The organism is Bacillus sp. LNXM12-1, assembly GCF_003004375.1.
Lineage (GTDB): Bacteria > Bacillota > Bacilli > Bacillales > Bacillaceae > Bacillus.
Genome location: NZ_PVWX01000001.1, coordinates 346,028 through 403,316 on the forward strand (window position 1 = coordinate 346,028; position 57,289 = coordinate 403,316).

The 57,289-nt window shown below is 40.4% G+C and carries 64 protein-coding genes (2 of these 64 cut by a window edge); 47 read left to right on the forward strand and 17 right to left on the reverse strand.

Annotated elements, in window-relative coordinates; translation table 11 throughout:
• On the forward strand, positions 1–396 hold the 3' portion of the coding sequence (gene mutL, locus C6Y07_RS01705; RefSeq protein ID WP_106156165.1) for a DNA mismatch repair endonuclease MutL. The gene continues 1,506 nt to the left of window position 1, outside the view; 396 of the gene's 1,902 nt are visible here — the last part of the coding sequence; its start codon lies beyond the left edge, outside the window; the stop codon is at positions 394–396.
• Between the two features lie 208 nt (positions 397–604).
• On the opposite strand, the gene bslA is transcribed toward mutL, so the two are convergent.
• On the reverse strand, positions 605–1,141 hold the full coding sequence (gene bslA, locus C6Y07_RS01715) for a biofilm surface layer hydrophobin BslA (RefSeq protein WP_060596340.1): 537 nt from the start codon (positions 1,139–1,141) through the stop codon (positions 605–607).
• 125 nt (positions 1,142–1,266) lie between these two features.
• Positions 1,267–1,665, reverse strand: coding sequence for a hypothetical protein (locus C6Y07_RS01720; protein WP_060596342.1), 399 nt, complete (start codon positions 1,663–1,665; stop codon positions 1,267–1,269).
• Positions 1,666–2,233: 568 nt separating this feature from the next.
• Here C6Y07_RS01720 and C6Y07_RS01730 point away from each other — a divergent pair.
• From C6Y07_RS01730 to C6Y07_RS01740, 3 genes are all read left to right on the forward strand, one after another.
• Positions 2,234–2,707, forward strand: a complete 474-nt coding sequence (locus C6Y07_RS01730; RefSeq protein WP_034662177.1) for a CarD family transcriptional regulator — start codon at positions 2,234–2,236, stop codon at positions 2,705–2,707.
• Positions 2,708–3,019: 312 nt separating this feature from the next.
• Positions 3,020–3,769, forward strand: a complete 750-nt coding sequence (locus C6Y07_RS01735) for a poly-gamma-glutamate hydrolase family protein (protein ID WP_034662173.1) — start codon at positions 3,020–3,022, stop codon at positions 3,767–3,769.
• 165 nt (positions 3,770–3,934) lie between these two features.
• Positions 3,935–5,083, forward strand: coding sequence for a Rap family tetratricopeptide repeat protein (locus C6Y07_RS01740; protein WP_106156167.1), 1,149 nt, complete (start codon positions 3,935–3,937; stop codon positions 5,081–5,083).
• A gap of 90 nt (positions 5,084–5,173) precedes the next feature.
• Here C6Y07_RS01740 and aprX read toward each other — a convergent pair whose 3' ends face one another.
• The gene (gene aprX, locus C6Y07_RS01745) at positions 5,174–6,499 is read right to left on the reverse strand and encodes a serine protease AprX (RefSeq protein WP_060596349.1); all 1,326 of its coding nucleotides are present in this window, start codon (positions 6,497–6,499) and stop codon (positions 5,174–5,176) included.
• 584 nt (positions 6,500–7,083) lie between these two features.
• Between aprX and C6Y07_RS01750 the strand changes: the two genes are divergently transcribed.
• Positions 7,084–7,818 carry a poly-gamma-glutamate hydrolase family protein gene (locus C6Y07_RS01750; protein ID WP_034662166.1) on the forward strand — a complete coding sequence of 245 codons (735 nt, stop codon included), beginning with the start codon at positions 7,084–7,086 and terminating at the stop codon, positions 7,816–7,818.
• A 77-nt stretch (positions 7,819–7,895) separates the two neighbouring features.
• Positions 7,896–8,345, forward strand: coding sequence for an OsmC family protein (locus C6Y07_RS01755; RefSeq protein ID WP_034662163.1), 450 nt, complete (start codon positions 7,896–7,898; stop codon positions 8,343–8,345).
• Positions 8,346–8,392: 47 nt separating this feature from the next.
• Here the strand turns inward: C6Y07_RS01755 and erbB are convergent, their stop codons facing one another.
• From erbB to C6Y07_RS01775, 4 genes are all read right to left on the reverse strand, one after another.
• Complete coding sequence (gene erbB / locus C6Y07_RS01760) at positions 8,393–8,761, reverse strand: SMR family multidrug efflux transporter EbrB (RefSeq protein WP_034662159.1); 369 nt, start codon at positions 8,759–8,761, stop codon at positions 8,393–8,395.
• A gap of 15 nt (positions 8,762–8,776) precedes the next feature.
• Positions 8,777–9,094 (reverse strand): SMR family multidrug efflux transporter EbrA, encoded by a 318-nt coding sequence (gene erbA / locus C6Y07_RS01765; RefSeq protein ID WP_060596350.1) that lies wholly within the window; start codon positions 9,092–9,094, stop codon positions 8,777–8,779.
• Between the two features lie 2 nt (positions 9,095–9,096).
• Entirely contained in the window at positions 9,097–9,639 is a 543-nt protein-coding gene (locus tag C6Y07_RS01770) for a TetR/AcrR family transcriptional regulator (RefSeq protein WP_060596352.1), read from the reverse strand.
• Positions 9,640–9,751: 112 nt separating this feature from the next.
• Entirely contained in the window at positions 9,752–10,003 is a 252-nt protein-coding gene (locus C6Y07_RS01775; RefSeq protein ID WP_060596353.1) for a hypothetical protein, read from the reverse strand.
• A 104-nt stretch (positions 10,004–10,107) separates the two neighbouring features.
• Between C6Y07_RS01775 and C6Y07_RS01780 the strand changes: the two genes are divergently transcribed.
• The 9 genes from C6Y07_RS01780 (at position 10,108) to C6Y07_RS01820 (ending at position 16,982) form a co-directional block, all read left to right on the forward strand.
• Positions 10,108–10,509 carry a YmaF family protein gene (locus C6Y07_RS01780; RefSeq protein ID WP_060596355.1) on the forward strand — a complete coding sequence of 134 codons (402 nt, stop codon included), beginning with the start codon at positions 10,108–10,110 and terminating at the stop codon, positions 10,507–10,509.
• Between the two features lie 69 nt (positions 10,510–10,578).
• Positions 10,579–11,535, forward strand: a complete 957-nt coding sequence (gene miaA / locus C6Y07_RS01785) for a tRNA (adenosine(37)-N6)-dimethylallyltransferase MiaA (protein ID WP_060596357.1) — start codon at positions 10,579–10,581, stop codon at positions 11,533–11,535.
• Positions 11,536–11,560: 25 nt separating this feature from the next.
• Positions 11,561–11,782, forward strand: a complete 222-nt coding sequence (hfq, locus tag C6Y07_RS01790) for an RNA chaperone Hfq (protein WP_003211269.1) — start codon at positions 11,561–11,563, stop codon at positions 11,780–11,782.
• 161 nt (positions 11,783–11,943) lie between these two features.
• Positions 11,944–12,270, forward strand: a complete 327-nt coding sequence (locus C6Y07_RS01795; RefSeq protein ID WP_060596359.1) for a YmzC family protein — start codon at positions 11,944–11,946, stop codon at positions 12,268–12,270.
• 79 nt (positions 12,271–12,349) lie between these two features.
• Positions 12,350–12,562, forward strand: coding sequence for a hypothetical protein (locus C6Y07_RS01800; RefSeq protein ID WP_003212415.1), 213 nt, complete (start codon positions 12,350–12,352; stop codon positions 12,560–12,562).
• 265 nt (positions 12,563–12,827) lie between these two features.
• Positions 12,828–13,220: a class Ib ribonucleoside-diphosphate reductase assembly flavoprotein NrdI gene (nrdI, locus tag C6Y07_RS01805; protein WP_008360380.1), complete on the forward strand. Its 393-nt coding sequence runs from the start codon at positions 12,828–12,830 to the stop codon at positions 13,218–13,220.
• Positions 13,180–15,282, forward strand: a complete 2,103-nt coding sequence (gene nrdE, locus C6Y07_RS01810; protein WP_066030874.1) for a class 1b ribonucleoside-diphosphate reductase subunit alpha — start codon at positions 13,180–13,182, stop codon at positions 15,280–15,282. The genes nrdI and nrdE overlap by 41 nt, the downstream gene beginning before the upstream one ends.
• Before the next feature lie 17 nt (positions 15,283–15,299).
• Complete coding sequence (nrdF, locus tag C6Y07_RS01815) at positions 15,300–16,280, forward strand: class 1b ribonucleoside-diphosphate reductase subunit beta (RefSeq protein ID WP_024424085.1); 981 nt, start codon at positions 15,300–15,302, stop codon at positions 16,278–16,280.
• Positions 16,281–16,364: 84 nt separating this feature from the next.
• A complete protein-coding gene (locus C6Y07_RS01820; protein ID WP_066030873.1) occupies positions 16,365–16,982 on the forward strand; it encodes a hypothetical protein in 618 nt (205 codons plus the stop codon).
• A 66-nt stretch (positions 16,983–17,048) separates the two neighbouring features.
• Here C6Y07_RS01820 and C6Y07_RS01825 read toward each other — a convergent pair whose 3' ends face one another.
• Complete coding sequence (locus C6Y07_RS01825) at positions 17,049–17,807, reverse strand: N-acetylmuramoyl-L-alanine amidase (RefSeq protein WP_106047822.1); 759 nt, start codon at positions 17,805–17,807, stop codon at positions 17,049–17,051.
• A 320-nt stretch (positions 17,808–18,127) separates the two neighbouring features.
• On the opposite strand from C6Y07_RS01825, the gene spoVK reads away from it, so the two are divergent.
• From spoVK to C6Y07_RS01870, 9 genes are all read left to right on the forward strand, one after another.
• Positions 18,128–19,087: a stage V sporulation protein K gene (gene spoVK, locus C6Y07_RS01830; RefSeq protein WP_034662129.1), complete on the forward strand. Its 960-nt coding sequence runs from the start codon at positions 18,128–18,130 to the stop codon at positions 19,085–19,087.
• A gap of 121 nt (positions 19,088–19,208) precedes the next feature.
• Positions 19,209–20,471, forward strand: coding sequence for a GTPase HflX (hflX, locus tag C6Y07_RS01835; RefSeq protein ID WP_106061490.1), 1,263 nt, complete (start codon positions 19,209–19,211; stop codon positions 20,469–20,471).
• Between the two features lie 18 nt (positions 20,472–20,489).
• Positions 20,490–21,770 (forward strand): methionine gamma-lyase family protein, encoded by a 1,281-nt coding sequence (locus tag C6Y07_RS01840; RefSeq protein WP_060596370.1) that lies wholly within the window; start codon positions 20,490–20,492, stop codon positions 21,768–21,770.
• Positions 21,771–21,861: 91 nt separating this feature from the next.
• The gene (locus C6Y07_RS01845) at positions 21,862–22,272 is read left to right on the forward strand and encodes a MerR family transcriptional regulator (protein WP_060596372.1); all 411 of its coding nucleotides are present in this window, start codon (positions 21,862–21,864) and stop codon (positions 22,270–22,272) included.
• A 59-nt stretch (positions 22,273–22,331) separates the two neighbouring features.
• Positions 22,332–23,666 (forward strand): type I glutamate--ammonia ligase, encoded by a 1,335-nt coding sequence (glnA, locus tag C6Y07_RS01850; RefSeq protein WP_060596374.1) that lies wholly within the window; start codon positions 22,332–22,334, stop codon positions 23,664–23,666.
• A 453-nt stretch (positions 23,667–24,119) separates the two neighbouring features.
• The gene (locus tag C6Y07_RS01860; protein WP_106061489.1) at positions 24,120–25,211 is read left to right on the forward strand and encodes a Rap family tetratricopeptide repeat protein; all 1,092 of its coding nucleotides are present in this window, start codon (positions 24,120–24,122) and stop codon (positions 25,209–25,211) included.
• 2 nt (positions 25,212–25,213) lie between these two features.
• Positions 25,214–25,348: a hypothetical protein gene (locus C6Y07_RS19175; RefSeq protein WP_258182056.1), complete on the forward strand. Its 135-nt coding sequence runs from the start codon at positions 25,214–25,216 to the stop codon at positions 25,346–25,348.
• 125 nt (positions 25,349–25,473) lie between these two features.
• The gene (locus C6Y07_RS01865) at positions 25,474–27,396 is read left to right on the forward strand and encodes a T7SS effector LXG polymorphic toxin (protein ID WP_066030868.1); all 1,923 of its coding nucleotides are present in this window, start codon (positions 25,474–25,476) and stop codon (positions 27,394–27,396) included.
• On the forward strand, positions 27,396–27,869 hold the full coding sequence (locus tag C6Y07_RS01870) for an antitoxin YezG family protein (RefSeq protein WP_060596377.1): 474 nt from the start codon (positions 27,396–27,398) through the stop codon (positions 27,867–27,869). Before C6Y07_RS01865 ends, C6Y07_RS01870 begins: the two co-directional genes overlap by 1 nt.
• A 271-nt stretch (positions 27,870–28,140) precedes the next feature.
• Here the strand turns inward: C6Y07_RS01870 and C6Y07_RS01875 are convergent, their stop codons facing one another.
• Positions 28,141–28,602 (reverse strand): macro domain-containing protein, encoded by a 462-nt coding sequence (locus tag C6Y07_RS01875; protein ID WP_060596379.1) that lies wholly within the window; start codon positions 28,600–28,602, stop codon positions 28,141–28,143.
• 206 nt (positions 28,603–28,808) lie between these two features.
• Between C6Y07_RS01875 and C6Y07_RS01880 the strand changes: the two genes are divergently transcribed.
• Both C6Y07_RS01880 and C6Y07_RS01885 read left to right on the forward strand, forming a co-directional pair.
• Entirely contained in the window at positions 28,809–29,351 is a 543-nt protein-coding gene (locus tag C6Y07_RS01880; protein WP_066030867.1) for a GNAT family N-acetyltransferase, read from the forward strand.
• 141 nt (positions 29,352–29,492) lie between these two features.
• Positions 29,493–30,074: an undecaprenyl-diphosphatase gene (locus C6Y07_RS01885; RefSeq protein ID WP_066030866.1), complete on the forward strand. Its 582-nt coding sequence runs from the start codon at positions 29,493–29,495 to the stop codon at positions 30,072–30,074.
• 52 nt (positions 30,075–30,126) lie between these two features.
• On the opposite strand, the gene C6Y07_RS01890 is transcribed toward C6Y07_RS01885, so the two are convergent.
• Positions 30,127–30,498, reverse strand: a complete 372-nt coding sequence (locus C6Y07_RS01890; protein WP_034660752.1) for an iron chaperone — start codon at positions 30,496–30,498, stop codon at positions 30,127–30,129.
• Between the two features lie 506 nt (positions 30,499–31,004).
• Positions 31,005–31,250 carry a hypothetical protein gene (locus C6Y07_RS01900; protein WP_034660753.1) on the reverse strand — a complete coding sequence of 82 codons (246 nt, stop codon included), beginning with the start codon at positions 31,248–31,250 and terminating at the stop codon, positions 31,005–31,007.
• Between the two features lie 758 nt (positions 31,251–32,008).
• Between C6Y07_RS01900 and C6Y07_RS01905 the strand changes: the two genes are divergently transcribed.
• Positions 32,009–33,121 (forward strand): Rap family tetratricopeptide repeat protein, encoded by a 1,113-nt coding sequence (locus tag C6Y07_RS01905; RefSeq protein ID WP_106156169.1) that lies wholly within the window; start codon positions 32,009–32,011, stop codon positions 33,119–33,121.
• A gap of 461 nt (positions 33,122–33,582) precedes the next feature.
• Entirely contained in the window at positions 33,583–33,819 is a 237-nt protein-coding gene (locus C6Y07_RS01910) for a hypothetical protein (protein ID WP_060596409.1), read from the forward strand.
• 27 nt (positions 33,820–33,846) lie between these two features.
• Here C6Y07_RS01910 and C6Y07_RS01915 read toward each other — a convergent pair whose 3' ends face one another.
• Both C6Y07_RS01915 and C6Y07_RS01920 read right to left on the reverse strand, forming a co-directional pair.
• Positions 33,847–34,542, reverse strand: coding sequence for a YoaK family protein (locus C6Y07_RS01915; protein WP_106030930.1), 696 nt, complete (start codon positions 34,540–34,542; stop codon positions 33,847–33,849).
• A gap of 34 nt (positions 34,543–34,576) precedes the next feature.
• The gene (locus C6Y07_RS01920; protein WP_106061551.1) at positions 34,577–36,442 is read right to left on the reverse strand and encodes a DNA ligase D; all 1,866 of its coding nucleotides are present in this window, start codon (positions 36,440–36,442) and stop codon (positions 34,577–34,579) included.
• A 114-nt stretch (positions 36,443–36,556) separates the two neighbouring features.
• Between C6Y07_RS01920 and ku the strand changes: the two genes are divergently transcribed.
• Complete coding sequence (ku, locus tag C6Y07_RS01925) at positions 36,557–37,405, forward strand: non-homologous end joining protein Ku (protein ID WP_003211891.1); 849 nt, start codon at positions 36,557–36,559, stop codon at positions 37,403–37,405.
• Between the two features lie 146 nt (positions 37,406–37,551).
• Here ku and C6Y07_RS01930 read toward each other — a convergent pair whose 3' ends face one another.
• A complete protein-coding gene (locus tag C6Y07_RS01930; protein WP_060596411.1) occupies positions 37,552–37,995 on the reverse strand; it encodes a DUF2188 domain-containing protein in 444 nt (147 codons plus the stop codon).
• Positions 37,996–38,155: 160 nt separating this feature from the next.
• Here C6Y07_RS01930 and C6Y07_RS01935 point away from each other — a divergent pair, with 160 nt between their 5' ends.
• The 7 genes from C6Y07_RS01935 to C6Y07_RS01965 all read left to right on the forward strand — a co-directional run bounded on the left by C6Y07_RS01935 (position 38,156) and on the right by C6Y07_RS01965 (position 44,198).
• Complete coding sequence (locus C6Y07_RS01935) at positions 38,156–38,629, forward strand: VOC family protein (protein WP_060596412.1); 474 nt, start codon at positions 38,156–38,158, stop codon at positions 38,627–38,629.
• A 48-nt stretch (positions 38,630–38,677) separates the two neighbouring features.
• On the forward strand, positions 38,678–39,091 hold the full coding sequence (locus C6Y07_RS01940; RefSeq protein WP_106038673.1) for an Rrf2 family transcriptional regulator: 414 nt from the start codon (positions 38,678–38,680) through the stop codon (positions 39,089–39,091).
• Positions 39,092–39,222: 131 nt separating this feature from the next.
• The gene (locus C6Y07_RS01945; RefSeq protein ID WP_106072779.1) at positions 39,223–40,074 is read left to right on the forward strand and encodes an SDR family oxidoreductase; all 852 of its coding nucleotides are present in this window, start codon (positions 39,223–39,225) and stop codon (positions 40,072–40,074) included.
• A gap of 190 nt (positions 40,075–40,264) precedes the next feature.
• Positions 40,265–40,981 (forward strand): (Fe-S)-binding protein, encoded by a 717-nt coding sequence (locus C6Y07_RS01950; RefSeq protein WP_106047941.1) that lies wholly within the window; start codon positions 40,265–40,267, stop codon positions 40,979–40,981.
• Positions 40,982–41,002: 21 nt separating this feature from the next.
• On the forward strand, positions 41,003–42,424 hold the full coding sequence (locus C6Y07_RS01955) for a LutB/LldF family L-lactate oxidation iron-sulfur protein (protein WP_106156171.1): 1,422 nt from the start codon (positions 41,003–41,005) through the stop codon (positions 42,422–42,424).
• Positions 42,424–43,146, forward strand: a complete 723-nt coding sequence (locus tag C6Y07_RS01960; RefSeq protein ID WP_106156172.1) for a LutC/YkgG family protein — start codon at positions 42,424–42,426, stop codon at positions 43,144–43,146. The genes C6Y07_RS01955 and C6Y07_RS01960 overlap by 1 nt, the downstream gene beginning before the upstream one ends.
• A gap of 143 nt (positions 43,147–43,289) precedes the next feature.
• Positions 43,290–44,198: a DMT family transporter gene (locus tag C6Y07_RS01965; RefSeq protein WP_066030861.1), complete on the forward strand. Its 909-nt coding sequence runs from the start codon at positions 43,290–43,292 to the stop codon at positions 44,196–44,198.
• Between the two features lie 12 nt (positions 44,199–44,210).
• Here the strand turns inward: C6Y07_RS01965 and C6Y07_RS01970 are convergent, their stop codons facing one another.
• Positions 44,211–44,402 carry a hypothetical protein gene (locus C6Y07_RS01970; RefSeq protein ID WP_060596417.1) on the reverse strand — a complete coding sequence of 64 codons (192 nt, stop codon included), beginning with the start codon at positions 44,400–44,402 and terminating at the stop codon, positions 44,211–44,213.
• Positions 44,403–44,512: 110 nt separating this feature from the next.
• Here C6Y07_RS01970 and C6Y07_RS01975 point away from each other — a divergent pair, with 110 nt between their 5' ends.
• From C6Y07_RS01975 to C6Y07_RS02005, 6 genes are all read left to right on the forward strand, one after another.
• A complete protein-coding gene (locus C6Y07_RS01975) occupies positions 44,513–46,729 on the forward strand; it encodes an RNA ligase (RefSeq protein WP_106072182.1) in 2,217 nt (738 codons plus the stop codon).
• A gap of 456 nt (positions 46,730–47,185) precedes the next feature.
• On the forward strand, positions 47,186–47,731 hold the full coding sequence (locus C6Y07_RS01985) for a TetR/AcrR family transcriptional regulator (RefSeq protein WP_253294504.1): 546 nt from the start codon (positions 47,186–47,188) through the stop codon (positions 47,729–47,731).
• A 21-nt stretch (positions 47,732–47,752) separates the two neighbouring features.
• On the forward strand, positions 47,753–50,896 hold the full coding sequence (locus C6Y07_RS01990) for a bifunctional cytochrome P450/NADPH--P450 reductase (RefSeq protein WP_106156174.1): 3,144 nt from the start codon (positions 47,753–47,755) through the stop codon (positions 50,894–50,896).
• A 188-nt stretch (positions 50,897–51,084) separates the two neighbouring features.
• Positions 51,085–51,993 carry a trypsin-like serine peptidase gene (locus C6Y07_RS01995; protein WP_106156176.1) on the forward strand — a complete coding sequence of 303 codons (909 nt, stop codon included), beginning with the start codon at positions 51,085–51,087 and terminating at the stop codon, positions 51,991–51,993.
• A gap of 268 nt (positions 51,994–52,261) precedes the next feature.
• Entirely contained in the window at positions 52,262–52,642 is a 381-nt protein-coding gene (locus tag C6Y07_RS02000; protein WP_045210079.1) for a NucA/NucB deoxyribonuclease domain-containing protein, read from the forward strand.
• 147 nt (positions 52,643–52,789) lie between these two features.
• Entirely contained in the window at positions 52,790–53,638 is an 849-nt protein-coding gene (locus C6Y07_RS02005; RefSeq protein ID WP_066030856.1) for an STAS domain-containing protein, read from the forward strand.
• Between the two features lie 33 nt (positions 53,639–53,671).
• Here C6Y07_RS02005 and C6Y07_RS02010 read toward each other — a convergent pair whose 3' ends face one another.
• Positions 53,672–54,214 (reverse strand): IseA DL-endopeptidase inhibitor family protein, encoded by a 543-nt coding sequence (locus C6Y07_RS02010; protein WP_034660768.1) that lies wholly within the window; start codon positions 54,212–54,214, stop codon positions 53,672–53,674.
• Positions 54,215–54,508: 294 nt separating this feature from the next.
• Here C6Y07_RS02010 and C6Y07_RS02015 point away from each other — a divergent pair, with 294 nt between their 5' ends.
• Positions 54,509–54,946, forward strand: a complete 438-nt coding sequence (locus C6Y07_RS02015) for a hypothetical protein (RefSeq protein WP_034660769.1) — start codon at positions 54,509–54,511, stop codon at positions 54,944–54,946.
• 47 nt (positions 54,947–54,993) lie between these two features.
• Here the strand turns inward: C6Y07_RS02015 and lexA are convergent, their stop codons facing one another.
• A complete protein-coding gene (gene lexA / locus C6Y07_RS02020) occupies positions 54,994–55,614 on the reverse strand; it encodes a transcriptional repressor LexA (RefSeq protein WP_003212311.1) in 621 nt (206 codons plus the stop codon).
• A gap of 159 nt (positions 55,615–55,773) precedes the next feature.
• Between lexA and yneA the strand changes: the two genes are divergently transcribed.
• From yneA to tkt, 4 genes are all read left to right on the forward strand, one after another.
• The gene (yneA, locus tag C6Y07_RS02025) at positions 55,774–56,085 is read left to right on the forward strand and encodes a cell division suppressor protein YneA (protein ID WP_003211955.1); all 312 of its coding nucleotides are present in this window, start codon (positions 55,774–55,776) and stop codon (positions 56,083–56,085) included.
• A 17-nt stretch (positions 56,086–56,102) separates the two neighbouring features.
• The gene (locus C6Y07_RS02030; protein ID WP_003211322.1) at positions 56,103–56,750 is read left to right on the forward strand and encodes a YneB family resolvase-like protein; all 648 of its coding nucleotides are present in this window, start codon (positions 56,103–56,105) and stop codon (positions 56,748–56,750) included.
• 69 nt (positions 56,751–56,819) lie between these two features.
• Complete coding sequence (locus tag C6Y07_RS02035) at positions 56,820–57,050, forward strand: DUF896 domain-containing protein (protein WP_034660771.1); 231 nt, start codon at positions 56,820–56,822, stop codon at positions 57,048–57,050.
• A 187-nt stretch (positions 57,051–57,237) separates the two neighbouring features.
• Positions 57,238–57,289, forward strand: partial view of a transketolase gene (gene tkt / locus C6Y07_RS02040; RefSeq protein WP_060596422.1) — the start only. 1,952 nt of this gene lie beyond the right edge of the window; the window shows 52 of its 2,004 coding nt (coding positions 1–52); it begins with the start codon at positions 57,238–57,240; its stop codon lies off the right edge, out of view.

Below are 57,289 nucleotides of genomic sequence, written 5' to 3' on the forward strand. Positions count from 1 at the left end.
TACTCGAAAAACGATATGCTGATTATTGAAGAGCATAAAGAGATACTAACGAAAGTGGGCGTCTTCTTAGAGCCTTTCGGTTCAGGAAGCTACATTGTTCGGTCGCATCCGCAGTGGTTTCCAAAAGGGGAAGAGGCTGAACTGATCGAAGAGATTATAGAGCAAGTGCTAAATGAGAAGCGTGTTGATATCAAAAAATTGAGAGAAGAAGCGGCGATCATGATGAGCTGTAAAGGTTCTATCAAAGCAAATCGCCATTTGCGAAATGATGAAATCAAAGCCCTATTAGATGAACTCCGGCAGACAAAGGACCCCTTCACTTGTCCGCACGGCCGGCCGATCATCATTCATCACTCGACATATGAAATGGAAAAAATGTTTAAACGGGTCATGTGATCAAATGAAAAAAAGACAAAGGGCTAAAATCATCTTGATTTTGGCCCTTTGTCTTCTTTTCAGCGTGATAGAAAACCTTTGCAGTCTAGGAAGGGCGAGCACCGGAACGGAGCGAATTGAACATTCGTGAGTAACGGAGCACAGACCTGACAAAGAATGCGAGGGTTTGTCTACACGCTGAAGCGCTCTTATTAGAGCGCTTTTTTATTTAGCATCCACAAGGATTTGGCGGTGTGACCACAACTGGTCGTGTTTGAATATCAAGGGTGTCCTCTGCATAAAATTTAGAACCAATGCTAAGCGCACGGTTTTCTGCGCGGAACGTATATGTACCTGCAGCAGGAAGTACTTTATGAGAAAGTTGTAATTTATATTGTGAGATTCCTAATAAATCGATTCTAGCTGGAATGCGGACAGTTTTTCCACTGTTCAAAATGTAGCTGTCTTTTAATGCTTTTCCATTGAAGATGTCTTTTGTTGTCGCTTGAAAGCCTGCAGGCAATGTGAACTCAATGGCACCGATACTTAAAATAGAATTTGGGCGGTATGTCAGCTCAATGTCAGAAAAAGACCATTCCTGCTTACTTGTACCTGTAATTTTTGCATAAAGTTCAGCTGGTCTTGCATTCGTTGATGCTTTGCCTTCCTCCGTTTTGACTCCTTCTGCGGATGCGGCAATCGGTACCGATAGTGCCATGACCAGTGTAAGCATTCCGATCATGATCATTGTCCATGTTTTTTTCATTTTTTCCTTCCCCCTTGTTGAATATAGGCAAATAATAGATGATTACACCCATTATTTACCTATAAGGTTACCATATTCCTATATGGTATTAAATGGTATATTGTACCCTTATTTTTTCACTTTGTTTAGTAATAACGGGGGAAAAACGCATTTGGTTGGTTCATTCCATAACCATGGCCTGTCATTTGCTGATTTGGCATCATCATATGCATATCTTGATATCCGTATGGATGATATGGCATCATTCCGTATCCACCATAGTGGCCAAGATGATGGTGATCTTTCATTGAAACATGTGAAAAGGCATCATGCTGATTTGGAAACGGCGAATAGGTTGAATGATGATGTGGATAGTGTCCGCTGTACATATCTTTTTTACCGGTATGATCATGCTTTGGCATATTCATAGGATCCTCCATGTTTGGCGCGACCACATGCTCATGATTGGCTGTATACACATTCTCAAATGTATGATAGGGGTTTTCTTGGTGATGATGATTCATTGGGCTATTCATATTGTTCATTTGATATCTCATCCTTTATGTCAGGTTGCCATATCCTATGAGCATGATCCGTTTCATGAGCCTATCCATATGAAAAAAACCGGCTTTTCAGCCGGGAAAACGAAAAGCAGGTGAAAGCGTCAATTGCTAATATGAGAAGCCATGTCTTCTTCTACGACGCTTCTTACAGCTGCTGCAGACACTTTTAGGACAGTAATAGGGATCGTAGCTTCTAGAAGTATCCCAGAAATCGCTCTCAAACCATTTATCTTTTTTATGATGAAACTTTTTTTCTTTACATGGATCCTCATGGCAATGATCGTCATGCTTTTTATAACAGTTTGAGTGGGAATGTTTGCACTTGCATTTGCACATTGTCATCCCTCCTAAATGTGACTCAATGCTAGTATATGCAAGAATAAGACAAGGGGACTGGATAATGGCGCTTTTTTTGTAAAAAAAGGCTTTTTCTGAAAAACTCAAATAAAAAGAATTGACTAGTGCTAAAATAACATGATAGAATATAAATTTTTATCCACCGATGAAATGTGTTATAATCATAATGTGAATACTTTCGGAGGTGGCGGATTTGTTTCAAATAGGTGATAAAATTGTTTATCCTATGCATGGTGCCGGTGTGATTGAAGGAATGGAAGAAAAAGAGATTTTAGGTAAGACGGAGGAATATTTTCTGATTCAAATGCCGAATATGCAGATGATGATCCCAAGAGGCAGAATCAATCAACTAGGTATACGTCCGGTAGCAGATCAAGCAACGCTGAAAGTTGTGATGAACAATTTTGCAGAAGAAACAAACGACGACACGCTTACTTGGAAGCAAAGATATGATGAAAATCTGAAAAAGCTAAAAACAGGTGCGATCGAAGATGGTGCAGACGTTGTCAAAGATCTGATGAGACGCAATCAGAAGAAAGCATTAAATTCAAGTGAAAAGAAGATGCTTGAAGATGCACGAGGCATGTTAGTGAGTGAGATTTCTCTTGCACAAGGACTGTCGCAAGATGAAGTCCTTTCAGCTTTAGAGAATGAACTAAGAGTTTAATGATGGATATACAGTAATTGGCTGTAAACAGAAGGGCATACCTTTTGTTTACGGCTTTTTTTGTTTGAAATCAGAAGAATATGTCCATTTTTGTAGGTGATTTTAACTAAAGCTAAAATAAGGTCATACGATGCAGTTTTTATTCAAGCAACGAATGATTCAAAGAAGTCAGAAATACCTAGGGCAGCATAAAAAACAGGTAAGTTCTCCTGATTCGTTCAAATGAGCCGGACAACCTTTGAATTCTGTTAGCCATTGATAGTAAAATAATGCGATAAGATGACACCTAAGAGAATGAAAAGGAGCGGTGAAATGAAAAGGCTACTGATATGTGGATTCATCTTTCTGATCCTGTGTGCTCTTTTAATGGTGAAATGCAGCCATTCTGTTCAAGAAAAAAAAGAGCAAAAACAATATCAAGAAGAGGTAGAAAAGTATCAAAAAGAGCGAAAAAAAGGGGATCAATATGAAAGCTTTAAACAGCTTATCCGACATGAAAGAGAAGGCTATGAAATAGAATTTCACGAAAAGGGTGGAAGTGATTTACTCGTCTTTTCTCCTCATGGAGGGGAAATTGAACCAGGAACAAGTGAAATTGTAGAAGCATTTCAAGAAAAGTACTCTACGTATTTGTTTGAAGGAACAAAACAAGACAATAATCGTGATTTGCATATTACAAGCACCAAGTTTGATGAACCGATATTGGTTCAAATGATTAAAACGTACCCCTTCTCCATTTCTATCCACGGCTATAAAAGTGATAAAAGACACACGCTAGTTGGCGGGACAAACGAAAAAATGCAAAGAGCAGTTGTACGAGAATTAAAGGATCGAGGATTTTCTGCAGAAATGGTGCAAGAAGGCGAACGGCTTTCAGGAACAGATCCCAAAAATATTAATAATCGAAATGCGAGTGGTGAAAGTGTTCAGCTAGAAATTAGTACGGCGCAGAGAGAAGCCTTTTTCGACAATTTTGATACGAGAAAAGGAAAGAAAAAAGCATTCAGACGTTATATCAGTGCTTTAAAAGAAGTATTAAGAGAATTTGACCCATCTTCGTAGAAAAACCGTTTTGATGGGCAAAAGTACTCTATTTAAACTTGGTAAAAAAGATAGAAATATGCGAAATGAACATAAATTATGTAATAACTTACAATTTGCCTTAAAAACATAAATTATGTAAAATAATAGTTATCAGTTTGATATGATAGAATGGGGCTGAAGTGGATGGCACACAAAATACCATCTTCCGAAGTAGGTGTAAAGATCAATCAATGGTACACGCATATTTGCAAATTTGAAGTCGAACAAGCAAACGATATGAAGCTCCTTGTTGAAGAAGAAATTCATGAGATGGAAGAGGATCAAGATTTACTTCTATATTATTCTCTAATGGATTTTCGCCATCAAATGATGCTTCAGCATTTAACGCCAGTCCATGCAGGGAGTGAAACGCTTCAAGCCGTGTCTTTTCCGAAAGAAATGGAAGATGGAGAAGATGAGATGACAGGCTTGCTCGGCTATTACTTTCATTTTTTCCATGGAATGTATGCGTTTATCCAGCGCCGGTATATCGAGGCTATTTCCTATTACAAGCATGCGGAACATCAACTGATCTTAGTGACAGATGAGATTGAAAAAGCGGAATTTTACTATAAAATCGCTGAAGTATACTATCATATGAAACAAACTTATTTCTCCATGCATTATGCTAAAAAGGCGAGAGACATTTATAAGAAACATCAGCTTTATGGAAAAAGAAGCATTCAATGTGATTTTGTCATGGCAGGTAATTGGATTGATGTGAGTCAGCACCAAAAAGCGCTTCCTTATTTAGAAAAAGCGTTAAAGGTCTGTGAAGCGATGGAACGGCAAGAATGCACATCTTATTTTAAAGCGATGGCTCTTAATAACTTAGGTGCTTGTCATTATAGTATGGGAACGTATCATACAGCGACTGTCTTTTTTGAACAAGCCATTTCCCTTTATCAAAAAGATCAAGCATCCACGATGATCAAATCATTATTCTCACTTGCCCTTACTTGTTTTAAACTCGGAGATATCCAGCGGGCTGGCGAGGCTATACGTAAAGGAATGAAAGAGGCTTGTTTATTGGAAGATGAAATTTATCAGTTGAAATTCCAATTTTTGCAGGCGCTTTATATAGAAAAAGACAGCTGTGAGCAATTAAGGTCGGCCCTTTTTGGTCTGCGAAGCAAAAAAATGTTTGCTGATTTAGAGGAATTAGCGCTTGATGCGGCTAATTATTATAAGGAACGCGACATGTACAAGGAATCTTCCACTTTTTTTGAGATTGTGATCGAAGCGCGTACGCACATTCAAAAAGGAGATGAGATGTATGAGAACGAAGCATAACATGTCAGCTGCTCAAGTAGATGAAAGACTTCACACGTAATAACAGACAAACAACACCCTTTACGAATCAACGTAAAGGGCTTTTTTAATTTATTCTTTGATGGCTTTTTCTGCGTCAATGGCACCTGCTCCGTAAATCATCGGGTCATCTCCAGACCACTTGCTTGTATTTTCTTTTAACAGGGTTTTGACATCATCGGGCGTTAAATCTGGTGAATGCTCTAATAGAAGAGCGCAAATACCAGCACAAATCGGTGTTGCCATAGATGTGCCAGATAACGCCGTGTAATCGTCCTCGACTCTGCTTGATTTATCGAGTTTATCTAGAAAGGACCTTGGTGATCTGAGAGAGACGATGTTCACTCCTGGTGCAAGGATATCAGGCTTTGTTTCACCATAAACAGTAGGGCCTCTGCTCGAAAATGGTGCCACGATATCATCGTTTGATTCTGGTGTATTCCGGTCATCAAAAGCGCCAACCGTAATAACTTTTTGACTGACGGCAGGGCTCGCAATCGTTTGACTGTTAGGACCAGAGTTTCCGGCAGCGACGCATACAACAATGCCTTGATCCCAAGCAGCATTGACAGCGCGCACCATCGGATCGTCTTGTTCGTCATCATAACGCTGGGCATCTCCGCCTAGTGACATACTCATAATATGAATCGGATCATCAGGGTGATCTTCATTGAACTGGATGCACCATTCAACCCCTTCTATAATAGTAGAAAGTGATCCAGCCCCTTGTTTATTTAACACTTTCACGCCAATTAAATGAGCTTTTGGAGCAGGTCCTTTGTACAAGCCATCTGAGGCAGCTCCGTCTCCAGCTACATCTCCAGCGCAGTGAGTGCCATGCCCGTTATCATCATAAGGCTTTGTTTTTTGCTTGACTAAATCCACAAAATCGCGAATTCTTCCTTCTAGATCTTCATGCGGATAAATCCCTGTGTCAATGACAGCGACCGTAATACCTTCCCCTGTTAAGGTTGTACCGTTTCGGATGACTTCATCAGCATGACTTGCTTGTGTGGCCATATCCAGAAGTGCATGAACTTTCCGGTCTAAATAAATTTTACGAATATGCTCACCATTCGCTAACAGCTCCTCTAAAGCATCCGGTGTTAGGTCAGCAGCGCAGCAGTCGATATGTGAAAAGTGCCGTTTAATTTTTGTTTTTCTACTTTTTTTCATGAACTGTTTTGCGCTTTGAATACCTGCTTCGACCGCACCTTCCTTAAATTCAATGATCACACGAAGCTTCTTTCTCTTCTTTAATCTTCCTTCAAAGAAACGATGAAGAAAGCATGGCGTCCATTTAAAAGGTTTATAAAGGTGAAGGACGGTTTCTCTTAAAGGCTGATCCAGTTTACTAGCATGTGTTCTGACCATTTGCACCATAGAAAATCCAAACATGTAATGCCCTCCATTCTAGCTATCCATTCTTGTACACTATTACGTTATGAGAATGAGAGCTGCTTGGTTCGGATTCATGCCCCTCCTTTTCTTCATATTGGCGGCTGACTGATTTCTCTTTAAAAAGAAAAGCGCTTACATTTTGTAAAATAATAGAAAAAGGTGAAAAACATGTAGAATCTGCCGATGATAGGTGGGAGAGTTCTTCAAAGAGAACCGGTGAAACAATCGATTTTGCAGAAAAAAAGGGGGGATAAACAGGGTCAATGCTCATACAAATGTGGCTTGTCACAGAGGAAAAAAATCAAATCCATATAAATACAAGCCGAATTAAAGAAAACAGACTGGATAGAACTAGGCCATTTTAAACATAACTTCATTTGTCTGTCATACTATTCTAACTCTGTTTTCAAAGAGGAGAGGCGTTTCTGTGTATATAAATGCAATTATCTTATTTTTGAGGAATCTCATGATCTAGAGTGTTATGATCAAATTTGAAGAGAAAAAGTGGAAAAAATGAAAAGAAATGATGATTCAGTATAAATCATAGAAACGGCTTAGAAATCTGTTAAAGGAGAACGGGAATGAAGAAGTTTTTTGCTTTGCTTCTCCTGCTTGCGATCGGATGGGGCGTTTATTATACAATGCAAGCACAGGAACATGATGAGCCAGTGTCATCAGGTGGGGAAGACGAAAGCGGTTCAAATGATATTTATCGCAATTTTAAAGAACTGGAAGAAAACGAATCAACAAGCAGCTATCAGATTACAGCCAACCCAGTGCCTGGAAGCCGTCTTCTAGTGATGTCACCCCATGGCGGGAGGATTGAAGGCGGCGTGAGCGAGATCGTCCATTTTTTCGATAATGATTTCTCTACGTATTTGTTTGAAGGCTTAAGAGAGAATGCGTCAGAACTTCATATTACAAGCACAAACTTTGATGAGCCAGTCGGCGTCGCGCAGGCAAAAGCACACGATTATATCTTAGCAGTTCATGGATACAAAGGTGAGGAAGGAATTGACCATACTCTCGTTGGCGGAACAGATTACGACCGTGCAGAAAAAATTGTGAACTCATTAGAGCGGAACGGATTTTCTGCTGAACTGGCTGTCGCACACGCAACCCTGAGCGGAACAAGCAATCATAATATTAATAATCTTACAAAAACAGGGCAAAGTGTACAGCTAGAGATTAGTAGAAGTCAGCGTGAAGCTTTATTTGACAGTTTTGACTTTCGGCGGCGGTCGAGTACAAAAAACGAGACGTTCTACCGGTATGTCAGGGCGATTCGGACAGTGCTGGATGAGGAATATACATAAAGATGGTGCACATGTTAAGACAAGCAGCGTGAATTCTTGTTACACTATAAAAAGTGATAATAAAAGGAGAGACGAATATGGCGCGTCATCATTTTCATCTTCAGGCGAGCTGGCCTGGTCTGCGTAACGATGTGGGTACAATCTCATGTGAACAGTTAAAAACGAAGATTTCAATTCCAAAAGAAATGGACGGTCCCGGCATTGGAACAAATCCAGATGAGATGCTTTTAGGTGCAGCGGCTACGTGTTATATTATTACACTTGCCGCTATGATGGAGCGGAGCCAATTAGAGAAAGAGGATCTAACGATGAGTTCTGAGGCTGTCGTAGATGTGACCAATGGTGTGTTTACATATGAAAAAATCATTCACCGGCCTGTCATCATCCTCAAACAATCCGCTTCCCCGCAAGATATTGAGCTGGCCCGCAAGCTCGCGCATAAAGCCGAAAGCTCATGTATGATCTCAAGAGCTGTTCAAGGAAATGTGGCCATTTCCTTAGAAGAAACCATTCAAGTTGGCGGGTAAAAACAAAAAAGTCATTTTCTCTTATTAAATGGAGAAAATGACTTTTTTTATGACGTCCATTCGGTTTGATCGATTTGTTCTTTGTTTTCTTCCTTTTGTTTTTTGGACAGGTTCAAGACAATCACGCCGCATATCACAAGTGCAAGGCCTATGAAGCCTTTTATGTGAATGGTTTCGTTAAACAGCACGAGTCCGATAAGAGCAGTGAGTGCTGTTCCAACGCCAGACCATGTCGCATAAGCAGACGAAAGGTCAATGGTTTTAAGTGCCAAACTGAGGAAGGTAAAGGCGCAGCCAAATCCGATCAGGACCCCAATACTCGGCAGCAGTTGCGAAAAACCTTGTGAAAGCTTCAGCATCGTACTGCCAAAAACCTCCGTCAAAATGGCTCCTGTTAAATAGAGCATTCCTTTCATGATCTCCCACATCCTTTATGACATATTTAAAAGTACAACCCCTGAGACAAGCATCGCTATCCCAATGACTGCTCTTTGGTTCAAGGTTTCTTTGAAAAAAAGCACGCCAAAAATAGCCGTGAGGACTGTACCAACCCCAGACCATGTTGCGTAAGACATGCTAAGCGGAATGATGTTAAGTGTCAATGACAGCATATAAAATGCAAGTGTATAGCCAGCAACAACGACTGCGCTAGGCTTAAAGCGCGTAAAGCCATTTGAGAGTTTTAACATCACGGCGCCAATGGCTTCTGAAAAAATGGCCACAGCCAGAAAAAGATATCCGAGGATCATGATCATCCCTCCTCTAATAGGTGTAAAATCCGATGAAGTAAAAGGGTTTTTTCTTCTCGATTCAGCGGTTCAAGCTGAAACATTTCTGAAAACCATATCCCATCACATGCGAGTCGAATTAGCTGACTCAATGCAGGGTCGTTTATTTCCTCAGCTGCTTTCGCTTTGAACTCCGCATAAAAATCACGCCAAGGGTTCAATAACGCTTCATCAAATGACATGGTAGCCATCATACTTGTACATAGCTGGGTCGTATTTTGATGATCAACATCATGTAATGTGGCCAATAAATATGCACGTACATAAGGCGCTTTTTCGTGTTTGTAAGTTTCTTGATACGTTTCGAGCTGCTGACGAAAGCAAAGAATCGCGTGCTCATTCATTTTTTGGATGAGCTCTTCCTTGCTTGCAAAATGATAAAGCAGGCCGGCTTTGGTCATATGTGCATGCTCTGCCACTTGCTGAAGGGTAAGCTGGCTTAATCCTTCTTCTAAAATCGTGCGGGCAGCTGCATCAAAGATTTGCTCTTTTTTGGTTTTAGACATAAAAAAAACACCTACTTTACTGAACGGTCGGTAAAGTAAATGTTAACCCATCAAAAACGAGTGTGTCAATCGATTCATTTGATGAACAGATATTTTCACTAAAACGTCATATTTAATAATAAGGGTATGGTCCATATGGCGGATAAGGCGGCGGATAAGGGTACCCATATCCATATCCATATCCTGGCGCAAGCAGAGACCCAGCAAGCAGACCTCCAGCAAAACCACCTAAAAATGGAGGTCCGAAGAATCCAGGTCTACCATAACCGAATCCAGGTCTCCCAAACCCAAAGCCCGGGCGTCCAAAACCAAAAGGTCTTCTCAAGTCTTCTTGCATAAATGGCTGTGCGTCAAAATAATTCATAAAAAAAGGCTCCTCTCACATAAAATCACTGTAACTGACATCAGTGTATTCGAATGGCCTATATGTGTTTGGGTGAATGCCTAATATAAGGAGGAATGTTAAAAATGGGCCTGTATCCATCTGATTGGGCAAAATGCCCGCCGCATGCTCATGCCTATAAAGCACGAACGGATGTAACAGAGGAGCATTATCATTTAATAGAAGGCATTTCTCAGCCTGTCAATGGAAGCAATACAGATCAGCATACACATTTTTATCGCGGGATCACCTCTTTTGAGAGGGGGCATTTCCACAGATACTACGGCATCACAGGGCCTGCGATACCGAGAGTGGATGGTACGCACTATCACGAGATTGAGGAAGTCACGTTTTCTGCCTATAACGATTCTGTCCCTATTCCGTATGGAGGAGTCGTCTATAGTCCGGACGAAGAGCGGCCAACGCATACGCACCGTTTAAAAGGAAAAACATACGAAGTGGTCGGAAATGAACCACTCGGCTGGTGATAGGCCGTATATAGGAGAGAATGAGAAGTTATGCTATACTGTAGGCAGTTTGTAAAAGAGAGTGATGTTATGAAAAAAACGAAACAACCAGTGATTGTATTAGTAGGACCGACGGCTGTCGGCAAAACAAAACTGAGCATTCATATAGCCAAAGCATTTAATGGAGAAATTATCAGCGGTGATTCTATGCAGATTTATAAAGGAATGGACATTGGAACAGCTAAAATCACCCCTGAAGAAATGGATGGTGTCCCGCATCACTTAATTGATATTAAAGAGCCGGAAGAATCCTTTTCTACAGCTGAATTTCAGCAGCTGGTCCGTTTGAAAATCAAAGAGATTGCCGCTAGAGGGAAAACACCCATGATTGTCGGCGGAACAGGTTTGTATATCCAATCTGTTTTATATGATTATACATTTACCGACGAGAAAAGTGATCCTGCTTTTAGAGAAGAAATGGCGCTGTTTGAACAGCAGCATGGCCCCCTTCAGCTGCACGAAAAGCTAAAGGCAGTAGACCCTGATGCTGCAAAAGCCATTCATCCGAATAATGTCCGCCGCGTGATCCGGGCGCTGGAAGTGATCCATACAACAGGTCAGAAAATGTCGGAGATGCAAAACGGTCATCAAGAAGTTCCTCTTTATGATACAGCCTTCATTGGGCTGAAAATGGATCGAGAGCTTTTGTACGAGCGCATTCACCAAAGAATTGATATGATGATAGATGAAGGCTTAATTGAGGAAGTGAGCGCACTTTATCAATCTGGCTTGAAGGATTGTCAATCGGTTCAAGCGATTGGTTATAAAGAGCTGTATGCGTATTTTAAAGGTGACTGCTCACTTGATGAAGCCACCCGGCAATTAAAACAAAATTCCCGCAGATATGCGAAGCGTCAGTTCACGTGGTTTCGTAATAAAATGGATGTCACTTGGTTCGACATGACACCGCCTTGCCACTTTTCAGACAAAAAAGAGGAAATTTTCGCATATATAGCAGGAAAGCTTGAACTTAAAGCGAAACTGTAGTTATCAGAATCAAGGAGGACGAAACATGAAACCGATTAATATTCAGGACCAATTTTTGAATCAAATCCGTAAAGACAATACCTTTGTCACAGTATTCTTACTGAATGGCTTTCAGCTTCGCGGTCAAGTGAAAGGGTTTGACAATTTCACGGTGCTGCTTGAAACAGAAGGGAAGCAGCAGCTTATTTATAAACACGCCATTTCTACATTTGCACCTCAAAAGAATGTAAATCTAGAATTAGAATAGGATATGTTCGACCTAATAGCCCCATGCATCTGCGAATAAACCGGCCGGAACCCGCTACGTTTTTTGTCAGTGCAGAGGGGCTATTTTGCATGCCGTGAAACTTTTCTGTCTATTTTACGTATAATCCCTTATTGGATATGAAGAAAGGTGAGGGAAGCGATATGGAAAATGCAGAGCTTGAATTAAGAAGGATTAGAGTGATCCTTCTATTGATTGGGATTGTTGTCTTATTTGGATCGTGCACCATTTCAAACATTGAATCGAGACAGGAAAGCTCGCATAACTATGCTAATCAAGATGATAATGGACATATAGAAGGCCTTTTACAATCAGCTGTTGCACTAAAAAATAATCACTTTGCTGTTGTGAAAGATGATGAAGTACATGTGTACCGGTTTGATGAAAAAGAGGGAGAACTGACCCTCGTTAAAACGAAGTACATAGATGAATGGGACGAGGAATATGATGATGATTCTGTTGAAGAGTAAGCACGTAAATTTACAAATGAATGTGAAGTCGCTACACTATAATCATGCATCAGACATCTAGACAGAAAAGGATGAGTTCATGACACACAAAATTAAAATTAATCACTGGGAACAAACTTGTGAAGACGACTCCTGTTTCGAATATGGAACAAGCGTTTCTGTAAATGGGAAAGAATTAGTCAGAGAAGCTTCAATCGTCTCTGCGCTTGAAGCGGTGCTAAAAGAATTAGGTGTTGAAGTGGAAATTACAGAAGTGTCAGAAGATTTACAGTGCGACGCCTACAAAAAATAAAACAAAAAGTCTAGTCTACTAAGCGATTTTTTTTCGTGTTATGATAGATTTCGGTTTCAGTTGAATAGGGAGTAGAGCAGTCTATTTTTAGATCCTGTTCTGCTCTATTTATTTGAACGTACGAGTTCGGCTATGAATGTTCGGCCGGGTTGGTTGATTTTTTTCGTTTCGAACATCTATATGTTGTGTTTTGAAAAAACATAGTATACTATATATAGTGAATAACGAAATGATCAACAATACTAAAAACTAGGTCGTGATGGAATTGATTCAAATCGTATTTGATTCAAAAACGGGAAATGTTCAACGCTTTTTGGACAAGACCCCTTTTACAGACAAACGAAAATTGACTGGAGAAGAGTTTTTGGATACGCCGTTTATTCTCGTCACCTTTACGACAGGATTTGGACAAGTCCCTAGTACCACTCAGTCCTTTTTAGAGAAAAATGCTCACCTTTTACTAGGTGTAGCGGTGAGTGGAAACAAAGTGTGGGGAGATAATTTTGCCAAAAGCGCCGATACGATTTCTAAACAATATCAAGTTCCTATTTTGCACACCTTTGAACTAAGCGGAACAAAAAGGGATGTTGAATTGTTTACACAGGAGGTAGAAAGAATTGTCACAAAATCAGGTTCCAAAGTGGATACAATTAAATAACGAGATTATGATTCAAAAAGAAGGAAAGTTTCAGTTTGATAAGGACAAAGAAGCTGTACATAGTTATTTCGTAGATTATATTAATCAAAACACGGTCTTCTTTCACAACTTAGAAGAGAAGATTGATTACTTAATAGAAAACGACTACTATGAGGAAGAATTTTTAAGACAATACAGCATGGCAGATATTAAAGAAGTATTTGAAGCTGCATATGCGAAGAAATTTAGATTCCCATCATTCATGAGTGCGTTTAAGTTTTACAACGACTATGCGCTGAAAACAAATGATAAAAAGAAAATCCTTGAACGCTATGAAGACCGCATTTCAGTTGTAGCGCTTTTCTTTGCGGGCGGAGATAAAGAAAAAGCACTTGAGTTTGTAGAACTGATGATCAATCAGGAGTACCAGCCAAGTACACCAACATTCTTAAACGCTGGACGTAAAAGACGCGGTGAGCTTGTGAGCTGTTTCTTGCTTGAAGTGAATGACTCATTAAACGATATTTCAAGAGCGATTGATATTTCAATGCAGCTTTCAAAACTAGGCGGCGGCGTCAGTTTGAACCTGTCAAAACTTCGTGCAAAAGGCGAAGCAATCAAAGATGTTGAAAACGCGACAAAAGGTGTCGTCGGCGTGATGAAGCTTCTTGATAATGCATTCAGATATGCAGATCAAATGGGACAAAGACAAGGATCAGGCAGTGCTTACCTCAATATTTTCCACAGAGATATCAATGATTTCTTAGATACAAAAAAAATCTCTGCTGATGAAGATGTTCGTGTGAAAACATTGTCCATCGGTGTTGTCATCCCGGACAAATTTATCGAGCTGGCAAGAGAAGATAAAACAGCTTACACCTTCTATCCACACACAGTCTATAAAGAATATGGACAGCATCTTGATGAGATGGACATGGAAGAAATGTATGATGAGCTTGTAGAAAACCCGGAAATCAAAAAAGAAAAAGTCAATCCGAGAAAGCTTCTTGAAAAATTGGCTGTTCTTCGCTCAGAATCAGGCTATCCATATATCATGTTCCAAGATAATGTGAATAGAGAGCATGCATTAAACCATATTTCACGAGTGAAATTCTCAAACCTTTGCTCAGAAGTGCTTCAGGCTTCAGAGGTCTCTTCTTACACGGACTATGATCAAGAAGATGAAATCGGTCTTGATATTTCTTGTAATCTTGGTTCATTAAATATCATGAATGTCATGAAAAACAAATCGATCGAAAAAACGGTCAAACTTGCAACAGACTCACTAACACTTGTGTCTGAAACAACAGACATTCGCAATGCACCGGCTGTTCGAAAAGCGAACAAGGCGATGAAATCAATCGGACTTGGCGCGATGAACCTTCACGGGTATTTGGCTCAAAACCAAATTGCCTATGAAAGTGAAGAAGCAAGAGATTTCGCGAATACGTTCTTTATGATGGTGAACTATTATTCAATTAAACGCTCAAGTGAGCTTGCAAAAGAAAAAGGAGAAACATTCCATCGTTATGAAGGCTCTGGCTATGCAACGGGTGAGTACTTCAATAAATACGTGGAGAATGATTTCACACCAAAAACAGAAAAAGCAGCAGCACTATTTGAAGGCATGCACATTCCAACAAAAGAAGACTGGGCAGCACTCAAAGACTTTGTAGCGGAAAATGGCATGTACCATAGCTACCGCTTATGTATTGCACCAACAGGTTCCATTTCTTATGTGCAATCGGCCACAGCCTCTGTTATGCCAATTATGGAACGTATCGAAGAAAGAACATACGGCAACAGCAAAACCTATTACCCGATGCCAGGTCTTTCAGCGCAGAACTGGTTCTTCTATAAAGAAGCGTACGATATGGACATGTTTAAAGTGGTCGATATGATCGCAACGATTCAGCAGCACGTCGATCAAGGAATCAGCTTTACACTATTCCTGAAAGATACGATGACAACGCGTGACTTAAACCGCATCGATCTGTATGCACACCATAAAGGCATTAAGACACTTTATTATGCAAGAACGAAGGATACAGGGCAGGAAGGCTGTCTTTCTTGTGTTGTTTGATTAAAGGAGAGTTTAACGTGACAAAAATTTATGATGCAGCCAACTGGTCAAAACACGAAGACGATTTTACACAAATGTTTTACAACCAAAATGTGAAGCAGTTCTGGCTTCCTGAAGAGATTTCCTTAAACGGGGATCTCTTAACATGGAAATATTTAGGTGAAAAAGAGCGAGATACGTACATGAAGGTACTTGCTGGCCTGACTTTACTTGATACAGAACAAGGAAATACAGGGATGCCGATTGTGGCTGAACATGTAGACGGCCATCAGCGTAAAGCGGTATTAAACTTTATGGCGATGATGGAAAATGCGGTACATGCGAAATCATACTCAAATATCTTCATGACACTCGCACCAACTGAAACGATCAGTGAAGTGTTTGAATGGGTCAAGAAAAATAAATTCTTGCAAAAGAAAGCAGATATGATTGTCAGTTTATACCGTTCGATTCAAAAGGACGATCCGATTTCCCTCTTTAAAGCAATGGTTGCTTCTGTTTATTTAGAAAGCTTCCTATTTTACAGTGGTTTTTACTACCCGCTTTATTTCTATGGACAAGGAAAGCTCATGCAAAGTGGTGAAATCATCAACTTGATTTTGCGTGATGAAGCGATTCATGGTGTATACGTTGGATTATTAGCACAAGAAATTTACAACAAACAAACACCTGACGTGCAAAAAGAGCTATACGATTTCTCAATTGACCTCTTGAACGAGCTTTATGAAAATGAACTTCATTACACGGAAGATATATATGACCAAGTCAATTTATCGCATGATGTGAAAAAGTTCATTCGTTACAATGCCAATAAAGCGTTAATGAACCTTGGATTTGCCCCTTACTTTGAAGAAGAAGAGATCAATCCAATTGTATTGAACGGACTCAATACAAAAACAAAATCGCATGACTTCTTCTCAATGAAAGGGAACGGCTACAAAAAAGCGACGGTTGAGCCGTTAAAAGATGACGACTTCTTCTTTGGAGATGAATCATAAGTAAGGCGTAAAAGTCAAAACGCATCACTCGTTTTGGCTTTTTGCCATTTCATACAATGCGTTACATACTGGAGGTTACCGAACATGGGAAAAATGGATGAAATCATACTAGTTGCACCGCGCGCACGCGTGTTCCAAAACGAAACGCTTGCGTTTAATGGTGTGAATAGTGAAGAGAAAACAATCAACACCATTATGAAAGAAATCGAAGAGCACTTCAAGCAGATGCGCAGAGGCGATGCGGAAGAAAATCCTGACTTCAAGCAGCCGATTCCTTATGTCGTGATTAAGCGTGAGGACGAAGTGTATGTATATGAAAGGCTTCAAGGCGGGGGAGAGACTCGATTGCATCATAAGTTATCTCTTGGCTTTGGTGGTCACATGAATTTTATCGAAGGAAAAAACTTTGCTGAAATTCTAAAAGAAAATACGGATCGTGAACTAGACGAGGAACTTTCTATTCAAGAAGAAGACAAACTTGAGATGAAAACCCTTGGATTAATTAATGATGATGACAACAGTGTTGGCCGTGTGCACATTGGCCTGTTATCAGCGCTTGAATTATCTTCAGGTGCTCATGTAGAAGTGAAAGAAACAGATCAAATCTCAGGAAAATGGATGAAAGCATCCGATTTGAAAAAGCCCGAATACTTCGATCGACTTGAAACATGGTCTCAATTTGTCGTGAACATTTTAGCATAAAAGAATCAATCATAAACCGGCTCAGCAGCAGACTTGAGCCGGTTTATTTCGTTATAACAGCTTCAGTTATTGGAAAACGAATGCGTCGTGACCGGCCTGTTTCAATCTTGCGACGAGGTCATCCGCATTTTGCTTTGTACGAAAAGCTCCTGCTTGCACTCGGAACATACCGCCCTCTAATACAACGAAGGCGTCAAAGCCTTTTGATTTCAGCGTGGCTGCTAATTCATCTGCATTGGCTTTCACCTTGAAAGCTCCAGCCTGTACTTTATAAAGATTACCTGCTTTTTTTTTCAGCTGAAAGGCTTTCTCTAATCCAGTGGCATGAGCGCGAGCGATGCCTTGAAGGAAGGTCGCATTGCGGAGCTTATTTGCATCAGCTGTCGTATCGATGAAACCATTCTCTGTTAAAATAGCGGGCATAGAAGTTTCTCGAAGAACGTGGAAGTTCGCTGTTTTCTTGCCGCGGTTGGCAAAATCCACCGAGCGAACAATTTCATCATGAAGGGCATTGCGATACGTGGTGGTCGGTGCTGAAACGCCAGGATACACAAAGCTTTCAAAACCTGTGCCCCCGCCTGCATTAACATGAATAGACACGAAATAGTCAGCTCCCCAGCTGTTTGCCGCATTTGTACGCTGGGACAAAGTGACGGATTGGTCAATTGAACGACTTAAGCGGACGGAAACCCCATCATATTCACTAATCATGATATCTCTCAGTAAAAGTGCGATTTGAAGTGTGATGTTTTTCTCCAAAAGTCCATTAGCAGCAGCTCCAGAATCTGTTCCTCCGTGGCCAGGATCAATAAAAATCTTCACCATCTATTCATCACCTCGTCTTTATTTTATGAGAAAATAGAAGAATTGCCTGTACAAAATGCGGAAATCATTGAGACTCTTTTCTGCATAATTTGTGATGAGAAAGCTACATTTTTCTAAGAAAAAGTAAATTGTTGGTTTGTCCGCCTAAATTGGATGAATACAATGGAAATAGCACATCATTTCCTGGGAAACCGCAGAAATCCCTACAATATTCGGTATCTCGGGTCATTTTGACAGCAAACTTGGGCTTAAGCGGGCGATTGTCACGATTACAGCTCCACCCGAATAGAATAAAGAGAGAAGAGCGAGAGGTGAATACGTTGGAGCGAGCTGTCACATATAAAAACAACGGCCAAATCAATATTATACTTAACGGACAAAAGCAAGTATTGGTTGATGCAGATTCAGAGGCAGAATACCTAGAAGCCTTACAGAAAAATGAGGCAAAACACAGCATCTTACGGGAAATAGAGCGTGAAATGAACAGCCTTGTTGGTATGGATGAAATGAAACGAAACATAAAAGAGATTTATGCTTGGATCTTTGTCAATCAAAAAAGGCAGGAACAAGGGTTAAAGGTAGGCAAACAAGCGCTTCATATGATGTTCAAAGGGAATCCAGGCACAGGGAAAACAACGGTTGCAAGGCTTGTCGGGAAGCTTTTCTTTGAAATGAATGTCCTCTCAAAGGGGCACTTAATTGAAGCGGAACGCGGAGATCTTGTCGGAGAGTACATTGGTCATACTGCGCAAAAAACAAGGGAGTTAATTAAAAAATCACTAGGCGGCATTTTGTTCATCGACGAAGCCTATTCTCTTGCCCGCGGAGGCGAAAAGGATTTTGGGAAAGAAGCGATTGATACCCTAGTAAAACATATGGAGGACAAACAGCACGAATTCATTCTCATTCTTGCTGGCTACTCCAAGGAAATGGATCATTTTCTATCATTAAACCCCGGCCTGCAATCAAGATTTCCAATCAATATCAGCTTTCCTGATTATACAGTCGATCAGCTCATGGACATTGCCAAACGAATGATGGCTGACAGAGAATATATATTTACGCAAGAAGCTGAATGGAAGCTGCGAGATTATTTAATGCACATTAAAAGCACCACAAGCCCTGCAAAATTCAGTAACGGCCGGTTTGTGCGAAACACGATTGAAAAGGCCATTCGAACTCAAGCCATGAGACTTCTGCTTGTGGATCATTATGATAAAAAAGATTTGCTCACCATTAAAAGTCACGATCTGCAAATGAAAGAGGATACGCCTACTTAAAATGGCGTATCCTTTTTATAAAGAGATACTAAAATAAACCATCCGAATAGTGGTATACGTGTGATGTGTTTGGTATGATGGTACTACTGAAAACTTAAGTACAGAAAGGAAACAACTGACGTTGAATGAACATGAAATGACAGAAAAAGCGATCCTTGTCGGCTGTCAATTGCCGCATGTCACGGATGAACGCTTTCAATACTCAATGGAAGAATTAGCTTCCTTAACCAAAACGGCTGGCGGTGAAGCTGTCAGCGTAATGACGCAGAAGAGAAATAGACAAGACAGCGCAACATATATCGGTAAAGGCAAAGTAGAAGAGCTTGAAGTGCTTTGCGAGGAATTCGAATGTGATGTCATTATTTTTAATGACGAACTGTCTCCAAGTCAGCTAAAAGCTTTGGCAACTGCCTTAGATGTGAAAATTATTGATCGTACACAATTGATTTTAGACATCTTTGCAAAAAGGGCTCGTACAAGAGAGGGGAAGCTGCAAATAGAGCTTGCCCAGCTTCAGTATGCCTTGCCGAGACTAAGCGGACAAGGGATCAGCCTCTCAAGGCAAGGAGGCGGAATTGGCGCAAGAGGTCCAGGTGAAACAAAACTTGAAACAGATAGACGCCATATTCGAAACCGCATTCACGAAATTAACGGGCAATTATCTACAGTCAAAGAACACCGTACAAGATACCGGGAACGCCGGAAGAAAAATGGGGTGTTCCAAATTGCCATTGTCGGATATACGAATGCTGGAAAATCTACTTTGTTTAATCAATTAACAGAAGCAGATAGTCATGAAGAGGATCTGCTGTTTGCGACGCTTGATCCAATGACACGTAAGATGACATTAGCATCTGGCTACAGTGTGCTGATTTCAGATACTGTTGGCTTTATCCAAGACCTTCCAACAACACTGATAGCGGCATTTCGTTCCACTCTTGAAGAAGTGAAGGAAGCTGATTATTTGCTTCACGTCATCGATTCTTCTAATGAGGATTACGAAGGTCACGAACGGACGGTTCATGAGCTTTTAGAGGAATTAGAAGCAGATCGTATTCCAATGCTGACGGTTTATAACAAAGAAGATCGAATCAGACCGGATTTCATCCCATCTTCAAAGCATCGTCATCTGTTAATCAGTGCGAGACGCGAAGAAGATGTGAAGCGGTTAAAAGCGGATATCATGGCTGAACTGAAAAAAACCTTTTTAAAGCCATATCATGTGAAGATTCCAGCGTATGAAGGAAAGCTCATCTCCGCATTAAAATCAGAAACGCTCGTGGAATCACTAGAATTTCAAAAAGAAGCAGAACTTTATGACATCACCGGGTTTAGTGGTGAGGAGCAGACCATATTAGGTCAAATCAAGAAGTATATGTTGTAAGAAAGGAATTAAATCAAGATGTTTCATACATTAAAACACGGCAGTATTTTAGAAAAAGTAGCAGCAGAAACAGAACAAGACATTTTACACGTGCATCAGCAAATTGATCAAAAGAGCGAACAAAATGAGTGGCGGGTGCTTGAAAGCTACCGAAAGCATAAAGTCAGTGACTCTCACTTTAACCCGACAACTGGATATGGCTACGATGATATGGGAAGAGACACGTTAGAAAAGATCTACGCGGATGTCTTCGGAGGAGAAAGCGGCCTTGTGCGTCCGCAGATCATTTCCGGCACACATGCGATTTCCATTGCGTTATTTGGTGTGCTGAGACCTGGCGATGAATTGATCTATATGACAGGAAAACCATACGATACGCTAGAAGAAATTGTAGGGATTCGCGGCAAAGAAGGGACAGGCTCATTAAAAGATTTCCAGATTGATTACAAGGCCATTGATTTAAGGCTAGATGGATCAGTCGATTATGACAAAGTAAAAGAGTCGATCTCCTCGAAAACAAAAGTCATCGGCATTCAGCGTTCGAAAGGCTATGCTTCAAGACCCTCCTTTACAATAGAAGAAATCGAGCAAATGATCTCATTTGTAAAAGAGATCAATGAAGAAATCATTGTGTTTGTGGACAACTGTTATGGTGAATTTACTGAATTACAAGAACCATGTCATGTGGGAGCGGATCTTATGGCAGGTTCTCTCATTAAAAACCCAGGCGGCGGCCTTGCCAAAACAGGCGGCTACATCGTTGGAAAAGAAAAATGGGTAGAAGCTTGCTCTTATCGAATGACATCTCCGGGCATCGGCAGTGAAGCGGGTGCATCGCTGTATGCGCTCCAGGAAATGTATCAAGGATTTTTCTTAGCACCGCATGTTGTGGCGCAAAGCTTAAAGGGCGCAGTGTTCACGGCTCGTTTTCTTGAGAAGCTCGGGTTCCAAACGAACCCAGCGTGGAATGCGAAAAGAACGGATTTGATTCAATCAGTCGAATTTGGCGATCCTAACAAAATGATTGCGTTCTGCCAGGCGATTCAATATGCATCTCCGATCAACAGTCACGTCACACCGCATGCGAGCTATATGCCGGGCTACGAGGATGATGTCATCATGGCAGCGGGCACCTTCGTCCAAGGAGCTAGCATCGAATTGTCAGCCGATGGACCGATCAGACCGCCTTATACAGCCTACGTTCAAGGCGGACTCACGTATGCCCATGTGAAAAATGCGATTTGCAGTGCTGTAGATGCCTTATTGGAACAAGGTTTTATCGACATACCTGCTCAATAAAAAAACCCATGTTAATATTCCTAACATAGTGTTGACACATAATATAACATGACATATAATAAATTTAAGCAAAGAGGAGGAGACAGTTGAGATGAGTGATAACATTCGCCGCTCAATGCCTTTATTCCCAATTGGGATTGTCATGCAGCTAACAGAATTATCTGCAAGGCAAATTCGCTATTATGAGGAAAATGGATTAGTATTTCCAGCAAGAAGTGATGGGAATCGCCGATTATTTTCTTTCCATGATGTTGATAAATTACTAGAAATTAAAAACCTCATCGAACAAGGTGTAAACATGGCAGGAATCAAAAAACTTTTTGCCAAAGCTGAGGCAGAACATCCAGCGTCTAATACAAAGGCCGAGGAGAAAACCACAGCCAAGCACAACTTGACAGATGATGAACTCAGGAAGCTACTGAAGAAAGAACTCATTCAGGCTGGACGTTTCCAACAAGGAACGACCTTTAGGCAGGGGGATATGTCAAGGTTCTTCCGTTAACCAATTAGCAAAAGCATTGCTATACAATTTTACCTTTTGTAGGGGAGGAGTTTTACGAAATGGCAAAATACACAAGAGAAGATATCGTAAAATTAGTAAATGAGGAAAACGTAAAGTACATTCGTCTGCAATTTACAGACATTCTCGGAACGATTAAAAATGTTGAAATTCCTGTGAGCCAGTTAGAAAAAGCTCTCGATAACAAATGTATGTTTGACGGTTCATCTATTGAAGGCTTCGTACGTATTGAAGAATCAGATATGTATCTATACCCAGATCTCAACACATTTGTTATTTTCCCTTGGACAGCAGAAAAAGGTAAAGTTGCACGCTTTATTTGTGACATTTACAAGCCGGACGGGACGCCATTTGATGGAGACCCACGTAATAACTTAAAGCGTGTCTTAAAGGAAATGGAAGAACTAGGATTTAGTGATTTCAACCTTGGACCTGAGCCAGAATTCTTCTTATTTAAATTAGATGAAAAAGGCGAGCCAACGCTTGAACTAAACGATAAAGGTGGATACTTTGACCTTGCACCAACAGATCTAGGCGAAAACTGCCGCCGTGATATCGTGCTTGAGCTTGAAGAAATGGGCTTTGAAATTGAAGCGTCTCACCATGAAGTAGCACCTGGACAGCATGAAATTGATTTCAAATATGCAGGCGCCATCCGTTCTTGTGATGACATTCAAACGTTCAAACTCGTTGTCAAAACGATTGCGAGAAAGCACGGTCTTCATGCGACATTCATGCCAAAACCATTGTTCGGTGTAAACGGTTCTGGTATGCACTGTAACCTATCATTATTCAAAAATGGCAAAAACGCATTCTTTGATGAAAAAGCAGATTTACAATTAAGCGAGACTGCTAGACACTTTATCGCAGGTATCGTCAAGCACGCAACAAGCTTCACAGCGGTCACAAACCCAACGGTTAACTCTTACAAGCGTCTTGTACCTGGTTATGAAGCACCTTGCTACGTTGCATGGAGTGCACAAAACCGCAGTCCATTGATCCGTATCCCTGCATCACGCGGCATTAGCACACGTGTAGAAGTGCGCAGCGTTGACCCATCTGCAAACCCATACCTTGCACTAAGCGTATTACTTGCAGCAGGTCTTGACGGAATCAAAAATAAACTAGACGCACCAGCACCAATCGACAGAAACATTTATGTCATGGACAAAGAAGAGCGCCTTGAAAACGGCATCTCTGACCTGCCTGCAACACTTGCAGAAGCACTTGAGTTGCTCAAATCAAACGAAGTCATGATCAACGCACTAGGCGATCACCTATTCGAACACTTCATCGAATCAAAAGAAATCGAATGGGATATGTTCCGCACCCAAGTACACCCATGGGAACGCGATCAGTATATGTCTCAGTATTAATAAATAAAACCCCTTGGAGCCATTGGCTTCAGGGGTTTTTATTTTGGTCAAATTATATTCAGAAAAGAAGAAAACGATGTGTAAACCTATGTTTAAAAAGAGAATTAGTGTTCCTAAAGAAACTGTTTTAAAGTTGTTTCTACGCCACCAACTTCAATATCACTTCTAAGCAATTCTTTATGTTTTGAAGCAGCAACTTGCGCTTCTTTTTGTACTAAATTCACCTTTAGAAAGCTCTGTTACTTCTTGTGTTACAGGATCCATATGTTTAATTCTGTACTGCCATGTCGTTCCTCTTTTAATGCACTCTACATAAAACATACCTTTTATAGATAAGTATTTTTGCATTTTGCGGGATACCGAAAACTTTTAAAATGAACACTTCGACTTTACATATGTTGTAAATTCCATGTTAAAATTATACAAAGGAAATGATAGCAAGGGGGTAATGGGATGTCAGGTTTGATCTCCTCTGTAGATGTAGCAAACACTCTCAACAAATGGTATTTACATATTAAAAAGAGGGAAGTTTCACAAGCAGTAGAGTTGAGGGATGAGATTCAAGAAATGTTAGGCGAAATGGAAGAAAATCAAGATGTTTTACTCTATTTCAATATTCTTGATTATAGATTTAAGGTACTGATGGAAGATTTAGTGGGGCAACCAACAATAACAGAAAGTGAAAGAGTCAAAACAGATGACATGCTAAGGTTTTACTTTTATCTTTTCAAAGGTATGTACGAGAGTGCAAAGAATAATTATTCAGAAGCTCTAGTCCTATTTAGAGTGGCTGAGAGACAATTGGACAAGGTACATGATGAAATTGAAAAGGCTGAGTTCCATTATAAAATTGGCACACTCTACTATTTCAATAAGGTCACGCTCCTTTCTCACCATCATCTACAAACAGCAAAGGACATCTACAAAGGTCATGAAGGCTACAGCATACAGACCATAAACTGTAATATGTTGCTGGCATTAAATTTGATTGATGATGGTAGACTAGACAAAGCTGAAAGAATGCTTTTGGAGTGTGTTGATAGACTGATTGAAAAGAATGATAAGAGATTATTAGCGTTGGCTTATTATGATTTAGGATTTCTCAAAATTCAGGATGACCACCATATAGAAGCAATAGAATATTTCAACAAAGCAATTTCCGCAGATGATCTAAAACAGTCAGCTCCTGTTTCATACTTACAATGTGCGTATGAATTTGCAAGATCAAGCCATAAATCAAATCAAGTGGATAAGGCAATAAGTTGGGTTGCTGAGGGGAAATCCTTTTCTAAAGATCAGCAGAACACAAACTTTATTTTGAAATTCAATATCCTTGAGAAATGTTATACAACACCACAGGAAAGCTATGAAGATATCAAGAAAGGGCTATGTCTTTTGGAAGAAAGGAAAGCATATGTTGATATAGAGGCTTTAGCTCCTGATGTTGCATCCATTTATAAGAAGTTAAATCTTTATGAAGAAAGTAACTACTTCTTGGAATTGGCCTTAAAATCTTGTACGCTTATAGGAAAGGAGGTCATATGATCATGAAAAAAATAATGATGATGATTACTACTGCTTTGCTATTAGGTACAATTCTTGGAATACCTGTTGGACAACAAACTCAAGCAGATGCTAAAAATGAGGTAGTGTTGCTTTTCTCAAGAGGTGCAGGATCATAAAAGCGTAGGATTTTAATCCACCACTACGGAGGATAATTGGTTTAAAAACGATAAAGTGGATTAAAGTGTCAGGCTCCTTATGGTATTCTAGTAAAAGAATATTCCATAAAAGGAGTCTTTTTTATATGAAAATATTAGATGCTCCATCTTTACTATCAGCTGTCGAACAGAGGTCAAAGGCCTATCATGAGCTTCAAGAAGAAATGAAACTTGTGAAAAAAGCATTAAAAAGTGTATCGGGATTAGGTGACGAGTTTACTGGAAAAGGTGCAGATAATATCAAAGCTTTTTATAATGATCTTGCACTATACACGGACACTTATCTTGATTTTCTCGATATGCAAAAGGCTTTTTTAGATGGAGTGAAAGGAAAGCTTGATGATGAATCATTAGGCGGGAGTACATTTATTGATGAGCACTTCTTAGACGCTCAATTGAAGCAAGGCATTCAGAACAATCAAGATATGGTCAAGGAACAAAAAGAAGCTCTTACGGCAATTTTTGACGATATTAGTGATTTGATTGAATTGCAGACATTTTCCAGTAAAAAAGTAGACGAGCACTTAGATGATGCGAACAAAAAAAGAAAAGATGCAATTGAGGCTATACATACATTAGATCATGCCCTAAAAACAGAATACGCAAAATCAGAAGCGATTGAGAAACATCTTGCAACTTTTTATACAAAAATGATGGCTGCTACAGGAAAAGGAAAGAACGCTCAGCCCATGTATTATGATGCAAAAGCATTTCATGAGACAGATGTGTACAAGAATCATGATAAAATCGATGCTCAGGTGAAAGCGTATTTAAAAGTGAAAAAAGAAGAAAAAGAGAAACGAAGAATCAAAGAATTGAAAGAAAAGCTCAATGATCCTTCGTGTATATCAGTAGAGAAATACTTTGAGATTGTAGACGAAATTGGATATGAAAATCTTTCTTACGATCAAAAAATGTATTACAGCCAGCTGCTCCAAATCAAAGCGCAGGAAGAAGCATCAGAGGTATTTGTTGATAGTGTAAAAGGTGCTGCAGTTGGTCTATATGATGTGGCAAAAGATACAGTTGTTGGCATCTACGATCTTGTAACAGACCCTGGAGGTGCCGTTGAATCAGTCGTAACGGCTGTTTCTCACCCAATTGAAACATCGAAAGCGATTGGAAAATCAATTTCAGACTCATTCCAAAAAGAAGTCATAGATGGTGATGCGTATTCTCGGTCACACTGGTTTGCCTATGCGACTGGTTCTTTAGCAGAAATCGTCTTTGGTTCTAAAGGGGCAGGAGCCATTACAAAAACAGGGACAACAGCGGCCAAAACTACGGTGAAGAAAGGGCTTGAACAAGGAGTAAAATCATTAGATAATGTCTCCATTCCGAATCTATTGCCATACTCACCAAAGTTCCAAATAGCTGGTGGAGGGAAACTACCGTATAACGTTTTTGACGGGGAGAATATCAAAAATAAACTCCTTTCCATGGCAAAGCGTCTAGACAACAACTCAGGATACGGCATCTCTCAGACAGGTAGACGCTTACCAGCACCAAAATCACCGCCAACCGTTGTAAGTTACGGAGATCACTATGTAAGGTGGAAACGCAAAAAAGTATTAAAACCAAATGTCGTTTATTCAACAAAGCAAGGGTACACCTACACAACCGACCACTACGGAAGGATTGTCAAAGTCGAAGCAAGTGATTTAAAATACGGAGAGATCAAAAGAAACCAATACGCTCAATCCAATTCAGGAAAGCCTGACAGATTACTAGATGATGATGGTGGGCATTTAATTGCTTCAATTTTTAAAGGATCTGGAGATATTGATAATCTTGTGCCGATGAATGGGAATTTAAACAAAGGTGAGTGGAAAAAGCTTGAAAATACTTGGGCTGATGCTCTTCAAAATGGTGATGAAGTTAAAGTGAAGATTACACCTAACTATAAAGCGGATTCTCTACGCCCAGAAACTTTTGATATTAAATATAAAATCGGTGATGATGAATGGGAAATCAAAAGGTTCGACAATGTGTATGGAGGTAAAAAGTAATGAATGAAGAAAAAATAGAACATTTGTATAAAGAGATAGTTGATGTTGTAGTGGGAACAATACCAATTGAATGGGGAAAGGTGTATTTATATGGTGAGGTAGTTGAAGGTTCTCAAACTGTTTACTTTTATTTTTCATCTAAAGAAAATGAGGGTAAACTGGTATATAGTCATGAGATCACTGAACTTTTTGAAGTGAGTGAACATGAATACAAAGAAAGATGGCATCAATTAGTTGACTGTATCCAAGAACTTAAGAGAGAGTTTGAACAAAATGGTCAAGAACCTTGGACAAACTTCACAATGATATTTGATGAAACGGGGCATTTTAATATAGAATTTAATTATGATGACCTTTTGAATACAAACCCTCATGAAAGAAAAACTATTTGGAAATATAATCATCTAGGTATTATACCTAAAAGTAATTCTGGTAAAAAACATTTAGAAAAATACTTCTCTACATTGGAGTAACTTTTAGAGATGTTATAAAATTCGTTTTGATAGATTAAAGAAATAAAGACTAGAGAACATATTGAGAGCATCATTCCAAGCAGAAATGGTGCTCTTATTCAATAATGCCCCCTATTAATCAATAACAAAACAGACACACTTAGCAACAAAATAAAAATCAATACATATGGAATCAACTGTGTATTGATTAGCATGTCAAAGAAACCGATTCACGAAAGCAAAAATATCGAAAAACACAATATTCTTTTCTAATTAAATCTTTCTTTTCACTTTATCGAAACCAATAAACCGTCACTTCACAATCACCCAATACCTCTTCAATCATGTCTTCAACAATCGTCCAATCGCCGCCCGCCAGTCCGCAGCCGATCCCGTAAGGAATGGCGATGGAAGTTCGGTTTTTCTCTTCATGTGAATGGGTTACTGTGTCTTTTAGGCTTTGTAAGCAGCTGCGTAAGGCGTCGTAATCAGTTTGCATTCTTTTTCTTCCGTATCCAGTTTGAGCAAATAAGTTGGCAATTGTTTTTCCGTCATTAGTTGTGATGAGTTGAACGGAGCTTAACAAGTCATCTCCTTGTTCTGTACATAATTGTTTATACTCTTTGTATACATTGGGGTATTTGCTTTTGATTTGTTTGGCTAATCCAGCGCCCATGACCCCTTTACAGTTCACCTGGTGACAGATGATGTCTTCACTTGCCTCTAAAATGTTACCATCCACTGTTTTGATCATATCAAGTAACCCCTTTTTAATAAAATAAATAGAAACTTATGTTCTATTTTATCAGTTTTGATCAAATTATTTAATAGCAAAAATGCTTTTTATGAGTTTCGTTTATTTGAAGACACTTCACAACAACTTGATTGTCAAAGCTGGTGCATGTCATCTAAAATATGGAGAGACTAGAAAACACGAAATGATGCAAAGAGGAGTCATTTATGAATCAATTAGAAACGAATCGTTTAAATCTTAGACCGTTTTGCGATGAAGATGCGGCAGGGGTGCTGGAGTACTTGTCCAATCCAAGAGTAAATTGTTTTCTTAGTGATCGAATTTTTTCATTAGAAGAAGCTGTGGCTAAAGTGCAAAAGAGAAAAGAAGATCATTCATATGTAGCGGTTTGTTTAAAAGAAAGTCAACAAATTATCGGTGAGTTGTTTCATTTAAAAGAGGAGCCTGATACGTATTCAATCGGCTGGAATTTCAATGCAGCATATGAAGGAAAGGGGTATGCACGTGAGAGTGCTGAAGCATTCTTGACCTATTTATTTGTAGAAAAGGGAGCAAGGCGGCTTTATGCCTATGTAGAAGATGATAATGTCCGTTCACAGGCATTATGTGAGCGATTAGGCATGCGGAAAGAAGGCCTTTTTCTTGAGTTTATTTCATTTACTACTTATGAGGACGGCACCCCTAAATATGAAAACACGTATCAATATGCTTTGCTAAAAAAGGAATGGGAGCAGCATCACTCTCTATAGAGCACTCAGTGAATGATGTGCAGGTGACAGCAAAGTGACAAACATGTCATATGATTCCATGGTTTGTTCGTTCGATCGATGGAGCGGTCATCTCATTTCAATTATCCTTGTCATAAATCGAGGAAAAAGGGATGAAATGAGATGCAGGGATATAATGAAGATTTATTTAGGTGGGTGAATCAGCTCAGTATCGATCATGGTTACTTGAATCCGTTATTCATTGGACTAGCTGAATATACAGTGCTGTTAGCAGCGCTCATGTGTTTGTTCATATGGTTTCAAAATCGGAGCAGAACCAATAGGCGGGTGGTCGTATCTGCCGGATTTACTTTCATATTGGCAGAGTTAATTGGCAAAATTGCAGGAATTTTTTATTCCAACCAGCAGCCCTTTGCCGAAATGAGTCATGTCAATCTTTTGATTCAAAAGGAAGTAAATAACTCTTTTCCGAGTGATCATACCATCTTTATTTTTTCTGTTTGTCTGATCTTTTGGCTTTTTCACAAACGCCATGTTTATTGGCTGATCATTGCGTGCGCCGTTGGTTTTTCAAGGATTTGGGTAGGTGTCCATTATCCATTTGATGTCTTAGCAGGTGCTGTCATAGCGTGTTTAACAGCGGTCGCTGTTGTATATTTGCCGATATGCCAAAGGAGCGTTAATACCATTTTGTCATGTTATGAGTGGCTTGAGCAGAAAGTTGTAAGGAAGAGAACAAAATAACATGTTGCAGCAAAATACCCCGATCTGTTAATGGCTCAGATCGGGGTGCTTTTTATTTTCGCCAAAACGTTGAACAATCCGCTTTGTCTTCGATATTAAATTCGATGATTTTTTTTAGGAGAGGATAATCAACTGGCAAGCTTTCCTTCATGCGAAACATCTTTTTTCCATGATCGTAACCCGCTTGTACAATGTCAGCTGAAAAGTGATCGATTCCTTTACCTTCTGGTGCGACAGAAATGTGATGTTTTGCTACGCTAAACCCAATAATAAATGTGCCGTGGTCTGTGAACATGGGCTGATTCCAAGCAATTCTTGGCTCTAATTGAGGGAATGTGTCTAAAATCCATTGTAAAATGTCTTGTGTGCGCTGCTTCAGCTTTGGATTACCGATATTGCTTACATATTCTTCAAACACATGCATGATGTTTTATCCTCCAATTCCATCGACCTCATACGTCTCAGACGGGATTCGAACCCGCACTCCTTTCGTAAGCATAGGTTAGGGGCAACACGCCGCTCTACGGAATTTCACCTGTCGCAGCTAGTGTGCTTTTCGATGCTTCTGAACCCTTACCTTGCGGCTCGCCAGCTATAATTCGTTTTACAGTGCTCTAGCCTTCTAGAGCTGCTGAGGCGCGGAAGTTATTGATCTTATTATATAGTAAAATGCTAATAGGGTTATTGTAAAGAAAAACCTATGTATAAAGAGATTAGGGAGATTAAACCAAAATATGCTCCAAAATTAACTATTACAAGGTATATAATGAAATCGGTATGAGTGAAAGATTGTATACACTTTTAAAAGCAAAGACTTTCCTAGACCTGGATTATGCTCTCAATGAGGTTTAATTTAAAGCACCCGTTTAGAGGAGTTTGACTTTGAAGTAAAAAACGACCCCAAAATTGGAAGTCGTTTTGTAAATATTTTTATTTTGAAACAAAGCATTTTCCGTTAGATAATACTTCGCATTTTACAAGGAAATAACTGTTACTACTTGTCCAAACTTGAGTGTAACTTACCCCATTTTGTTTAATTAATACGTAATCCCACTGATCAGGATAAGCATCTCTGACCCACTCTAACGGAGCAGCACTTGCAGTATTCATAGAAAATAACATTGTTGCAGAAAAGGCGATAGATAATACAGCTTTTTTTAATGTTGATTTTTTCAAACAAAACAACTCCTTAATTTGAATTAACCTATTATTTGTAAATAGGTTAATTCAATAGTATCAAAGAGAAAAAGTATTTTGTGTCGAATTTTGTAAAAATGCCTTAAATTTACCTATTTATATAAGGTGATAATTTTCACAATGTATGAATAAATCTTTTAACACTTTTAAAGGTGTATTGATTTGTTTTTTTATTTGCGTATAACTGGCGTCGTTTTCGGCGGAGCATGACGTAATATCGTATTATGCGATAGATTAATTGAACAGCTTTTAAAAGTGACTTTTCGTTCGGTAAATTTTGCGATTAGTTCCATGGGTTCTCTTTCTGCCGCTGATCTTTACGCGAATCGCACAAAATAGTCAAAGGCACATATGATAAAAGACCATATGGATTTGTATACAGCATTGAATTGGGCTGATAGAAGGTGACAAACCTGTTGATGAGTAAACTGAAAGAGATAAACTATCAAACAAAAATGAAGGCGTTACTCACAAGCGTTCAAGGACAAAAAGCCCCAAAAAAGGGCTTTTTTCATTTCATCACGAGATGATTGGGTACTTTAAAACCGAAAAAAGGTGAAATATTTACGCAAACATCATTGACTAGAAGAAAGAAACGCATTTTCAATGGAAACGGTTATTGAAGATTCAAGTGATTCATATTAAAATGATCTCAAATGGACAATTAGCAATTGCTAATAGAAGTTCCATATTTAGTGAAATCATGTGATGCAGCTGAAAGTGATTGGGGGTGTAGAATGAGCAAGATTCCTGTTGCGGAATTGGCATCATTATTAAATGACTGGAACATGGAAATCAAAAAAGATCATGCAGATGAGGCAGAACGGTTATTTGCTGAAGCGAAACAAGCGGTAGAGGAAATTGACGATGCGGACATCCTTATGTACTATTCTCTTCTTGAGAAGAGGCATCACATTCTCATGTACAATTTAAGAGGGCAAAAGGGCAGTGTTTCAACGAGAAGTATAGAAGGTCATCACGGAAAAAAAGAGGATGACTTGTCTAACCGACTTGCCTACTATTTTGATTTTTATGAGGGTGTGTATGAGCAGCATCAAGGAAATTACGAGGTTGCATTGCAAATGTATCAAAGTGCTGAAAAGCTCTTAGATAAAATTCCAAGTGAGATCGAACGTGCTGATTTCGATTTTAAGGTGGCCTGGCTTTACTACCGGCTTAGTCATATCATGCTCTCATTAAGCTATATCCGCAGAGCACTTCACGTCTATAAACGGCACAAGCATTATGAAAGAAGAACGGCACTTTCATACTCTCTCATTGCGGCGAATCAAACAGAGATCGGCCGGTATGAAGAGGCGCTTGAAAATTATCGTCTGGCGGAAGAGGTTTTGACAAGCGAGCAGGATGACTTTATGCTGGCTCAGCTCCATCACAATGTAGCCATTTTATATTCATTTTGGAACAAACCGAAAGAATCAATACGTCATCTTGAAAAAGCACTGTCCCATCAAGAATATTATGAGTCGGATTTCTTTTTCCATTCTACGTATCTGATCAGCCGGGAACTCTGTGTGATTGGTGAAAAGCAGCGTGCAAGCCAATATATAGAGGCTGCGTATGCCAGAATAAAAGATGCTTCTCATGAAGTGTTTCAGCTGAAAATAGGCATCGTCCATGACCTTTACTTAACGAATGCACCACAAAGATTTCAGCAAATTGATGAGAAATTAAGAAAGTTAGAAGAGAAGAATGAATATCATGAAGTAAAAGAGCTTTCACATTTTGCTGCTAAGTATTGTGAAAAGCAAGCACTTTATGAGCAGTCTGTTTTTTACTTGAACAAAAGTTTAGAAGCGGATTTACATATGAAAAGAATGGGGTTGATTTAAGATGAAAACAGGTTTAAAAGTATTATTCGTTGTAGGTTTAGCGATCGCTGCGTCAGTTCTGACTCAAAACGTTGCGGGTTCTTTCGAAGTAGCAGAAAAAATCATTGGTGGTTAATCCACCATTTATCTCTCGCCCTTGTTGATCATCGTCAGCAAGGGTTTTTTGTATGTTGTTAATAGGCTCTTCTTATTAAACGCTACAAGAACGTTTAATAAGAAGAATTCGCAACAAAGGGGGTGTGCAAATTTGTTACCTGCCCCATTATTCTAAATAAACATAGGGCAGCGCAACAAGTTAAAAAGGTCACCTTTCTTTGCTTAATTTAATTTTTTGCAGGACTTTTCATTCACATTTTATCAAATTGGTCTATTGTACATAGAAGTAAAAGAAAAAGTCGGAACACCGCTCCATTTGTCATGCATATGATGTGATGAGTTGTTAGACGAAAGCAGGTGATTGTATGTATCCACGAGTTTATGGAGGTTTTCATGGAGGCGGTTTTAGCGGTGGGGGAGCACATATCGGATCGGTTGGTTCTCATATCGGCTTTGGCGGGTATTATGTGAGCCCTGGTGTGTTTTCTGGTTTAGGCGGTTTCCCTGGATACGGTGGATTCGGGACATTTTCTGGATATCCGTATGGCTCCACGTTCATTATGGGGCGTCCTCCTGGTTTTTATGTGAGAAGTTATGAGTGAACGTTGAAATAGCCATCTAACGATTGACTATTTCAATTGGTGAAAATGCTTCAATGCAGCAGTGATCACAATCACCCCAAGGATAGAGATAGGCAGCCAAATGATGATAAACGGATCGTACGCATCTGTGTATGCCGCTAAAGCGGCACCTAGGCAGTAAAAGACAATAGAGCCTATTCGCATGAAACTGACATGCTGAATAGGAGCTTTTCTTTTTTCCCGGTGTGAAATGCGCTGAGCCAAATCTTCAAATAGGTTAGCGAGTGTACTCGTTAGAACCGTTGTGGAAATGCCAGCCACATTTAATTTGCGGGCGGCCGCTGTCTGGAGACCCATGGCCATACTTAAAAGGATAATCAGCATAAAATAAGCACCTTGTGTATAAGGGAATATGGTCATGAGAGCAAATAGAAGTAGTATCATGACTTCTATGATAAAGATACGTGTAACGGCTTTTGGCCAAAATGTTTTCTCATGCTTTCCGCCTATCACAACAGCAAGTAAAACCCCTAGAACGAATCCACTCAGTGCAGTGATGGAATGAAGGGCTGTTAGCTGCAAGGAGCTTCCTGCTGCAATGCCAAGCAGCACAATATTACCTGTCATATTGGCTGTAAACACATGCCCTAGGCTCAAATAGCCAATCACATCCACAATTCCTGCGGAAAGGCACAAGAAGATTAGTGCTATATTTCGAAATGAATGTGCGGTCAAAATGGTCATCCCTTTCTTACTCTCTAATGAATAAGTGTAACGCTTAATGACCGCGTATGTCCATCTTATGTGCCGGTATGATGTCTTCAAGCCGATGTAAGACTTGTCTGAAAGTGTCATCATTTACAAGATGCCTCATGCGGCGGAATGGATCGCCTTTTTCCTTTAGACGCTCTATAACAACTGGCATGGTAAACAAAGAAGGATGAAGTCCATCTTGATGGAGTTCGTCCCATTCAAGCGGTGTCGCTACAAGTCCAAGCTCATTTCCTCTTGGTGAATAGGGCGCGATGATTGTTTTTCCAGCATCGTGCTGAATATAGTCTAAATACAAGCGATTGCCGCGTTTTTTCTTAAGGCGTTCTAAAGTAAATAGCTCAGGAGCTTGTTCACATAAAAATTGACATATAAACGCGGTGAATGATCTCGTTTCTTCGTATGTGAAGGCATTTTTCTTTAATGGAATATACACTTGCAGTCCTTTACCGCCGCTTGTTTTAATAAAGGCTGTGAGAAAGAGACCGTCTAAAAGCGCTTTGATTCGCTTGGCAGCCTCTATGGCTAGATGAAACTCGTTAACAGATGGCGGGTCTAAATCAAAGACGATTTCGGTCGGCCGGTCCGTATCCCTTGTTTCAAAAGGAATATGAAATTCCATCGCCAGCTGGTTACCGAGCCAAAGAAGCGTCTGCGGGTCATTACAGACCGTGTAAGCAATATCATCAACTTGATCGGTCAACACAAAATCTGGTGCATAATCAGGTGTCGACTTTTGATAAAAGAATTCATCCCCAGCGCCATGAGGGAACCGAATTAAAGTAAGTCGTCTTTCACGTAAAAAGGGCAAGAGATAGGGAGCCGCTTGTCTCAAATAAAGTAAGTAATCTGCCTTGTTCAGATGAAGAGCCGGCACAATCGGTTTTTCAGGATGAGTGACCTCAATCACGGCAGGGAGCGGATACAGCTGTTTGAGCATTTGCTGAAACGTACATGCTGCTGGGTCAGTATCTAGTAAAAAGGAAGAAAAACGCGGCTCTCTTAAGGCGGATCCATCAAAGGATATACAAGCAATACTGGCGACGATAGAAGGAGGGATTTCATATCCTGATGCTCCTTTTAGCTGGCCTTTAGTTTGAAAGAGTGTACGTAGCGTTTGTTCTTCTTCTTTAGAAAACCCATGCTTGAATTGGACAACCTCGGTGAGATGATGATCTTGATAAATACAGCCTTGGAAATAGCCATTTTCTTTATCAAAACGAGTCACAATGACAGAGACATAGCGCCAGTTTTTGACTTTCAGCCATTCTTTTGACCGGGTATTGTCGTGCCATTTACTCGTCTTTTTTTTCGCAACGAGTCCTTCTGCTAAATACGTCGTCATCAGCTTTTTCATATATTCATGATTTGTGTCTGTATGAATAAGTTGAAGAAGGGAAGGGTGCTCCAACTGAACAGTTGGCGGAAGTTTTGCTTCTTGGAAAACTTGCTGTAACTGTTTTTTCCTATCCATCAACGGTAAATCAACAAGGGATCTCCCTGTGCATCTTAATAGATCAAATGCAATCAAATGACATGGAAACCGCTCAGCCTGCAGCTTTATAGCCTCTTTGTTTTTCAGCCTGCCTCTTTGCTGAACCCTCGCAAAATCGCTTTGCTGTTCATCCAGTAAAAAGACCAATTCCCCATCAAACGTAAGTGGTAAAAAAGGAGCAAACTGGTCCCTTAATTGTTCGCACTGTTCAATAACCTCAGGAAACTGTTCGTTTAATCGTTTTCCGGCTCTACTTTCTAAATGAATCTCGTTTTCCTCCCACATCAGGATGGTCCGAAAGCCATCATATTTTAATTCATACACCCAGTCTGAACCGGTAGGAATATCATGTGCCGCCGTTAATCGCATAGGTTTCATTGTCATGTCACTTCCTCATATGATGTGTTCTTAGAGTGGGATGAAATTTTCATTCGCATACATAAGTCTAACGAAAACATTACATAGTAAGGAGAAAAGAACGGAGGCGACGCGATGCATACAGTTTGGAAAGGCGGCATTAGCTTTGGACTAGTCAATATTCCAGTTAAGCTGTTTACTGCTACAGAGAACAAAGATATTAAATTAAGACAGCTGCATAAAGAGTGTCACACGCCCATTAACTATAAAAAGGTTTGTGCCAACTGCGGGGAAGAGGTGGCACCAGAACAAATCGTCAAAGCGTACGAGTATGCGAAAAATAAATTCATTGAATTAGACGAGGAAGAGCTTGAAAAACTGCGAAAAGAAAATGAAGAAAAAGCGGTTGAAATCATTGATTTTGTGAAAATAGAAGAGATTGATCCAATCTATTATGAAAGAAGTTACTTTTTATCGCCAGATACGGGCGGTGCGAAGGCTTATTCATTATTAAGAAAAGCTTTAGAGGAATCGGGAAAAATTGGTGTGGCGAAGATTATGATCCGCTCAAAGGAGCAATTAGCGATCGTTAGGTGCTATGAACATATTTTGCTGATGGAAACCATTCATTTCCCTGACGAAATTAGACAAGTATCTGATGTACCGAATATCCCCCAAGAGGAGAACATTGTGAAAAAGGAGTTAGATACAGCGCTCCTTTTAATCGAGCAATTAACCACAACTTTCGATCCAGCGGCATATCAGGATGAATACAGAGAACAGCTGATGAACTTAATTGGCGATAAAATATCTGGAGAACATACGGTTCAGCCAGAAACGACAGGCAAAAAAGATCCTGCATCCAATGTGACTGATTTAATGGCAGCTCTACAGGCTTCAATCGACCGATCAAAACCAGCCAAAGCGAAAAAAGCGGCTCCTAAAAAAAGAAAAGCACCAGCGAAAAAAGAAAAGAATGCATAAGAAAAGACCGCTTATGGGCGGTCTTCACTTTCTTCTTTTCAGCGTGATAGAAAACCTTTGAAGTCTAGGAAGGACAAGCACCGGAGCGCAGACCTGACAACGAATGCGAGGGTTTGCCTACACGCTGAGACCGCTTACGGGCGGTCTTATTGCGGTTTTAACACGTCCTGAATTTCCCCGTCTTTTCTGTGAATAACAACAGAAGTCCCTTTATTAGATGCAATCTCCTTTGCCCGGTCAATTGCTTCTTGTTTCGTTTCTTTGACCTCACTTGCTCGTTTCGCTTTCTCTGTCTGAACCGCCCAGCCTTCTTCATGTTTGACGACATGCTGCGCATGATCCATGAGCTCTGGTCTTGCGGAGCTGCTGTTTTTAGAAGGCGTGACTGAACCATGAGCTGAGAAATTCTCTATCTCATTCTTCGTTGCATTCTTTTTCCACTCTTTCGCTTGACTGATCGCAATTGGGATGGCTCTATTTTCGTCATAGCCTTCCTGTATCATTTTGTTGGCAATCTCAAGCGCTTTTTTTCGAATGACGTTATCTAACGATTGAAATGAAGCCGGATAATCATTCATCGTCCAAGGCATATGAAACGCTCCTTTCTTTTATTTGAACACCTTCCCCCATCTGCAATGGATCAAACATATCATTCTTCTCAAACCAATGAAGGGGATAAAATACATCGTTTTGCTGAGGCGGAATCTCATCAAATCCAGCAGAATAGAAGGGAGAAAAGGAGTGGTTTTGATGATGATAAAAGGTTTGTATGAAGCCCATTTACCTGTGAGTGATTTGAAGGCATCTATTGCGTTTTATGAAAAATTGGAATTGACACTTGCTCACGAAAATGAACGAGTTGCTTTTTTATGGATTGAGAAAGGAAAGAGCTGGCTTGGCTTGTGGAAAGTAGATATGAACGCCTATCCATACCATCCATCAACTCGGCACGTTGCCTTTCAAATTACAACGTCCAGTATCGAACAGATCAAGGCTTGGCTGGTTGAAAAAGGCATCAGTATTCACCCAATGTTTGGCTTTTCAGAAGAGGAACAGCCTTTAGTTCTGGATAATCCGCCGCAATTTCATGCAGCGATCTATTTTCTTGACCCAGATGAGAATTTGCTTGAATGCATTGCCCCGCTTGAACTTGATACAGCAGAAGACTACGATATCATGACATATGAGGACTGGGATCGAAAGAAAAATCCGTTTATTGATTGACAAAATCACTCATTGTAACTATATTGATTACAACGGTGGTGAAAGATTGTGAAACAAATTAGCAGCAGGTATCCAATTGCTGTTCATATTTTGTCATTTATTGCAGGTGTTCCAAAAGAGTGTACAGGGGATTTTATTGCGGAAAGTGTGAATTCAAATCCAGCCATTGTTCGAAAAATGATGGCAATGCTCAAACGGGCGGGTCTTATTGAGATTCGCCGTGGAGTAGGCGGGGCTTATTTAAAAAGACCGGCAGAGGAAATCACGCTGTTAGATGTGTACCGTGCTGTCGATGTAAGCGAGGATGAAGAATTATTTAACTTCCATCAGCCAGTCATCGCATGTCCGATTGGTCAAGCAATGGATACAAGACTGAGGAGTGAACTAAAAGAAGCTCAGGCAGCGCTTGAAAATCACCTCAAACAAGTGACCATCCAGCAATTGTTGACAGAGTCAGAATAAAAGAAGCTCAGGCTGAACTTGAGCTTTTTTTACACCAGTTGTTGTAATCGAGATGGTTATAACGAATAAACGGATACGTAAAGCTGTACCAAAACATCACCGTCGAATCACAAAATGAGGAGGTCAAACAAATGAAGTTATTAGTAACAGGCGCAACAGGACAGCTTGGATCGCTCGTCGTCCAGCATTTGCTTACAAAGGTACCGGCTGAACAAATTGCGGTCAGTGTTCGGGACCCGCAAAAAGCAGCACATTTGAAGGAAGCTGGGGTGGATGTATGCCATGGAGACTTTACTCAGCCAGACACCCTTAAGGCAGCCTTTCAAGGCATTGACCGTCTTTTGATGATTTCAACTGCAGAAGGAGACCGCGTGCAGCAGCATACGGCTGCCATCCAAGCGGCGAAAGCAGCTGGTGTATCCTTTATTGCTTATACAAGCGTTGTGAGTGCAAGAGAGAGTCAGCTTGTCCTTGCACATGACCATGCAAAAACAGAAGAAGCGATTGTGGCCTCTGGCATTCCTCATGTGTTTTTAAGAAACAATTGGTATGTAGAAAACGAAAAAGATACGATTCTAGCAGCCGTTAGCGGCGCACCATTTTTAAGTCCAATTGGTGATGGCAAGGTTGGCTGGGCAACAAGAAATGACTACGCAGAAGCGGCCGCAAATGCGTTAACACTTCCTGTACATGACCAGGAGATATATGAGCTGTCAGGACCTCTTCGGACGCATACTGAACTTGCACACATTGTCAGTGAGGTAAGCGGAAAAGAGATCAAAGTCGAGCAAATTGATGTCGACACATTTGGAGAATTTTTAGCTTCAAATGGTGTACCAAAAGAAGCTGTGCCATTTGTCAAAGCCATTCAAAGCGGCATTCGCGATGGTGCCTTAGCCGTTGAAAGCCGTGATTTCGAACCATTATTAGGCCGGCCCTTAACACCTATTGAAGAAAGAATTCGTGAATTGATTTCAAAATAAATCTTCTCAAGCGCCCTATCAAAAGGGCGTTTTTTTCATTCAAGCTACACATGCCATATGTCCAAATTTAGACAAATCACTTCGTTGAAATTTCAGAAATTTGGGATTAAAATGAAAATAAGGCCTGTTATTTCGTCATCAGATGACCAAAATGATGAATCAAATTGCAGCAAAGAAGGGAAGTTCGCCGATGAAAGTCCATTTATTCGTTACCTGTTTAATTGACACCATGCAGCCAAATGTAGGAAAGGCGACAGTGAAAGTACTAGAAAGGCTCGGTGTAGAAGTGGAATTTCCAGAGGCACAAGTGTGCTGCGGACAGCCAGCCTTTAACAGCGGCTATACAAAAGAAACCATCAAAGCAGCAAAAAACATGATCAAAGCCTTTGAATCAGCTGAATATGTCGTGACGCCGTCAGGTTCTTGTAAGGCGATGTTTTTAGAATATCCTCATCTTTTAAAAGAAGACCCAGTGTGGTCAGCAAAAGCTGAGGCACTTGCTGAGAAAACATATGAATTAACCGAGTTTATTGTTGATATATTACACGTCACAGATGTAGGGGCGAGCCTGAAAGGAAACGCAGCCTATCACACATCCTGTCATATGACGAGACTGCTGCGAATTAAGGAAGCACCTTTCACACTGTTGTCAAATGTCAAAGATTTGACGATGACACCATTGCCGCGCGCAGAAAATTGCTGTGGATTTGGAGGAACCTTTTCAGTAAAAATGACATCTATTTCTGAGCAAATGGTCGATGAGAAAGTCCAAAGCATAGAGGAGACAGGCGCTGAATACATTATTGGTGCTGACTGCGGCTGTCTGCTGAATATTGGCGGGAGGCTGAATCGTCTTGATAAGCCCATTCAAGTGATGCATATCGCAGAAGTATTAAATAGCCGCTGACTTTAAGAGGGGGAACGGCACATGAGTATGAAAATTGGAGAGAAGGGCTTTAAAGAACGAATCGGGGAAGGGTTAGAAGATACTGTCATGAGAGGTGCTGTATCCTCAGCGCAGGAACGCCTGTATGAAAGGCGGCTATCTGCGAGCGAAGAGCTTGGCAACTGGGAAAAGTGGCGAGAACTTGGCGAGGAAATCCGGCAGCATACGATGACGCATCTTGATGACTACTTATACCAATTAAGTGAAAGCGTTAGTGCACGTGGAGGACATGTCTTTTTTGCAAAAACAAAGGAAGAGGCATCGGCGTATATACAAAATGTGGCACAGAAAAAAGCGGCCAAAAAGATCGTTAAATCAAAATCAATGGTCACAGAAGAAATTGAAATGAATCAAGCGCTTGAAGAGATCGGCTGTGAGGTGGTGGAAAGCGATCTTGGCGAGTATATTCTGCAAGTAGATGATCATGAACCTCCTTCACATATTGTGGCACCTGCTCTTCATATGACGAAAGAACAAATACGAGAAGTCTTTCACGAAAAGCTCGGATATGAGATGTCAGAGACACCTGAAGATATGACGAGTTTTGTGAGAGCCATATTACGTGAAAAGTTCCTCGAAGCTGACATTGGTGTCACTGGCTGTAATTTTGCTGTCGCCAATACAGGTTCCATTTGCCTTGTGACAAATGAAGGGAATGCGGATCTTGTCACAGCTATTCCGAAGACACATATCGCCGTTATGGGCATGGAACGGATTGTTCCAACGATGGAGGAACTGGATGTCCTTGTTGGTCTTTTGTGCAGAAGTGCAGTTGGTCAGAAATTAACAAGTTATATTTCTGTCGTCGGGCCAAAAGGAGGAGAAGAAGTGGATGGACCAGAAGAATTTCACTTGGTCATTGTAGACAATGGGCGGTCCAATATATTAGGTACTGCCTTTCAGCCTGTTCTCCAATGTATCCGGTGCGCAGCCTGTATTAATGTGTGCCCAGTTTACCGGCATGTGGGCGGACATTCATACGGATCGATTTATCCGGGGCCAATTGGCGCTGTTCTTTCGCCGCTTCTTGGCGGCTATGATGACTACCAAGAGCTCCCCTTTGCATCAAGCCTTTGCGCAGCCTGCACAGATGCTTGTCCAGTAAAGATCCCGCTTCACGAGTTATTAATAAAACATCGACAAGTCATCGTTGAAAAAGAGGGGAGAGCGTCTAAAGCTGAAATGATGGCGATGAAAATGTTCGGAATGGGCGCATCGACTCCCGGAATGTATCAATTCGGAACAAAAGCAGCCCCTGTATTGATGAATCGTATGGCTTCAAACGGACAGATTTCAAAAGGAATAGGTCCTTTAAAGAATTGGACAGATATTCGTGACCTGCCAGCTCCAAGTAAAGAAAGATTCAGGGATTGGTTTAAAAAGAGACAGAAGGAGGAGCAGTGATGAAGGGAACCATTTCTCACCGAGAGTCGTTTTTAGCTCATATCCGTAAGCAATTAGGTAAAGATTCCTCCCCGTCTGCATCTATTCAGCGTCCAGCTTGGAAGCATCAAGTCCAGTGGGAAACAAACGGACTTTTGTCTAAAGAAGAAATAGTCGAGCAACTGAAGAAGCAATGTCAACGAATTCACACAAGAGTGGTCGAAACAACACCACAGGAAGCGCCCTCTGTATTAAGATTATTGATGACAGAGTATGGAGAGGGTTCTGTGATGACGCCTGTCGATCATCGTTTTGAACAATATGGATTTCATCCGATGTTTGACAGCTTGCAGCACGAAGGATTCGCAGTCACCAGCTGGAATGCTGAGGCATCAAGGGAAGAAAATATCAGGCTGGCAGAACAAGCGACATATTCGGTTGTATTCAGTGATTACACCCTTGCAGAATCAGGTACAGTCGTCCTTTCATCCCATCAAGGCCAAGGCAGAGCGCTGCATTTTTTACCGATGATGTATATCGTGTGTATCGAAAAAAGCACAGTGGTTCCGCGGATGATTCAGGCTGTTTCGGCTCTTAATCGCTCGGTAGAAGAGGGGGAGCAGGCGAAAGGTGCTATTCATTTCATATCAGGTCCGAGTAACTCTGCGGATATTGAGATGAATTTAGTGGTAGGTGTTCATGGTCCAGTTCGGGCCGTTTATCTATTGATAGATGATGAGTAGGGCTTTCGAGATGAAAGCTTTTTTTCATGCAAAAAAGCTCACACAAGTTTTAAAATCATCTTGCCTCTAGCGGATTGGACATAGTAAGATGACGACATACAAGATGAACTTCTCATCTACTGCTGATGTAAAGGAAGCTGCTTATGGAAATGAAGTCAACTGCTCAAAAGAAATCAATTGCACTACCGCTTGTGATTTCAATTATTGCCATTTCGTTTTCTGCTATCATTGTGAAATGGTCAAATGCACCTGCTGCTATTTTAAGCATGTATCGAATGATCTTTGCCGCGGCTTTTATGCTGCCGTTTATCCTGCCACGTAAAAAAGAATTTCTTTCAATAAAGCGCAGAGACTGGTTTTTCCTATGTATGTCAGGCTTCTTTTTAGGACTCCATTTTGTGTTGTGGTTTGGCTCACTGAAGCTGACGACTGTGGCAAGCTCTACTATTATTATCGCCCTTCAGCCGATGGTCTCCTTATTAGGCGGCTTTCTCATTTTCCGTGAACGAACCACGCTGCCCGCACTCTTGACGATGTGTGCAGCGATTGCTGGTGCACTCATGATTGGATGGGGAGACATAGGTCATAGCCAGGAAGCCATCCTAGGAGACATTTTATCCTTTTTAAGTGTGATCGCGGTTGTTTGTTATTTATTAATAGGTCAACAGGCTGTAAGGAAAATATCTCATTGGATTTATAGTTTTTGTGTGTTTGGTTTTGCTGGTCTTTTTTTAATTCTATTCAACCTAATGCAGCAAACTCCTTTTACAGGCTATCCGGGTAAAGAGTGGGGGATTTTTTTATTGCTTGCCATCATTCCCACCATGTCTCATGTCATTAATAATTGGCTTTTAACTTATGTCAATGCCACAACGATTTCAATGAGTATACTTGGCGAACCTGTTGGGGCCACGATTCTTGCTGTATGGCTACTTGGAGAGAAAGTCACGCTGTTTCAAATGCTTGGAGGTCTTCTTGTCCTTTTAGGCGTCTTTTTCTTTTTGATGCAGCAGCGTCAAGGAATTGTGATGAAACCAAAAAAATCCGGTTAAATCCCGGATTTTTTACTCTTTTAAATCATTTTTTTCAATCACTTTGTTCAATCTTTCCTCAACCTTCTTCAATTCCATTCGTCTTCTTCTGATCATTCGAAAAGAGGTGACAATCATAGTCACGATAACAGCAATGAATAGAAGAGAGAACACTTGAAATAAAAAATCTCCAAGATTGAATGCCATATTCTCTCCATTAGACATACGTAAAACCTCCCTTTCTATCTATATATTACCATAATCAATAAAAGATTGAGATTTATCCATAATTTATCTATAATAGGTAAAATATCACTCATTAAAGGAGAACCAATATGAGAACTTTAGTCCTTTTACGAGGTCTCCCAGGCGTAGGTAAATCAACATGGATCAAAGAGCAAGGCTTAGAGCCATATACTTTATCAGCTGATCAGATCCGTCTTTTGACCCAGCCGCCGCAGTTATCTGTCAATGGGAAACCGGAAATTACGAGCAAGCATGATCATAAAGTGTGGTCTTTATTATTTGATTTACTCACAGCCCGAATGGAACGTGGAGATTTTACTGTGATTGATGCGACACATGTCACAAGCAAGTCGATTTCTCAATATAAGTCGTTAGCTACTACGTATCGTTACAGGGTGTATGTCGTCGATTTCACGCAGGTGCCGCTTGAAACAGCCCTTCTGCAAAATCGCTCACGGGAACCTCACAAAGTTGTGCGGGAGTCTGTTTTATATCAAATGAACGAGCGGTTAAAAACAGAAAAGGTCCCATCATGGGTGACTGTTTTGCAGCCTGAGGAATATCCGCAAGTGATGACCTATCAGCCTCGATCCTTCGATCAATATGAGGCCATTCATGTCTTTGGAGATATTCACGGCTGTCATACCGCTCTGACCACCTATTTACAAGGAGATATTAAAGAAAACGAACTTTATATCTTTGCAGGTGATTTGCTTGATAGAGGAATAGAAAACAAGGAAGTATTAGAATGGATGCTCGCACATAGAGAATGCCGGAATGTCATCGTGATTGAGGGCAATCATGATCAGCATTTATACCGGTTTGCACATGGTGAAAAAGTAAGAAGCAATATGTTTAACCGGCATACTGCACCTGAAATCGAAGCAGCAGACTTTGATTTAAAAGAAGTACGGAAGTTTGTCAGAACATTTCATCAGCTTACTTATTTTACGTACCATGGCAAGACATTTCTTGTTACCCACGGGGGACTTGCTCATATGCCAGAAGAGCTTCTGCATGTCTCAACACAGCAGCTCATTCATGGTGTAGGTGAATATTCAGATGACATTGACCACTTGTTTGTTCAAAACACCGCTGGATTAGATGTCATTCAAATTCACGGGCATCGCAATTTATACAGGCTGCCTATTCAAGCATCGGAAAGGTCTTATAATCTAGAAGGCCAGGTTGAATTCGGGGGGCAGCTGAGGGTCTTGAAAATCACAGCAGACGGGATTGAGACTCATGAAATTGACAACCCAGTCTATAGAGCTTCTGAGAAAAAAACATCGGGTGCTCTTCAACCAGATATCTCACTGGATGACTTTTTAGCTCACTTAGATCAGCATGAATATGTACAGGAATTAAAGCTTCCTCACCATATTTCATCTTTTAATTTTACGAAAAAAGCTTTTAGTGAACGGCAGTGGGATGATGTGAATGTGAAGGCAAGAGGTTTGTTTGTCAATATGGTGTCAAAGCAGATTGTTTCAAGAAGCTACAACAAATTTTTTAATATTGACGAGCGTCCGGAGACAAAAATGCATCATCTAGTGAACCATCTTCAATTCCCTGTTACCGTCTATGATAAAGCAAATGGATATTTAGGAACGGTTGGGTATAACGAAATGGAAAATGAATTGGTGTTTACGTCCAAATCGTATACATCACATGTGAAGCAAAATCCGCATGCTTCCTGGGTCGAAGAGCTATTTTATGCAACCTTTGACGATGTGCAGGTCGACTACATCAAATCATACGTACGTGACAACAATGTATCTCTTGTGTTTGAAGTCATTTTACCAGAGAAAGACCCACATATTATCACATATGATCAAGATCAACTCATTTTGCTTGATATTGTGAAGCGTCAGCTAAGCTATGAAAAAGCACCATTCACTGAAGTGAAAAGGTTAAGCGAACAGCTTGGAATGTCCTGCAAGCAGGAAGTGGCTGTGTTCCATGATTGGACGTCTTTTTATAAATGGTATCAGGCAGTCTCTCATGACGACTCGATTAAAGAAGAGGGATTTGTCATAGAGGATCATCGCGGATTCATGACCAAGCTCAAGCTCCCTTATTATCAATTCTGGAAGCAGATGCGTGCTATTAAGCAGCGTGTCGCCGAGAAACGTTCCACACAAAAATATATGCAGGCTTTGCAAACAGCGGAGCAAGCTAGATTTTATACGTGGCTTCTTGAGCAAGATGCCAATGATGTCAGGAATAGCTCAATTATTGAGCTGCGAACACAATTTGAGCAAAGCGATGCTGCCCAATTGAATAATGATGAAATAAATGCATAGTCTAAACATGAGTCTTTTCTAAGGAAAAGGCTTTTTTTGATGCAATTGAAAGGTAGACCCATATATGCCTGATCATATTGAAGTGATTCTTCGAACGATGTTTGCTTTTGCGATTTTATTTGGTGGAGCACGTCTTCTTGGAAAGCAAACATATTGATACATATGACGGCCATATTCAGTCTCCGATTGATTAAGAATGAACGTGTAGTGCAGAGGTCACCCGCATGACACATATCTGCCAATATTTCTAAGTCCTTTGGATGCTGTCTGACTAGGCATCATTTCTCAATTATTATTATTTTCAGAAAATGTGATGACGGAGAAAAATAAGTGTGTTTAAGTATATATAGAAGAAATTAAAATATTAATATAATATACCGCATGCGGAATGAACATTCATTCCTGAAATGAGGAGGGGATGAAGTGCCAGCAGTGACTGATAAACAAGAACAGATTATGAAGGCTTCACTAGATTTATTTATTGAACGGGGCTTTGATGGGACCACGATGCCGATGATATCAAAAAGAGCAAACGTCGGAGCAGGAACCATTTACCGTTATTTCGACAGTAAAGAGGCCCTCGTTAATATTTTGTACCAGCGCAGCCTTTCTGCATTTATCGAAAAAATGAACACAAACAGTCCAGATCCAAAGGCAAGTATTCGGGCGTACTTTAAGCATGTATTTTATTGCTTGGTTTTATTTACAAAGGAGAATCCAAGCGGGCTATATTTCTTAGAAATTGATAAACGATCCCATTACTTAGACGAGACGAGCAAAGAGAAAATGCAGCTTTTGTTACATGAGCTATTCCTTATCTTTGAAGAAGGGAAAAAGGATGGGATTCATCCAAATCTCTCAGGTAGAACCATTTTATCGATTGTATTTGGTGCCTTTGTACAGCTGCATAAACAAATTCTTGCAGAAGAAATAGAGCCAACGATTGAATTTCTAGAGGACATTGAGCAATGTTTATGGCGCGCCATTAGCGTTGTTTCTTAATGATATAAAGGGAGTGGGCACATGCAACAAACATCAATCATTCCAAAACCAAAAACATACGGACCTTTTAAAAATATTCCCCATATCAAAAAGGGGGAGCTTTCTCAAACCTTTTGGCGTCTTGCAGATGAATTAGGACCGATCTTTCAGTTTGAATTTTCAAAAGCAACAAGTATTTTTGTTTCCAGCCATGAACTTGTCCAAGAAATATGTGATGAGAGCCGTTTTGATAAATACATTGGGAGCAGTCTCAATAAAGTAAGAGCATTTGCAGGAGATGGGTTATTTACGAGCTGGACAGAAGAACCGAACTGGAGAAAGGCTCACCACATCTTGATGCCTGCGTTTAGCCAGCAGGCCATGAAGGGCTATCATGAGATGATGCTCGATATTGCCACACAGCTTGTACAAAAATGGCAAAGAACAGGCCGTGATGAAGAAATTGAAGTAGCAGAGGATATGACAAAGCTTACTTTAGATACGATCGGACTTTGCGGTTTTGATTTTCGATTTAACAGCTTTTATAAAGAAAATCAGCATCCATTCATCGAAAGTATGCTGAATGGTTTAAACGAAGCGATGGATCAGGCGAGCCGGTTGCCGGTTGCAGATAAGCTAATGATCAAAAGAAGAAAAAAATTTGACCAAAATGTCGATTTTATGAAGCAATTAGTAGATGACATTATTCAAGAACGAAAAAAACAAGATAAAACGGGCGATGATTTACTGTCCCTCATGCTGCATGCAAAGGACCCTGAAACAGGAGAGCGCCTGTCAGATGAAAATATCCGCTATCAAATCATTACCTTCTTAATAGCTGGGCACGAAACAACAAGCGGGCTGCTATCCTTTGCGATTTATTTCTTATTAAAGAATCCAGAAAAATTAAAGAAAGCCGTCCAAGAAGCAGATGATGTGCTGCAAGGCGGACTGCCAACATTTAAGCAGGTACAAAAACTAAATTACACTCGTATGGTTTTAAATGAATCACTTCGCCTCTGGCCAACAGCGCCTACGTTCTCTCTTTATGCGAAAGAGGACACCGTCATCGGAGGGAAATATTCGATTGAAAAGAATCAAAGTGTCTCCGTGCTTCTCCCTAAGTTACATCGTGATCAAGCGGTATGGGGAGAGGATGCGGAAGAATTTAAACCAGAGCGGTTTCTGCACCCTGAAAAGATCCCGCAGCATGCCTACAAGCCTTTTGGGAATGGGCAGCGTGCATGTATCGGCATGCAATTCGCCCTTCATGAAGCCACAATGGTGCTAGCGATGGTCCTGCACAATCTGGAATTGATTGATCACACATCATATGAACTTGATTTAAAAGAATCTCTGACGATTAAGCCAAACGATTTTAAAATCAAAGTGCGGCCACGGAAGCAGAAACTCTTTATGGCACCACCGAAAGAAGAGGCGAAAAAAAGCACAAAATCTGATGAGTCAAAAGTGGCCAGTCACGGTACACCACTGCTTGTTCTATATGGATCAAATCTTGGCACAGCGCAGCAAATCGCAAACGAATTTGCTGAAGACGGGAAAGCAAAAGGGTTTGACGTGACCACTGCTCCGCTTGATGACTATACACGCCAATTACCAGATAAAGGTGCAGTCTTAATCGTGACCGCTTCATACAATGGACATCCGCCTGACCATGCGAAAAAATTTGTGGATTGGGTCACGCAGGATGAAGAGCAGGATTTATCAAACGTGACATTTGCTGTTTTTGGATGCGGAGATCGAAATTGGGCGAGTACGTACCAGCGTATTCCGCGTCTCATTGATGAAGCACTTGAAAGAAAAAGTGCAAAGCGTGTAGCTGATTTAGGAGAAGGCGATGCAGGCGGAGATATGGATGAGGATAAAGAAACATTCCAGAAAACGGTCTTCAAGCAGCTTGCAAAAGAATTTAAGCTCACCTTCCAAGAGAAAGGTAAGGAAAATCCAAAATTATCAGTTGTTAATACAAATGAGCTAGTAGAACGTCCTGTGGCGAAAACGTATGGTGCTTTTTCAGCTGTTGTACTGAAAAATGAGGAATTACAATCTGAAAAAAGTGAGCGGCAAACAAGACATATTGAACTGCAATTGCCTGAAGGGAAACAATACAAAGAAGGGGATCATATCGGAATTGTTCCGAAAAATAGTGATGCACTCGTGCAGCGGGTGATCAATCGCTTCAATCTTGATCCTAAGCAGCACATCAAGCTTTCTTCTCAGAAAGAAGCAAGTCATTTACCTTTAGATCAGCCGATTCAAATGAGAGAATTACTTGCGTCACATGTTGAGCTTCAAGAGCCTGCAACACGTACGCAGCTAAGAGAGCTCGCAGCATATACAGTTTGTCCGCCTCACCGCGTGGAGCTTGAGCAAATGGCTGGTGAAGCATATCAAGAAGCCGTTTTAAAGAAACGAGTAACCATGCTGGACTTATTAGATCAATATGAAGCGTGTGAGCTGCCGTTTGTGCACTTTTTAGCACTTTTACCAGGTTTGAAGCCGCGCTATTACTCAATTTCTAGCTCACCAAAGGTCGAAGAAAAAAGAGTCAGTATCACAGTGGCGGTTGTGAAAGGTAAAGCGTGGAGCGGCCGCGGAGAATATGCCGGAGTCGCATCAAACTATTTATGCGGTCTGCAGGCAGGAGAAGAAGTCGCCTGCTTCCTCCACGAAGCGCAGGCAGGATTCCAGCTGCCACCTTCATCTGAAGTACCGATGATCATGATCGGACCGGGTACAGGAATCGCTCCATTTAGAGGGTTTGTTCAGGCAAGAGAAGTGTGGCAGAAGGAAGGAAAACCACTAGGCGAAGCTCACCTATATTTTGGCTGCCGTCACCCTCTTGAAGATGATCTGTATTTTGAGGAAATGCAGCTTGCAGCGCAAAAAGGAGTTGTTCACATCCACCGGGCTTATTCTCGTCACAAAGAGCAAAAAGTATATGTCCAGCATTTGTTGAAAGAAGACGGCGACATGCTGATCAAGTTACTTGACCAAGGTGGGTATCTTTACGTGTGCGGGGACGGAAAAGTTATGGCACCAGACGTAGAGGCTACGCTTATCGACCTCTATCAAAACGAGAAACATTGCTCGAAGGAAACAGCTGAGAATTGGCTGACAACCCTTGCAAATGACAATAGATATGTAAAAGATGTGTGGAGCTGAAAAATTAGGAAGACCGCCAATTAGGCGGTTTTTTCTATTTCAGAGAGATCAATAGAATGAAGGTTGGAAAGATACAAAACACCTAATTTAAAAATGAAATATTTTGTAAAAAATAAGAATATTCTCTCATTTACTCCAATATGAAACAATCGTATGATTTTTGATATAGGACATAAAGGAGGAATATGATGAAAAAGGTGAAAATGTTACTCCCTTCTCTACTCGTTTTTGGTGCTTTAAGTGTGCCTAGTTTTGCCCATGCCACATCGGATTCAGTACTAACGTCTGATTATGACATGGTGACTTCTGATGGAAAGGTGATCTCTTCAAGTGATTTCCACAATGATACGAAATCCCCCTCATCCTTTGACAAAGTGGATGATCTTTCTTCTACTGTTGGCGAAAAAGTAAAACCACTATCAAAATATTTAAAAGACTTTCAAACAAAAGTCGTCATTGGAGACGATGGTAGAACAAAAGTAACAAACACAAGCGTGGCACCATATAATTCAATTGCTTATATTACATTTGGCGGCTCAAGCTGCACGGGGACACTCATTGCCCCTAACAAAATTTTGACAAACGGGCACTGCGTGTACAATACAGCATCGAGAAGTTATAGTGCAAAAGGATCGGTGTATCCAGGCATGAACGATAGTACTGCGGTGAATGGCTCAGCAAACATGACGGAGTTCTATGTACCAAGCGGATATATCAATACAGGCGCGAGCCAATATGATTTTGCCGTGATCAAAACAGATACGAACATTGGCAATACGGTCGGTTACCGCTCTATCCGTCAGGTGACAAACTTAACTGGGACAACGATTAAAATTTCTGGATACCCAGGTGATAAAATGAGATCGACTGGCAAGGTGTCGCAGTGGGAGATGTCAGGTTCTGTGACAAGAGAAGATACAAATCTCGCATACTATACGATTGATACATTTAGCGGAAATTCAGGCTCAGCGATGCTAGATCAAAATCAGCAAATCGTTGGGGTTCACAACGCAGGGTATTCAAACGGAACGATTAATGGCGGTCCAAAAGCGACAGCTGCCTTTGTTGAATTTATCAACTATGCAAAAGCGCAATAAAAGCTAGAGCACAAAGCTTGTTTCCTTCATAGGGGACAAGCTTTTTTATATGGATAGAATCACTGGTTTCTATCTGTCTACGCTTGAGAGATTCATTGAGTTCTCAGCCTCATCATTTTTTTCACATGTCATTCGTGAACCGCTCATACATTAAAATGACACATTTCCTTTAAGTCAAGATTCTGCTTGAGAAAAATGAGGAGGTCTCACACTTTTGAAAATGAGAAGAGGCTGGATCACTGGTGCCGCCCTATGCTTTGTGATATGGATGGGCACGTTGTTAGGTGGATTTGGGGAGAAACATGCGGCAAAAGGTGCGGATCGATATGATCATGTCATTCAATTTCCAAAGGAACGGTACCCTGAAACAGGCAGCCATATTCAAGAAGCCATTCGAAAAGGGCATTCAGATGTGTGTACGATAGACCGAAATGGAGCAGATGCCCGCAGGCAAGAATCATTAAAAGGAATTCCGACTAAACCTGGCTTTGACCGGGATGAGTGGCCGATGGCGGTTTGTCTTGAGGGAGGAAAAGGTGCGAGTGTTCAATATGTCAGCCCATCTGATAATAGGGGAGCAGGCTCATGGGTTGGACACCAGATCAGCGGTTATCCTGATGGGAAAAGAATTTTATTTATTGTGAAATAAAACTGGAAGAGAGGCACCTGTGAGTAGGTGCCTTTTTTGTTGATGATCAGAGCGTATTGGAGCTAGCAGGGACAAAAGATTCAGTGGTACAATGGATCTATAAGGTACAAAGACTGACAAGAAGAAAATGTGAAGGGACATATGCTTATGGATAAGAACCGTGCATTATACGATTTTTTCATGCAACATGCAGAGAAACTGACTGAAACTTGGTATGAATCAATTGAGGATAATGATCCAGAATCAATATATCGTTCAACAGATTCCAGCATCATAGCAGAGCTGAAACGGCAAAATCAAGATTATTACCAGCATTTTATACGTGCTCTTATTGAAGACAAGACGTATTTACATACTGAGTTTATAAAGTGGTCTGAAGACTTAGCCAGTGACCCGAAGCATTTAAACACACCATTAGATTATGTTGTGAGAGAATACATGTCCAATCAAAGAGTGGTCCTTCATTACTTAAAAGAATTTATTAAGCAGCGTCAAGATGAAATTGATATTGACCGCATCTTTTATTGGTATGATTTAATTTCAGAGGCGTTTAATATTTCAATTCATGTGTTCATCCAGCAATATGTGAAAAATACAACGAAGAAACTCGTGGCACAAAGAGACATGATTTACGAGCTGAGCTCACCTGTCATTGTCTTAAAAAATCATATTGCGTTATTGCCGTTAGTAGGTGACATTGATACAGCGAGAGCAAAGATGATTTTAGAAAATACGCTGAAACAGTGCTCGCAAAAAGGCGTACAGCATTTATGTATTGATTTATCGGGCGTTGTCATTATTGATACAATGGTGGCTCATCAAATCTTTGATCTTGTCACATCACTTCGGTTAATTGGAGTAGAGACGACCATTTCAGGAATCAGACCAGAAATTGCCCAAACAGCCGTGCAGCTTGGGCTTCCTTTTAATGAATTTCGCACGGCATCATCACTTGCTCACGCGCTGGATCGCATGACTGAATTTTCTCCAATATAAAAACCAGGCCGATTGAATGGCCTGGTTTCTTATTTAGATGACAGCGTCAATTTTTGTGACTTTCCAATCTTTTTGTACTTTTTCGTACGTAACAGTTCGTTTTACTTTGCGTCCATCAAGTGTTGGGACGGTGAATTCATATGTGCGGACCGTTTGTTTTTTAGAGACAAGTTTAGGTGTGGCTTTATCCCAATTAAGCATGTTGTCTCCGTCACCGACTGGAACAGCCATTTTTCCTTTATGAACAATGAACTGGTAGTCTTTTAAACCTTGATTGATGGCATCTTTTGTGAAAACTTGAGATAGGTAGCTGTTTAGTTTTTTCTTTGTATCAAATGTTTTAGAAAGATAGTTGTATGTCATGTCTTTATAGCTAAATGATTTTAATTTGTAATCGGAATGTTCATTAATTTTGTAGCCTGACATCGCACTCCAAAAGTGTTCTCGTGCGTCAAGGGCAATATGTAACGCTTCTTTATTTGTCAAAGCGGCTGGTTTTTTAGAAGCGGCCAATGTTGTAGATTGTAATGAGATCATAAGCATAATAGCAGTTAATAAAACGAATAATTTTTTCAAGGCGATTGCCTCCTTTTCTCAATGAAAACTTCTTATGTTACAAATGTTACAACAATTACAGTGATATTACAAGTATTAAATCTAAATGTTTTTTATTTCTTTTCTTTCTATATATATAACGTTTGAGGGAGACAAAAAGTTTTCATTTTTTTATTTTTTCTTTATATCTACTATTTAACCGTTCTAAAGAAGAACAAAACGTTTTTTGGAAAAATTTTTGTTTGGACGTTCAACACGCTTTTTCATTTATGACATATACTATCGTGATGAATGTCTAAGAAAGTGGTGTTGAATATGTATTATCCGTATGAAGGTATGTGGAATGGTTACTCATATGACAGGCAGATGCAAGGATGGCCATCACTCCCTATTCCTCAAGTTGGAGGATTTCCAGGGTTTCCAATCGGAGGAGGAGGCACTGGACCCGGATCAAGCGGATCAGCTCCGCCAGCTCCGCCGCAGCATATCATTTCGCAGTATCAGCAAGCATTATCACAGCCTCAAAGCATGCAGTCACTTATTTCAGGGCAAACAGGTGGAGGCCAGCAATCTGTTCAATTTGCAGCGGGATGTAATAGAAGATGGACGATTGTGTTCATGAGAAACGGTCAAGTGTTTTTAATGTATGTCCTATCCTCACAGCCTTTCGGGAGAACAACTGGCTTTATTTGGCCAAACTTTACATTTGGTTCCTTCCCAAGCTCGCGTATTCTAGCATATTCTTGTTCATAAAAGAAAAAGCCGGTTCTCATCAGCAGCTGATGAAATACCGGCTTTTTTTAGTGAATATTTCTAAATACGCCAATCACTTTACCTAGTATACTTACATTCTGTAAAATAATCGGTTCCATAGATGGGTTCTCTGGCTGTAATCTAAAGTGTGTATCTTCTTTATAGAAACGTTTCACTGTCGCTTCATCTTCCTCTGTCATGGCGACGACAATATCTCCATTGTTAGCGGTGCTTTGCTGACGCACAATGACATAGTCCTTGTCCAAAATTCCTGCATCAATCATACTTTCTCCCATAATTTCAAGCATAAATACTTGTTCATCTGGTGCTGCAAAAGTCTCTGGAAGAGGGAAGTATTCTTCTACATTCTCAACAGCCGTAATAGGCAGGCCTGCTGTTACTTTTCCGATGACTGGTACGTTCATTACAGCACTCTTAGGAATATTCATTTCCTCTTCATCTAGTACTTCGATCGCTCTAGGTTTTGTTGGGTCTCTTCTAATTAAGCCCTTTGTTTCTAGTCTAGCTAAATGTCCATGAACCGTTGAACTGGATGCTAGACCGACAGCTTCTCCAATTTCACGAACGGATGGGGGATAGCCCTTACTTTTTACTTCTTCTTTGATGAATGTCAGGATATCGAGTTGTCTTTTTGATAGCTTCGTCATCTTTTGCACCTCAAAACGTCAATTTTAAAGAAATTATAGCATGTTTTTCCTAACAGTACAAACATAGGTTCGAAAAAAACGTTTGACAGAAACGTTTGTTCGTATTTATAATGAGTGACAGAAAGAGCGAACACATATTCTGTTAGGAGAGATGACATTATGAGGTTAAAAGAATCTATTATTTTTATTGGGGTATTCTCATTCATCGTTGGCATATTTCTCTCACTTATTGCAGTCACAAGCCATAATGATCCAAATCAGTATGTTAAAATAGAGGTTCAATCAGGTGATACTCTTTGGGGGTTAGCTGATCAAGTAAACGACAGCAAATCAATCGACAAAAATGCGTTTATTGACTGGGTCACTCAGCACAATGATCTTGCTTCAACGGAAATCCAGCCTGGTGACATTCTTGTCATACCAGTCAAAAAAGAGCATCCAGTCGTATATCAACTTGCAACAGTACAATAGAAAGGTCGATTGAAGTCATGAATGCAATCATCTATGCGAGAGTAAGCACTGTCAAAGAAGAGCAGGAAACCTCGCTGAAGAGACAAGAAGAAGAACTGCTGGCTTTAGCTGCTATGCACAAGATGAATGTGGTGAAAGTCATCAAAGAAAAAGCAAGCGGATATGATCTAGATCGTGATGGTGTGTTTGATATGCTAGCTACACTAAAAGAAGAGTCAATTGATGCCGTTCTTATCCAGGATGAAACGCGTCTCGGAAGAGGACAAGCAAAAATTGCGCTTCTTCATTGTCTTTTTAAAGAGAACGTAAAGGTGTACAGTACGTTTCATAGAGGCGAGCTTGAGCTTTCAGAAGCAGATGAAATGGTTATTGAGATCGTAGGAGTAGTTGAAGAGTATCAACGAAAAATTCATAACCTGAAAATCAAGCGGGGAATGAGAAGAGCTGTTGAGCGCGGGTATCAGCCCGAACTGAATTTAAAACAGCAGGATCATGCGCCTGGCCGTGAGCGTATTGAAGTGCCGATTTCAGAAATTGTTCGATTAAGAAAAAACAACATGACATTCGCAGAAATTGCAGCAACTCTTCAGGCACTAGGTTTTGACATTTCAAAAGCAACGGTCCATAGAAGGTATCAAGAATATGAAAAAGGTCTGACCACCTAAAGCTTGATTTGTTGTCAAAGTGATTGATATTTAGTAGTATGTAGAGAAAATGTTTTAAAGGAGTTTGTCATGATTTCTAAAAAGCAGCTTGCAAGAATCAATGAGCTTTCAAAAAAGTCGAAAGAGACCGGTTTATCAGACGCTGAAAAAACAGAACAAAAGCTATTGAGAGAAGAGTATTTAAAAGCTTTTCGTTCTTCTATGAAAAATACACTTAAAACCGTGAAAATCGTTGATCCTGAAGGAAACGATGTCACACCAGAAAAATTAAAAAGAGAAAGAGATCAAAACCTTCACTAAGTCTGTGATTTCTTAAATTTTGAAAAGATGGGAAGTATATTCTCATCTTTTTTCATATTTGCATAACTTTTTAGGTGATCGATAAACTAAATGTGACAAAATCACTCTTTTTCAGCGTGAAATAGTTGTGAAAAAAGGACAGTAGATTTATGATAATGGTGTACACAAGATACGGAAGGGGATTTATATGGAAACGATTGAATTGAAATCTATTGCAACAATACGTACTCTCTCCATAG

Coding starts and splice junctions, on each gene's coding strand:
- C6Y07_RS01920 (WP_106061551.1), bottom strand. CDS start 36,442: ATGAAACCTATGCGATTAACGGCGGCACATGATATTCCTACCGGTTCA.
- C6Y07_RS01770 (WP_060596352.1), bottom strand. CDS start 9,639: ATGTCTAAAACCAAAAAAGAGCAAATCTTTGATGCAGCTGCCCGCACG.
- C6Y07_RS01735 (WP_034662173.1), top strand. CDS start 3,020: ATGAAAAGGCTACTGATATGTGGATTCATCTTTCTGATCCTGTGTGCT.
- C6Y07_RS01780 (WP_060596355.1), top strand. CDS start 10,108: ATGGGCCTGTATCCATCTGATTGGGCAAAATGCCCGCCGCATGCTCAT.
- C6Y07_RS01915 (WP_106030930.1), bottom strand. CDS start 34,542: ATGACCATTTTGACCGCACATTCATTTCGAAATATAGCACTAATCTTC.
- C6Y07_RS01740 (WP_106156167.1), top strand. CDS start 3,935: ATGGCACACAAAATACCATCTTCCGAAGTAGGTGTAAAGATCAATCAA.
- C6Y07_RS02000 (WP_045210079.1), top strand. CDS start 52,262: ATGGGCACGTTGTTAGGTGGATTTGGGGAGAAACATGCGGCAAAAGGT.
- C6Y07_RS01975 (WP_106072182.1), top strand. CDS start 44,513: ATGAGAACTTTAGTCCTTTTACGAGGTCTCCCAGGCGTAGGTAAATCA.
- C6Y07_RS01985 (WP_253294504.1), top strand. CDS start 47,186: ATGAAGGCTTCACTAGATTTATTTATTGAACGGGGCTTTGATGGGACC.
- C6Y07_RS01775 (WP_060596353.1), bottom strand. CDS start 10,003: ATGAATTATTTTGACGCACAGCCATTTATGCAAGAAGACTTGAGAAGA.
- C6Y07_RS01880 (WP_066030867.1), top strand. CDS start 28,809: ATGAATCAATTAGAAACGAATCGTTTAAATCTTAGACCGTTTTGCGAT.
- bslA (WP_060596340.1), bottom strand. CDS start 1,141: ATGAAAAAAACATGGACAATGATCATGATCGGAATGCTTACACTGGTC.
- C6Y07_RS01840 (WP_060596370.1), top strand. CDS start 20,490: ATGTTTCATACATTAAAACACGGCAGTATTTTAGAAAAAGTAGCAGCA.
- erbB (WP_034662159.1), bottom strand. CDS start 8,761: ATGAAAGGAATGCTCTATTTAACAGGAGCCATTTTGACGGAGGTTTTT.
- C6Y07_RS01825 (WP_106047822.1), bottom strand. CDS start 17,807: ATGGTGAAGATTTTTATTGATCCTGGCCACGGAGGAACAGATTCTGGA.
- C6Y07_RS19175 (WP_258182056.1), top strand. CDS start 25,214: ATGAAAAAAATAATGATGATGATTACTACTGCTTTGCTATTAGGTACA.
- C6Y07_RS01935 (WP_060596412.1), top strand. CDS start 38,156: ATGATGATAAAAGGTTTGTATGAAGCCCATTTACCTGTGAGTGATTTG.
- C6Y07_RS01755 (WP_034662163.1), top strand. CDS start 7,896: ATGGCGCGTCATCATTTTCATCTTCAGGCGAGCTGGCCTGGTCTGCGT.
- C6Y07_RS02030 (WP_003211322.1), top strand. CDS start 56,103: ATGAATGCAATCATCTATGCGAGAGTAAGCACTGTCAAAGAAGAGCAG.
- C6Y07_RS01890 (WP_034660752.1), bottom strand. CDS start 30,498: ATGCATGTGTTTGAAGAATATGTAAGCAATATCGGTAATCCAAAGCTG.
- C6Y07_RS01820 (WP_066030873.1), top strand. CDS start 16,365: ATGGGAAAAATGGATGAAATCATACTAGTTGCACCGCGCGCACGCGTG.
- C6Y07_RS01870 (WP_060596377.1), top strand. CDS start 27,396: ATGAATGAAGAAAAAATAGAACATTTGTATAAAGAGATAGTTGATGTT.
- C6Y07_RS01720 (WP_060596342.1), bottom strand. CDS start 1,665: ATGAACAATATGAATAGCCCAATGAATCATCATCACCAAGAAAACCCC.
- C6Y07_RS02005 (WP_066030856.1), top strand. CDS start 52,790: ATGGATAAGAACCGTGCATTATACGATTTTTTCATGCAACATGCAGAG.
- C6Y07_RS01970 (WP_060596417.1), bottom strand. CDS start 44,402: ATGTCTAATGGAGAGAATATGGCATTCAATCTTGGAGATTTTTTATTT.
- C6Y07_RS01795 (WP_060596359.1), top strand. CDS start 11,944: ATGGAAAATGCAGAGCTTGAATTAAGAAGGATTAGAGTGATCCTTCTA.
- C6Y07_RS02015 (WP_034660769.1), top strand. CDS start 54,509: ATGTATTATCCGTATGAAGGTATGTGGAATGGTTACTCATATGACAGG.
- C6Y07_RS01905 (WP_106156169.1), top strand. CDS start 32,009: ATGAGCAAGATTCCTGTTGCGGAATTGGCATCATTATTAAATGACTGG.
- glnA (WP_060596374.1), top strand. CDS start 22,332: ATGGCAAAATACACAAGAGAAGATATCGTAAAATTAGTAAATGAGGAA.
- C6Y07_RS01885 (WP_066030866.1), top strand. CDS start 29,493: ATGCAGGGATATAATGAAGATTTATTTAGGTGGGTGAATCAGCTCAGT.
- C6Y07_RS01910 (WP_060596409.1), top strand. CDS start 33,583: ATGTATCCACGAGTTTATGGAGGTTTTCATGGAGGCGGTTTTAGCGGT.
- lexA (WP_003212311.1), bottom strand. CDS start 55,614: ATGACGAAGCTATCAAAAAGACAACTCGATATCCTGACATTCATCAAA.
- erbA (WP_060596350.1), bottom strand. CDS start 9,094: ATGATCCTCGGATATCTTTTTCTGGCTGTGGCCATTTTTTCAGAAGCC.
- hfq (WP_003211269.1), top strand. CDS start 11,561: ATGAAACCGATTAATATTCAGGACCAATTTTTGAATCAAATCCGTAAA.
- C6Y07_RS01965 (WP_066030861.1), top strand. CDS start 43,290: ATGGAAATGAAGTCAACTGCTCAAAAGAAATCAATTGCACTACCGCTT.
- yneA (WP_003211955.1), top strand. CDS start 55,774: ATGAGGTTAAAAGAATCTATTATTTTTATTGGGGTATTCTCATTCATC.
- C6Y07_RS01750 (WP_034662166.1), top strand. CDS start 7,084: ATGAAGAAGTTTTTTGCTTTGCTTCTCCTGCTTGCGATCGGATGGGGC.
- C6Y07_RS01860 (WP_106061489.1), top strand. CDS start 24,120: ATGTCAGGTTTGATCTCCTCTGTAGATGTAGCAAACACTCTCAACAAA.
- miaA (WP_060596357.1), top strand. CDS start 10,579: ATGAAAAAAACGAAACAACCAGTGATTGTATTAGTAGGACCGACGGCT.
- C6Y07_RS01955 (WP_106156171.1), top strand. CDS start 41,003: ATGAGTATGAAAATTGGAGAGAAGGGCTTTAAAGAACGAATCGGGGAA.
- C6Y07_RS01875 (WP_060596379.1), bottom strand. CDS start 28,602: ATGATCAAAACAGTGGATGGTAACATTTTAGAGGCAAGTGAAGACATC.
- C6Y07_RS01930 (WP_060596411.1), bottom strand. CDS start 37,995: ATGCCTTGGACGATGAATGATTATCCGGCTTCATTTCAATCGTTAGAT.
- C6Y07_RS01950 (WP_106047941.1), top strand. CDS start 40,265: ATGAAAGTCCATTTATTCGTTACCTGTTTAATTGACACCATGCAGCCA.
- C6Y07_RS01990 (WP_106156174.1), top strand. CDS start 47,753: ATGCAACAAACATCAATCATTCCAAAACCAAAAACATACGGACCTTTT.
- aprX (WP_060596349.1), bottom strand. CDS start 6,499: ATGTTTGGATTTTCTATGGTGCAAATGGTCAGAACACATGCTAGTAAA.
- ku (WP_003211891.1), top strand. CDS start 36,557: ATGCATACAGTTTGGAAAGGCGGCATTAGCTTTGGACTAGTCAATATT.
- C6Y07_RS01865 (WP_066030868.1), top strand. CDS start 25,474: ATGAAAATATTAGATGCTCCATCTTTACTATCAGCTGTCGAACAGAGG.
- C6Y07_RS01845 (WP_060596372.1), top strand. CDS start 21,862: ATGAGTGATAACATTCGCCGCTCAATGCCTTTATTCCCAATTGGGATT.
- C6Y07_RS02035 (WP_034660771.1), top strand. CDS start 56,820: ATGATTTCTAAAAAGCAGCTTGCAAGAATCAATGAGCTTTCAAAAAAG.
- C6Y07_RS01995 (WP_106156176.1), top strand. CDS start 51,085: ATGAAAAAGGTGAAAATGTTACTCCCTTCTCTACTCGTTTTTGGTGCT.
- C6Y07_RS01960 (WP_106156172.1), top strand. CDS start 42,424: ATGAAGGGAACCATTTCTCACCGAGAGTCGTTTTTAGCTCATATCCGT.
- C6Y07_RS01945 (WP_106072779.1), top strand. CDS start 39,223: ATGAAGTTATTAGTAACAGGCGCAACAGGACAGCTTGGATCGCTCGTC.
- C6Y07_RS01800 (WP_003212415.1), top strand. CDS start 12,350: ATGACACACAAAATTAAAATTAATCACTGGGAACAAACTTGTGAAGAC.